Raw genomic sequence first — 57671 nt, 5'->3', positions numbered from 1 at the left:
GATGCGCTGGTCGTTCACCCGCTTCATCCTCATCGCCGCGGGCGGCGTCGTGCCGTTCCTCTCCTTCGTCGTCGAGTCGCGCATCGCGCGCCAGGTGCGGGAGGTCATCGCGAAGCTCGAGACCCCGCGGCGCGCGAACGCCGCCGACCGCGACGACGAGGACCCCCGACCCATCGACCCGACCACCACCACGGAGGCCACCACTTGAGCGTCGACAACCCCACGAACCAGCGCCCCGTCCTCGTCGTCGACTTCGGCGCCCAGTACGCGCAGCTGATCGCCCGCCGCGTCCGCGAGGCCAACGTCTACTCGGAGATCGTGCCGTCCACGATCACGGCCGAGGAGATCCGCGCGAAGGACCCGTCCGGCATCGTCCTCAGCGGCGGCCCGTCGAGCGTCTACGAGGAGGGCTCGCCCGGCCTCGACGAGGGGATCCTCGACCTCGGCGTCCCCGTGCTCGGCATCTGCTACGGCTTCCAGGTCATGGCCCGCGCCCTCGGCGGCGAGGTCGCGCACACCGGGCAGCGCGAGTACGGATCCACCGCGGTCACGCTCACGCCCGGCAGCACCCTGCTCGACGGCCAGCCCGACGACCAGACCGTGTGGATGAGCCACGGCGACTCCGTGTCGAAGGCGCCCGAGGGCTTCGAGGTGCTCGCCTCCAGCGCCTCCACGCCCGTCGCCGCCTTCGCGAGCGACGAGCGCCGCCTCTACGGCGTGCAGTGGCACCCCGAGGTCAAGCACTCCGCGCACGGCCAGGCCGTGCTCGAGAACTTCCTGCACCGCGCCGCCGGCATCCCCGGCGACTGGAACAGCGGCAACGTCATCGCCGAGCAGGTCGAGCGGATCCGCGCCCAGGTCGGCGACGCGAAGGTCATCTGCGGCCTGTCCGGCGGCGTCGACTCCGCGGTCGCCGCGGCCATCGTGCATCGCGCGGTCGGCGACCAGCTCACCTGCGTCTTCGTCGACCACGGCCTCCTGCGCCGCGACGAGCGCCGCCAGGTCGAGGAGGACTACGTGGCCGCCACGGGCGTCCGCCTCGTCACGGTCGACGCGGCCGAGCAGTTCCTCGACGGGCTCGCGGGCGTCACGGATCCCGAGGCCAAGCGCAAGATCATCGGCCGCGAGTTCATCCGCTCGTTCGAGGGCGCCGCGGAGGCGCTCGTGCTCGAGGCGAAGGCCGACGGCGAGCCCATCCGCTTCCTCGTGCAGGGCACGCTCTACCCGGACGTGGTGGAGTCGGGCGGAGGCACGGGCACCGCGAACATCAAGAGCCACCACAACGTCGGCGGCCTCCCGGAGGACCTCAAGTTCGAGCTCGTCGAGCCGCTCCGCACCCTGTTCAAGGACGAGGTGCGCGCCATCGGCCGCGAGCTGGGCCTGCCGGAGGTCATCGTGGGACGCCAGCCGTTCCCCGGCCCCGGCCTCGGGATCCGCATCGTCGGCGAGGTCACGGCCGAGCGCCTCGAGCTGCTGCGCAAGGCCGACGCCATCGCGCGCGCCGAGCTCACCGCCGCGGGCCTCGACCAGGAGATCTGGCAGTGCCCCGTCGTGCTGCTCGCGGACGTCCGCTCGGTCGGCGTGCAGGGCGACGGTCGCACCTACGGCCACCCGATCGTGCTGCGTCCCGTCTCCAGCGAGGACGCGATGACCGCCGACTGGACCCGCCTGCCGTACGACGTGCTCGCGCGCATCTCGAACCGCATCACGAACGAGGTGGACGGCGTGAACCGCGTCGTGCTCGACGTCACGTCGAAGCCGCCGGGCACCATCGAGTGGGAGTGATCCTCCCGCGCACGCCGTGAACGACGAAGGCCGCTCCCCTCGGGGAGCGGCCTTCGTCGTGCTGCAGGTCCGCGGTGCTGTGCCGGGGACCTGCGGTGGTGCTAGTTGTTGCCGCGCAGGATGGCGAACAGGCGGAGCAGCTCGACGTACAGCCACACGATGGTGACCACGAGGCCGAACGCCGCGGTCCAGCCGTAGCGACGCGGGGCGCCCGAGCGGACGCCGCGCTGGATGAAGTCGAAGTCGAGCACCAGCGAGTACGACGCGAGGATCACGACGAAGATGCCGAGGATCACGCCGAGCGGGATGCCGAAGACGGGCTCGCTCCGGAGGCCGAACGCGCTGTTCGTGACGCCGAACGCCATGAGGGCGAAGTTCAGCACGGAGAACAGCAGGTAGCCGACCATGGCGACCATGAAGATCTTCGTGGCCTTCTTCGACGCCCGGATCCTGCCGCTGCGGAACAGCAGCAGCACGGTGACGAAGACGGCCGCCGTGCCGAGGACCGCCTGCGTGGCGACGCCGGGGTAGATGCCCTCGAAGACGCGCGAGATGCCGCCGACGAAGAGCCCCTCGAACGCCGCGTACGCGACGATGAGCGGGACGGACGGCTCCTTCTTGAAGGAGTTGACGAGGCCGAGCACGAGGCCGCCGATGGCACCGAGCATGGCGAGGGGGAGCGCGAGCGGGCCCGAGAGCCACGCGACCGCGCCGAGGACGACGACGATGGCGAGCAGGCTGACCGTCTTGACGGTCGTGTCCTCGAAGGTCATGCGGTCGGTCTCGGAGGCCGTCGCGGACGGGCGGCTGTACAGCTCGTCGAGGCTCTCCGGGGTCACATCCCTCGTGGGCGTCGCACCTCGGCCGTTGAAGACCGGGTTGTTGGAGAACGTGGGGTTGGCCATGATCCTTCTACTCTCGATGGTGGATGAACGTGATCGGGGTCAATTTAGCCGACCAGGCTGGGAAAGCACTCGCGCGGGCCCTGAATTTCCCCAGATGAGTACGCGCCCGCCGTCCACCCGGCGCCTGTAGCGTGCGCGGCGTGCATCACGCCTCCCGCCCCCGCCCCCTCGTCATCGCCCATCGCGGAGCCAGCGGCTACCGCCCCGAGCACTCCGCCTCCGCCGTCCGGCTCGGCTTCGCCCAGGGCGCCGACGCGGTCGAGCCCGACCTCGTCGCGTCGTCGGACGGCGTGCTCGTCATCCGCCACGAGAACGAGCTGTCCGGCACGACCGACGTCGTCGACCGTCCCGAGTTCGCCGACCGCCGCGCCACCCGCGTCGTCGACGGCGTCGAGCGCACCGGCTGGTTCACCGAGGACATGACGTGGGCCGAGATCCGCACGCTCCGCTGCCGCGAGCGGATCCCGGCCGTCCGCCCCGCGAGCGCCGCGCACGACGACGAGGAGACGGTGCTCTCGCTGCCCGACCTGCTGCGCATCATCGACCAGGAGTCCGCGCGCCGTGGCCGCCCGTTCGGGATGGTCGCCGAGATCAAGCACGCCACGCACTTCGCCGGCCTCGGGATGCCGCTCGACGAGCTGCTCGCCCGCGACCTCGAGGCCCACGGCTGGGCCTCGGACGCCTCGCGGCTCACCATCGAGTCGTTCGAGCGCGACGTGCTGCTGGGCGTGCGGGAGCGGGGGATCCGCGCCCGGCTCGTCTACCTCCTCGAGGGTCGCGGCGCCGCGATCGACGAGGTCGCGCGGCACGGCGACGACGCGATCACGTTCGACGCGCAGCTCACGGACGCCGGGCTGGCGGCGCTCGCCGCGGACGTCGACGGGATCAGCGTGGGCCTCGAGCGCATCTGCCCGGCGGCCGGCTTCGGCGGTGCCGGGAGCCCGGGCGACGCGCCCGTCTCGGACCTCGTCGACCGGGCGCACCGCGCGGGGCTCTCCGTCTTCACGTGGACGCTCCGGCCCGAGAACGCGTTCCTCCCCCGTCCCCTCCGCGGCGCCGGCGCGAAGTCGGACCACGGCGACCACCGCGCGTACTGGGGCCGCCTGCTGGACGCGGGCGTCGACGGCGTCTTCGCCGACCATCCCGACCTGGCGGTGCGGCTCGTGGCCGACCGCGCGGAAGCGGCGGGCGTGGCCGCCGGGTAGGGGAGGCCCGCCCGGCGGCGCGCGAGGTGCCCGGCCGCGTCGTGAACCTGTCGTGTCGGCAGGGTGCCCGACGACCGTCGGCGGCTGCGCCCGGAGGCCCGTCGGGGGCAGAGCCTAGGATCGAAGCCGACATGAGTGCCGACCCCGCAGCCGTTCCCGCCTCCCGCACGCCGATCATCCTCGACGGTCGGCAGGGCGGCGTCGGCGGGCCGGGCGCACCCGCGGATCCGCTGCTGGAGGGGCTGAACCCGGAGCAGCGCGAGGCGGTCGTGTACCGGGGCCCCGCGCTGCTCATCGTGGCCGGCGCCGGCTCCGGCAAGACGCGCGTGCTCACCCACCGCATCGCGAGCCTCATCGAGTCGCGGGAGGCGTGGCCCAGCCAGATCCTCGCCATCACGTTCACGAACAAGGCGGCGGCCGAGATGCGCGAGCGCGTCGAGTCGCTCCTCGGGCAGGCGTCCGAGGGCATGTGGATCTCGACCTTCCACTCCGCGTGCGTGCGGATCCTCCGCCGAGAGGCCGAGGCGTTCGGCTTCACCCAGAACTTCACGATCTACGACTCGGCCGACAGCCGGGTCCTCATCAAGCGGATCATCAAGCAGCTCGACGCGGACACGCTGGGCTTCACGGTCTCCTCGGTGTCCGGGCGCATCTCGAAGCTCAAGAACGAGCTCTCCGACGCGGACACGTTCGCGCGCACCGCGAACTTCAACGACCCGGCCGAGGCGATGTTCGTGGAGATCTTCCGGCAGTACACGCGCTCGCTCGCCGCGGCGAACGCCTTCGACTTCGACGACCTCATCGGCCAGACCGTGTTCCTCTTCCGGGCGTTCCCCAAGGTCGCGGCGCTCTACCAGCGCCGCTTCCGCCACGTGCTCGTGGACGAGTACCAGGACACGAACCACGCGCAGTACTCGCTCATCCGCGAGCTCACGCGCGCCGTCGCCCCGGAGGACGTGCCCGTCGACACGCGCATGTCCACCAACGGCATGGGCGGCATCGACGGCGCCTCCCTCACGGTGGTGGGCGACAGCGACCAGTCGATCTACGCCTTCCGCGGCGCCGACATCCGCAACATCACCGAGTTCGAGCGCGACTTCCCGCAGTCGAAGGTCGTGCTCCTCGAGCAGAACTACCGCTCGACGCAGAACATCCTCACCGCCGCCAACGCCGTGATCTCGAACAACTTCGACCGCAAGGACAAGAAGCTGTGGACGTCCATCGGCGACGGCGACAAGATCGTCGGCTTCACCGGGTACTCGGGCCACGACGAGGCGCAGTTCGTGGCGGACGAGATCCAGAAGCTGCACGAGGAGGGCACCGCGTACTCCGAGATCGCGGTGTTCTACCGCACGAACGCGCAGACCCGGGCGCTCGAGGAGATCCTGATCCGCTCCGCCGTGCCGTACCGGATCATGGGCGGCACGAAGTTCTACGAGCGGGCCGAGATCAAGGACGCCATGGCCTACCTGATCGCGGTGGCCAACCCCGCCGACGTGCTGGCGCTCCGCCGGATCCTCAACACCCCGAAGCGCGGCATCGGCCCGGCGACGGAGACGGCGCTCGCGAACTTCGCCGAGGCGCACGGCGTGACCTTCCGCGAGGCCATGCGCCGTGCGTCCGAGCTGGGGCTCGGACCCAAGGTGACGCAGGCCATCCTGACGCTCTCGCGGATGCTCGACGAGGTCGCCCTCCTCCTCGACCCGGAACGACCGGAGGGCCGCACCTCCGTCGGCGACCTCGTCACGACCCTCCTCGAGAGGAGCGGGCTGGTGCAGGCGCTGCGCGCGAGCAAGGACGCGCAGGACGAGGCGCGCGCCGAGAACGTCGAGGAGCTCGTCGCCGTCACGAAGGAGTTCTCGCGGAACAACCCGGAGGGCCAGCTGGTGGACTTCCTCACGGAGGTCTCCCTGGTGGCCGCCGCGGACGAGCTCGACGACTCGAGCGGCACGGTGTCGCTGATGACGCTGCACACCGCGAAGGGCCTCGAGTACGACTCCGTGTTCCTCACGGGCGTCGAGGAGGACCTGCTCCCGCACCGCATGTCGGCCAACGAGCCGGGCGGACCGGCTGAGGAGCGGCGACTGTTCTACGTGGGCATCACCCGCGCCCGCCGTCGGCTCTTCATCTCCCTCGCCATGACCCGCGCCCAGTTCGGCGAGGTCAACGTGGCGATGCCGAGCCGGTACCTGCAGGAGATCCCCGCCGAGCTCATCGACTGGAAGCAGTCGCCCGGCATGGCGACGTCGCGCGGCGGCACGCAGCCCCGGGCCCTGAACGCGCGCCGCGAGGGCGGCGGGTACGGCGGCCGGTCCCGGTCCTCGAGCGGCTTCGAGGATCCTGCCCTGCCGCCGCCTCCCCGCCCGAAGACGCAGTGGGCCAACACGGTCACCGGCCAGGTGCGCGACAACGGCGACCTCGAGCTCGCATTCGGCGACCGGATCCGCCACACCGACTTCGGCGACGGGCGCGTCACCGGCGTGACCGGCGAGGGGCGCAAGCGCATAGCCGAGGTGCAGTTCGACGGGCCGGCCGGCCGGAAGCGCCTGCTCATCAAGATCGCGCCCATCGAGAAGCTCTAGCCGAGGCGCGGCGTCGGCCGGTGCGTCCCAGACCGACCCCGGCGGCGCCGAGCACGCCGAGGACCGATGCGCCGATCGCGAGCTGCGGCGCCGACCATCGCATGGGCGCGGTGATGCCGGGCGCTCCGCCCGTCATGGCGAGCTCGTGCCGTGCCGGGGGCGTGACCTGCGCCACCGGGGGAGGCGGGCTCGCGTGGAAGGTCTCGCTCGCGTGCGCCACCATGTCCGCGAAGGGCGCGACCGCCGCCCCGTCCGCGTCGGACGCGGGCCGTCCGGGGCTGTCCAGCACGGCGACGTACCAGCCAGGAGCATCGACCGGGATGCACGGCGTGGCCATGTCGCCGTCGTCGGTGAGCGTCACCTCGGCGGATCGACCGGTCGCCCCGGCGAGGTCGCTCGGGGAGACGGGCGCACCATCGGTCGGCGTCGAGGCGAAGGGGCCCGCGAGGCGCACCCGCACCGGCACCGGCCCCGTGCCGGCGAACGAGGTGACGTGCAGGGTGTCGGTCTGGCAGCCGCCCGCGAGGACCTCCTTCGCGGCCACGGTCGTGTCGACGGTCGGGGGATGCGGGACCTGCGTCGTCTCGAGGGCGGATCCGAACGTCGAGCGCCACGGGAGCACCCGCGACCGGCCGTCGGCCACGGACGTGTCCTCCGGGGCGATGGACGTCACCCACGTGTAGTAACCGCCCGACGGCAGCGTGCACGGGGGCGTGACGTAGTCGCCGGGGCCGTGGTCGACGAGGGTCGCGACCCGGCAGACCTCCGGCGCGTCGGCGGGGACGTCGTCGCGTTCGGGGCCCACCTGCTCGAGGAAGGGGCCGAGCAGTCGGCTGCGGACGACGACGGGCACCGGATGCAGGCCGCCATCGGGCCGCCGGGTCGTTCCCCAGCCGGCGGACACCGGCGTCGATCCCGCGGCGGGGTCCGCCGTGACGTGGAGGGCGTCCGTGACGACGTCACCCGCATGCGCGACGGCCGAGGACGCATGGGTCTCGACGCGCGGCGCGAAGGGCAGCGGGTTCGGGGTCGTCGCCTCCGCCTCCGCGTCCGCCCTCGCGTCCGCCGGACGGGCGAGGACGAGCCCCTGCGAGGCGCCGCCGTCGCCGACGACGTCGAGCGCGTCTCCGTACGGGAGGTCGGCGAAGACGACGCGCGCGTGCACGTGCAGGGTCGGATCCGACCCGGTGGCGCGGATGGCCGTGTCCACGCCGTCCGCCACCCGTGCCGTCGTGCTCCCGTCGGCGAAGGTCGCCCCCTCGAGCTGGACCGTGCCGGTCCGCGTGCCGGCGGGGACGGACGCCGGACCCGTCGCCAGGAAGTCGGCGCGCAGGTCGACGCGGACGGTCCCGCGACCATCGTCGCCGAGGACCGCGCTCGCCGCAGCCGTGACCGAGCGCGACGCCCCCGCTGCCGAGTCGGTCTCGGCGAGCATCTCCCGTGCGCGCGCCTCCACGACGCCGGCTCGATCGCCCGCCCGTGCCGCGTACCACCCGAGATCGTGCCCGCCGAGCCCGGTGATGCTCCAGGTGGCGAGCTGGCCGGCGGCCGCGGTGTCCGGATCGGCGGATCCGGCCCACTCGCGCGCGATGTAGGCGAGCCGGGCACGGTCGTCCGCCGAGCGGCCCGCGTCGTCGACGGGCGCGTAGGCGTGCCCGGGCGGCGCGGCGAGCCCGACGTCGATGCAGAATCCCAGGCGGCCGTCGTCGAGCCGGTACGAACCCAGCCACCTCCCGTCGCCCGGGGACGAGTACCCGATGCCGTGCGAGACGGCCGTGAGGGCTTGCGCGGACGGGACGGCGCTCGCCGCGATCCCGAGGGCGAGCCCGATCCCGACGGCCGCCGAGACGAGGCGCCCCGCGCGCGATCGACTCGGCCGGTGCGTCCTCGCGGGGCCGGGGCCGGGGCCGGGGGCAGCGGAGGCGGAGCTGGCAGAAGAGGAGCGGATGCGTGTCATGGCCGGATGGTGCTCCGGACCGATCCGCCGGACGTCGCGCGAGGCCCGCATCGGGGACGTCGGGCGGCGTCCGGTGCCTGTGCAGGAGGCGCGGCGCACGGCCGATCGCGCGTCCGGCTACCCGGCTTCCCGTCGCGCGTACCGCCGCGTGACCACGGTGCGCGGCGCCTCCCGCACGCATCGCGGCATCCGCCGGTACGGCACCAGGATCGCGCTGATCGCGCGCGTCGCCCGTCGCTCGAGGCGCGCATCCCAGCGCAGGCCGAAGCCCGCTCGGATCCGCGGCGGAAGCAGCGCCGCGGTCATGAGCGCCGCCAGGGGCATGATGCTCCGGAGCCACATCGGGCCGTCGCCTCCTCGCAGGAGCGCCCGCGCGATCCGGCGTGCGTCCGCGGTCGGCTCGAGGATCGCGACCCGCTCCTCCCAGTAGGCGCGGAACGCCGCGCGATCCGGCGGCCACCGCCCTTCGGGCACCTGGAGGGCGGTGCCCAGCACGGCGTACTGGCGGTAGACGCGGTCGGCCACCTCGTCCGGCAGGGGTCCGAAGGCGATCTCGAACATCGTCACCGCGCTGTCGTAGATCGTCGCCGCCACCCACAGCTGCAGGTCGGGGTCGTAGGCGGAGTAGGCCGGGGCCGATCCGTCGGCGGCGGGGGCGTCGGACCGCACCGGCGCGTGCGCACGGCCGACGATGCGCCGGGCCCGGGCGACCTCGGCCGGCGACCCGAAGACGACCGCGTACACGTAGCCGAGCGTGCCCTCGAGGCGGTCGAGCGGCCGGGACGCGAAGTCGCTGTGCTCCGCGACGCCGCGCGCGACCGCCGGATCGGCGATCTGCAGCAGGATCGCGCGGCCCCCCGCGGCGAGCAGGATGCCCTCGCCCGCGATGTCGCGGATGGACCCGCCGCGCCTCCGGGCGGGGTGGGTCCTCGGGCTCATCCCTCCAGTCTCCCTCCACAGGTGCCGTCGCCGCACGGCTCCCGCCGACCCGGGTCGGCCGACCCGTGACCCGATAGGCTCTCCACGGTCGTCGACGCGGCGGGCCGGCCCCTCCGGGCGGTCAGCACGCGGGCCGACCAGCCGCAACACACCGGGTGCCGCCACCAGACGGTCGTGGCACCGCAGCCTCGAACGACGCACGTACCGCCTGGCGCGGGTGCGGATGGGATGACACGCGTGGATCTTTTCGAATACCAGGCCAGGGACCTCTTCGAGTCCTACGGCGTCCCGGTCCTCCCGGGGATCGTCGCCGACACCGCCGAGGAGGTGCGCGCCGCGGCGGAGAAGCTCGGCGGCACCGTGGTCGTGAAGGCGCAGGTGAAGACCGGCGGCCGAGGCAAGGCCGGCGGCGTCAAGGTCGCCCAGAGCGCCGACGCGGCGTTCGAGGCGGCCCAGGGCATCCTCGGCCTCGACATCAAGGGGCACACCGTGCACCGCGTGATGGTCGCGGCGGGCGCCCGCATCTCGCAGGAGTTCTACTTCTCGATCCTCCTCGACCGCGCCGAGCGCTCCTACCTCTGCCTCGCCAGCTACGAGGGCGGCATGGAGATCGAGGAGCTCGCGGTCACCCGGCCCGAGGCCCTCGCCCGCATCGAGATCGACCCGGTCGCCGGCATCGACGCCGCCAAGGCCGAGGAGATCGCCCGCGCCGCCTCCTTCCCCGAGGAGCTCATCGCCAAGGTCGCGCCCGTCTTCGAGCGCCTCTGGTGGGTCTACCGCGACGAGGACGCGACGCTCGTCGAGGTCAACCCGCTCGTGCTCACCGAGTCGGGCGACATCATCGCGCTCGACGGCAAGGTCACCCTCGACGAGAACGCCGGCTTCCGCCACGAGGGCCACGCGGCGCTCGAGGACGCGGCCGCCGCCGACCCGCTCGAGGCGAAGGCCAAGGAGTCGGACCTCAACTACGTGAAGCTCGACGGCCAGGTCGGCATCATCGGCAACGGCGCGGGACTCGTCATGTCCACGCTCGACGTCGTCAGCTACGCGGGGGAGAAGCACGGCGGCGTGCGGCCCGCGAACTTCCTCGACATCGGCGGCGGAGCGTCGGCCGAGGTCATGGCCGCCGGTCTCGACGTCATCCTCGGGGACGAGCAGGTCACGAGCGTCTTCGTCAACGTGTTCGGCGGAATCACCTCGTGCGACGCGGTCGCGAACGGCATCGTCGGCGCGCTCGACAAGCTGGGCGACGCCGCCACCAAGCCGCTCGTCGTCCGCCTCGACGGCAACAACGTCGAGGAGGGCCGCCGCATCCTCGAGGAGCGCGCGCACCCCCTCGTCACCGTCGTCGGCACGATGGACGAGGCGGCCGACAAGGCCGCCGAGCTGGCCTCCGCTTAACTCCCGAGAGAGAACAGGAACAGATAGATGTCGATTCTTCTCGACGAGAACAGCAAGATCATCGTCCAGGGCCTGACGGGCTCCGAGGGCACCAAGCACGCGGGCCGCATGCTCGCGTCCGGCAGCAAGGTCGTGGGCGGCGTCAACCCGCGCAAGGCCGGCAGCACCGTCACCATCGAGGGCGTCGAGCTCCCGATCTTCGGCTCGGTCGCCGAGGCCATGGCGGAGACGGGTGCCGACGTGTCCGTCATCTTCGTGCCGCCGGCGTTCGCCAAGAGCGCCGTGGTGGAGGCGATCGACGCCGCCATCCCGCTCGCGGTCGTCATCACCGAGGGCATCCCGGTCAAGGACTCCGCGGAGTTCTGGTCGCACGCCAAGAGCACGGGCGGGAAGACGCGCATCGTCGGCCCGAACTGCCCCGGCATCATCAGCCCCGGCAAGTCGAACGCCGGCATCATCCCGGCGACCATCACCGAGGCCGGACCCATCGGCCTCGTCTCCAAGTCGGGCACGCTGACCTACCAGATGATGTTCGAGCTGCGCGACCTGGGCATCTCGACCGCCATCGGCATCGGCGGCGACCCGATCATCGGCACGACGCACATCGACGCCCTCGAGGCGTTCGAGGCCGACCCGGACACGCGCGCCATCGTCATGATCGGCGAGATCGGCGGCGACGCCGAGGAGCGCGCGGCCGAGTACATCAAGGCGCACGTCACCAAGCCGGTCGTCGCGTACGTCGCGGGCTTCACCGCCCCCGAGGGCAAGACCATGGGCCACGCCGGCGCCATCGTCTCCGGCGGGAGCGGCACGGCGCAGGGAAAGAAGGAGGCTCTGGAGGCCTCCGGCGTGAAGGTCGGCAAGACGCCGACCGAGACCGCCAACCTCCTCCGCGAGGTCTTCGCCGCGCTGTAGACGCAGGATCCGCCACCCCGGCGACGACGACGGCCCGCATCCACCCGGATGCGGGCCGTCGTCGTGCAGCGCCGGTGCGGCCTCCTCCTCCCCAGCCGGTCGGAGCGCGCCTTCCCCGGCGCGCCCGCCGGCCGACGGGGCACGCAGGGGGCGGCCGGTAGGGTCGTCGAGGCATGAACCGACACGCAACCGCCTTGTTCGCGGCACTCGAAGCGCTCCTGGTGGTAGGGGTCGGCGTCGCCCTGCCCCTCGTGCCGCTCACCGTCCTCTGGGCCGGGCAGTACGACCTGCAGATCGACTGGGGCGTGTTCGCGCGGACGGCCGTCGACCTGTGGCTGCTCGGCCACGGCGTGCCGCTCACGGCATCGCTGGATCCGGCGCTCTCGACGGCCCTCGGGCTCCCCGCGGTCGACGCCCCGTTCGCGCTCTCGCTCGCCCCTCTGGGCTTCGCGTTGCTCACGCTGCTGCTCGGCACGCGGGCCGGTCGCCGCATCGTCGAGACGGACCACCCCGGCGCCGGTGCCGCGGCCGCCGTCGCCACGACCGCCGTCCTCTCCCTGGGCCTCGCGCTCGCGGCGCAGCACGAGGGCATCGCACCCGCCGTGGTGCGCGGCGCGGTGCTCCCGACGCTCGTCCTCGCACTCGGCCTGCTGATCGGCGTCGTCACCCGCGTCGATCGCGCCCGGGCCGGCCGGTGGTGGGGCTCGCTGTCGTCGGGACGCGCGGCCGGGTCCATCCGCTCGGTCCGGGACGCTCTCGACCGCCTCCCCGAGGGCGCCGCATCCGTGGCCGGGACGGCGGTCCGCGGCGGAGCGGCCGCGGCATTCGCCGTCGTCGCCGTCTCGTCGGCAGTCGTCGCGGTCCTGCTCGGCGTGCGGTACGCGACCGTCATCACGCTCTACGAGACCCTGCAGACGGGGATCGTCGGGGGAGTCGCCCTCACGCTCGGGCAGATCGCGCTCCTGCCGAACCTGGTGATGTGGACGTCGTCCTGGCTCGTCGGGCCCGGCTTCGCCCTGGGGACCGGGTCCTCCGTGTCACCGCTCGGCACGACCGTCGGCCCGATCCCGTCCATCCCGGTCCTCGGCATCCTGCCGCAGGGCACCCTCGACCTGGGCTACCTCGGGATCCTCGTCCCCGTGGTGGTGGCGTTCGTCGCCGCGGTGGCGCTCTCGCCACGCGTCGCGCGCATCCCCGAACCCGAGGCCCGCCGCTGGCCGTGGTTCCTCGCGGCGGGCCTCGGCATGGGCGTCGTCGGCGCCGTCGTGCTGTGCCTGCTCGCGGCCCTGTCGGGCGGGGCTGCTGGTCCCGGCAGGCTGGCCGACGTCGGTCCCGCTGCCGGCTGGATCCTCCTGTACGCGTTCCTCGAGATCGGCGTCGCCTCCGTGGCGGGCATGTTCGTCTCCGGCCTCATGGCCCCGCTGGTCCGACGGAGCCCGGAAGGACGCGGATAGGCTGTGGCCGTGTTCAACGTGGTGGTCCTCGTCTCCGGCAGCGGCACCAATCTCCTCGCCCTCCTCCAGGCGGCGGATCACGCGGACTACCCGGCGCGCATCGTCGCGGTCGGCGCCGATCGCGAGGCGGACGGGCTGCGGTTCGCCGAGGAGCGCGGCATCCCCACCTTCACGGTGCCGTTCTCGAGCTTCCCGGATCGCGCGACCTGGGGCGACGAGCTGGTGGCCGCCGTCTCCGGCTGGGATCCGGACCTCGTGGTCCTCAGCGGCTTCATGCGCCTCCTGCCCCCACGGGCGGTCGAGGCCTTCGCCCCGCGTCTGGTCAACACGCACCCCGCCTACCTGCCGGAGTTCCCCGGCGCCCACGCGGTGCGCGACGCCATCGCCGCGGGGGTCCCGGCCTCCGGGGCCTCCCTCATCGTCGTCGACGCCGGCGTCGACACCGGCCCCGTCCTCGCGCAGGAGCGCGTCGCGGTGGAGCCGGGCGACACCGAGCACACCCTGCACGAGCGCATCAAGGTCGTGGAGCGCAGGCTCCTCGTCGACACGGTGCGCGCCATCGCCCTCGGCACCATCGACCTCAAGGAGCTGACCACCGCATGAGCGGACCCCGTCACGACCCGTCCCTGTTCCGCGACCGCGACGGCATCGCCGTGACGCGCGCCCTCGTCTCGGTGAGCGACAAGAGCGGGCTCCTCGAGCTGGCGTCCGCCCTCGTCGAGGCCGGCGTCGAGATCGTCTCCACCGGATCCACCGCCAGCACCATCGCCGAGGCGGGCTTCCCCGTCACCCCCGTGCAGGACGTGACGGGCTTCCCGGAGGTGCTCGACGGGAGGGTCAAGACCCTGCACCCGTCGGTGCACGCGGGCCTCCTCGCCGACCTGCGGCTCGAGTCGCACGAGGCCCAGCTCGCGGAGCTGGGCATCTCCCCGTTCGAGCTGGTCGTCGTCAACCTGTACCCGTTCGTGGAGACCGTCGCCTCGGGGGCTCCCGCATCGGACGTCATCGAGCAGATCGACATCGGCGGGCCCGCCATGGTGCGCGCGTCCGCCAAGAACCACGCGAACGTCGCGATCGTCGTGTCGCCGACCAGCTACGGCGAGGTGATCGAGGCCGTGCGCTCCGGCGGCACCACCCTCGCCCAGCGGCGTCGTCTCGCTTCCGCGGCCTTCGCCCACACGGCCGACTACGACAGGGCCGTCGCGGACTACTTCCGGGATGCCGTCGTGGGATCAGACGAGGCGTCGCCGACGTGGCCGGCGTCCTTCCGCGTCGCAGGCGACCTCGCGCAGGTGCTCAGGTACGGGGAGAACTCGCACCAGGATGCGGCCCTGTACCGCAGCGCCGACGGGGCGGGGATCGCCCAGGCGACCCAGCTGCACGGCAAGGAGATGTCCTACAACAACTTCGTCGACGCGGACGCCGCCGTGCGCGCCGCGTACGACTTCGCCGAGCCGGCCGTCGCCATCATCAAGCACGCGAACCCGTGCGGGATCGCGGTGGCGCCGCCACGCGCGGTCGACGCGATCGCCGCCGCGCACCGGAGCGCGCACGACTGCGATCCGGTGTCCGCGTTCGGGGGAGTGATCGCCGCCAACCGCACCATCACGCTCGGGATGGCGGAGACGGTGAAGGAGATCTTCACCGAGGTGCTCGTGGCGCCGGGCTTCGACGACGACGCGCTCACGCTCCTCAAGTCCAAGAAGAACCTCCGCCTCCTGACGCTCCCCGAGGGGTACCGCCGGGAGCCGCTGGAGGCGCGTCAGATCTCGGGCGGATACCTCGTGCAGTCGACGGATGCGTTCCCCACCGACGGCCGACGCGTCTCGGCGGGCTGGACGCTCGCGACAGGGGAGGCGGTGGACGAGCAGACGCTCGCCGACCTGGAGTTCGCGTGGAAGGCGTGCCGGGCGGTCAAGTCGAACGCCATCCTGCTCGCGCACCACGGTGCCTCGGTGGGGGTGGGCATGGGCCAGGTCAACCGGGTGGACTCGTGCCACCTCGCGGTGCAGCGCGCGGGAGCGCGCGCGGCGGGGTCGGTCGCGGCGTCCGACGCGTTCTTCCCCTTCGCCGACGGCCTGCAGGTCCTGCTCGACGCCGGGGTCCGCGCAGTGGTCCAGCCCGGCGGATCCGTGCGCGACGAGGAGGTCGTCGAGGCTGCCCGGGCTGCCGGCGTGGCCATGTACTTCACGGGCGAGCGCCACTTCTTCCACTGATCCTGTGGGCTGGCGGTCCTCCGGGCCGCCGGCCCACCGCCGTCGCGACACGCCCGGGATGCGGGTTGTTTTGCGGGGGTGGGGTGGTCCGCGTAATGTCTCCTCTTGTCGCCGGAACGGGCGGGAAGCGAAATGCTTCCGGGCTGGTTCTGGTGGGCTTGATCCTGGTGAAACAGAAGTTGCCGCGGCTTACGGGTTGCGTGTTTACCATCAACTGAACTAGGGTCTGATTCTGCTTCCGACGTGAGTGCTGGGCCTTGTGGTCTGGATCACTCCCACGGGGAGCGGTGGAGTGTGAGCTCCGATGGCTGGCTGTGATGGTCGGTGTCGGGAGCGTCCGTTCCTTGAGAACTCAACAGCGTGCACAATGTCAAATGCCAAATACCCGTTGCGGGTGTCCTTCGGATGCTCGTTTCGGATTCCTTTGGAATACATTTAAACAAACAAGCAAGTCAGTAATGATTTGTTCTGTCGGTTTCAAACTTGCTGGTTCGTGTTCGATTCCCGTTCACGTCTGGCTTTAGATGTGCCGACTGCTTTCGGGTGGTCGTGCGTTTAAGCATTTATGGAGAGTTTGATCCTGGCTCAGGACGAACGCTGGCGGCGTGCTTAACACATGCAAGTCGAACGGTGATGTCAGAGCTTGCTCTGGCGGATCAGTGGCGAACGGGTGAGTAACACGTGAGTAACCTGCCCCCGACTCTGGGATAACTGCTAGAAATGGTAGCTAATACCGGATATGACGATTGGCCGCATGGTCTGGTCGTGGAAAGAATTTCGGTTGGGGATGGACTCGCGGCCTATCAGGTTGTTGGTGAGGTAATGGCTCACCAAGCCTACGACGGGTAGCCGGCCTGAGAGGGTGACCGGCCACACTGGGACTGAGACACGGCCCAGACTCCTACGGGAGGCAGCAGTGGGGAATATTGCACAATGGGCGAAAGCCTGATGCAGCAACGCCGCGTGAGGGATGACGGCCTTCGGGTTGTAAACCTCTTTTAGTAGGGAAGAAGCGAAAGTGACGGTACCTGCAGAAAAAGCACCGGCTAACTACGTGCCAGCAGCCGCGGTAATACGTAGGGTGCAAGCGTTGTCCGGAATTATTGGGCGTAAAGAGCTCGTAGGCGGTTTGTCGCGTCTGCTGTGAAATCCCGAGGCTCAACCTCGGGTCTGCAGTGGGTACGGGCAGACTAGAGTGCGGTAGGGGAGATTGGAATTCCTGGTGTAGCGGTGGAATGCGCAGATATCAGGAGGAACACCGATGGCGAAGGCAGATCTCTGGGCCGTAACTGACGCTGAGGAGCGAAAGCATGGGGAGCGAACAGGATTAGATACCCTGGTAGTCCATGCCGTAAACGTTGGGAACTAGATGTGGGGACCATTCCACGGTCTCCGTGTCGCAGCTAACGCATTAAGTTCCCCGCCTGGGGAGTACGGCCGCAAGGCTAAAACTCAAAGGAATTGACGGGGGCCCGCACAAGCGGCGGAGCATGCGGATTAATTCGATGCAACGCGAAGAACCTTACCAAGGCTTGACATATACCGGAAACATGCAGAGATGTGTGCCCCGCAAGGTCGGTATACAGGTGGTGCATGGTTGTCGTCAGCTCGTGTCGTGAGATGTTGGGTTAAGTCCCGCAACGAGCGCAACCCTCGTTCTATGTTGCCAGCACGTAATGGTGGGAACTCATAGGAGACTGCCGGGGTCAACTCGGAGGAAGGTGGGGATGACGTCAAATCATCATGCCCCTTATGTCTTGGGCTTCACGCATGCTACAATGGCCGGTACAAAGGGCTGCGATACCGCAAGGTGGAGCGAATCCCAAAAAGCCGGTCTCAGTTCGGATTGAGGTCTGCAACTCGACCTCATGAAGTCGGAGTCGCTAGTAATCGCAGATCAGCAACGCTGCGGTGAATACGTTCCCGGGCCTTGTACACACCGCCCGTCAAGTCATGAAAGTCGGTAACACCCGAAGCCAGTGGCCTAACCGCAAGGGAGGAGCTGTCGAAGGTGGGATCGGTGATTAGGACTAAGTCGTAACAAGGTAGCCGTACCGGAAGGTGCGGCTGGATCACCTCCTTTCTAAGGAGCATGTGCACCTCTCCTCTGTATACAGGGAGATCAATGGTGCCAAGTCACGCGTCAGGCGGATGTCCTGGTGGTGGCGCTCATGGGTGGAACATTGACATTGATGCCGGTTGATTCGTCGTGCTGCTAGTACGCCTCCTTGTGGGGTGGGAACGTGGTGTGGGGTGTCGAGGGCATGTTGCACGCTGTTGGGTCCTGAGGGACCGGGCCGCACCGTTCGGTGTGTCTGGTTTCTTGTCGGACCCTTTCCGTCGTCCCTGAGTGGATGGTGGTGGGGTACCGCCCGTATATTGAGAACTACACAGTGGACGCGAGCATCTTAGATTCACCGGTTTACCGGTGGATCACAAAGATCTATTTATAGATCATTGGTCAATTCTGTCTCCTCTAGGGGAGGCGAAACGATTCAATCTCATGTGATTTCAAGATTCTAAGAGCAAACGGTGGATGCCTTGGCATCTGGAGCCGAAGAAGGACGTATAAATCTGCGATAAGCCTCGGGGAGCTGATAATAGAGCTTTGATCCGAGGATCTCCGAATGGGGAAACCCCGCCAGGCCCTTTGGGTGACCTGGTGACTCCCGCCTGAATATATAGGGCGGGTAGAGGGAACGTGGGGAAGTGAAACATCTCAGTACCCACAGGAAGAGAAAGCAAAAGCGATTCCGTTAGTAGTGGCGAGCGAAACCGGAAGAGGCCAAACCGATCATGTGTGATATCCGGTAGGAGTTGCATGGTCGGGGTTGCGGGACTTTCCGTACAGTTCTACCGAGCTGTGAGGGCAATGAGCGCGATATAGACGAATGGTCTTGAAAGGCCAGTCATAGAGGGTGCGAACCCCGTAGTCGAAATGTCGTCGCCTGTCCGGAGAGTATCCCAAGTAGCACGGGGCCCGTGAAATCCCGTGTGAATCTGTCAGGACCACCTGATAAGCCTAAATACTCCCAGATGACCGATAGCGGACAAGTACCGTGAGGGAAAGGTGAAAAGTACCCCGGGAGGGGAGTGAAATAGTACCTGAAACCGTTTGCTTACAAACCGTTGGAGCACCCTTGTTGGTGTGACAGCGTGCCTTTTGAAGAATGAGCCTGCGAGTTAGTGATATGTGGCGAGGTTAACCCGTGAGGGGCAGCCGTAGCGAAAGCGAGTCTTAATAGGGCGTATGAGTCGCATGTTCTAGACCCGAAGCGAAGTGATCTATCCATGGCCAGGTTGAAGCGACGGTAAGACGTCGTGGAGGACCGAACCCACTTCAGTTGAAAATGGAGGGGATGAGCTGTGGATAGGGGTGAAAGGCCAATCAAACTTCGTGATAGCTGGTTCTCTCCGAAATGCATTTAGGTGCAGCGTTGCGTGTTTCTTGCCGGAGGTAGAGCTACTGGATGGACGATGGGCCCCAAAAGGTTACTGACTTCAGCCAAACTCCGAATGCCGGTAAGTGAGAGCGCAGCAGTGAGACGGTGGGGGATAAGCTTCATCGTCGAGAGGGAAACAACCCAGACCACCATCTAAGGTCCCTAAGCGCGTGCTAAGTGGGAAAGGATGTGGAGTTGCATAGACAACCAGGAGGTTGGCTTAGAAGCAGCCACCCTTGAAAGAGTGCGTAATAGCTCACTGGTCAAGTGATTCCGCGCCGACAATGTAACGGGGCTCAAGCACGCCACCGAAGTTGTGGCATTTATATTACAGGCAGGCCTTCGTGGTCCAGCCGTATGGATGGGTAGGAGAGCGTCGTGTGGCCAGCGAAGCGGCGGTGTGAACCAGCCGTGGAGGCCACACGAGTGAGAATGCAGGCATGAGTAGCGAAAGACGGGTGAGAAACCCGTCCTCCGAAAGACCAAGGGTTCCAGGGCCAGGCTAATCCGCCCTGGGTAAGTCGGGACCTAAGGCGAGGCCGACAGGCGTAGTCGATGGACAACGGGTTGATATTCCCGTACCGATGAAGAACCGCCCAAGACAATCCAGTAATGCTAAGTGTCTGAATCCTTGATTCGATCCCTTCGGGGTGACGGTCTTGGCCTAGCACACGACCCTACGCTGAGGCGTTTAGCGTATTAACAGGTGTGACGCAGGAAGGTAGCTGAGCCGGGCGATGGTTGTCCCGGTCTAAGGATGTAGGGCAGAAGATAGGCAAATCCGTCTTCTATGTAGCCTGAGACCCGATGGGTAGTCCTCACGGACGAAATCAGTGATCCTATGCTGCCGAGAAAAGCATCGACGCGAGGTTCCAATCGCCCGTACCCCAAACCGACTCAGGTGGTCAGGTAGAGAATACTAAGGAGATCGAGAGAATCGTGGTTAAGGAACTCGGCAAAATGCCCCCGTAACTTCGGGAGAAGGGGGGCCTGAGGCGTGTAGGGATTTACTCCTGAAGCGTTTGAAGGCCGCAGAGACCAGTGGGAAGCGACTGTTTACTAAAAACACAGGTCCGTGCTAAGTCGCAAGACGATGTATACGGACTGACGCCTGCCCGGTGCTGGAAGGTTAAGAGGAACGGTTAGCACGCAAGTGCGAAGCTGAGAATTTAAGCCCCAGTAAACGGCGGTGGTAACTATAACCATCCTAAGGTAGCGAAATTCCTTGTCGGGTAAGTTCCGACCTGCACGAATGGCGTAACGACTTCCCAGCTGTCTCAACCGCGAACTCGGCGAAATTGCACTACGAGTAAAGATGCTCGTTACGCGCAGCAGGACGGAAAGACCCCGTGACCTTTACTACAGCTTGGTATTGGTGTTCGGTGTGGCTTGTGTAGGATAGGTGGGAGACTGTGAAGCTCGGACGCTAGTTCGGGTGGAGTCATTGTTGAAATACCACTCTGGTCACTCTGGATATCTAACTTCGAACCGTAATCCGGTTCAGGGACAGTGCCTGGTGGGTAGTTTAACTGGGGCGGTTGCCTCCTAAAGAGTAACGGAGGCGCCCAAAGGTTCCCTCAACCTGGTTGGTAATCAGGTGTCGAGTGTAAGTGCACAAGGGAGCTTGACTGTGAGACTGACAAGTCGAGCAGGGACGAAAGTCGGGACTAGTGATCCGGCAGTGGCTTGTGGAAGCGCTGTCGCTCAACGGATAAAAGGTACCTCGGGGATAACAGGCTGATCTTGCCCAAGAGTCCATATCGACGGCATGGTTTGGCACCTCGATGTCGGCTCGTCGCATCCTGGGGCTGGAGTAGGTCCCAAGGGTTGGGCTGTTCGCCCATTAAAGCGGTACGCGAGCTGGGTTTAGAACGTCGTGAGACAGTTCGGTCCCTATCCGCTGCGCGCGTAGGAAATTTGAGAAGATCTATCCCTAGTACGAGAGGACCGGGATGGACGAACCTCTGGTGTGTCAGTTGTTCCGCCAGGAGCACCGCTGATTAGCTACGTTCGGAACGGATAACCGCTGAAAGCATCTAAGCGGGAAGCCGGCTTCGAGATGAGATTTCCATCCCTTTTAGGGTGAAGGCTCCCGGCTAGACTACCGGGTTGATAGGCAGGATGTGGAAGCGAGGACTAAAGACTCGTGGAGCTGACCTGTACTAATAAGCCGATATCTTGAAAACACTTTGCTTGCGTCCACTATGTGGTTCCCGATATACGGTCGGGTATCAATTGAACAACCAGCTTGACTGGTCGATTCATCACAGATTTCATGCCCTGAGGGGTGTGTATGAGGTGTTTCGGCGGCCATAGCGAGAGGGAAACGCCCGGTCACATTCCGAACCCGGAAGCTAAGACTCTCAGCGCCGATGGTACTGCAGGGGGGACCCTGTGGGAGAGTAGGACACCGCCGGACTTAACTTGAGTAAACGGGGAGGCCCGTCGCATTCGTGCGGCGGGCCTTCTCGCGTTAACGGGCACGGCGCCGGCGCGAGGCATCCGCCCGCCGTCCAGGCCGTTCACATGAGGGTCGTGAGCGCGGGGATTAGGGTCGTGGGTCGTGACCGATCCCCGAGAGAACGACCATGACGATGACCGCTCCTCCGCACCCGACGCCCCGGAGACGTCGGCCGACATGCACGCCCGGACCTCTTCCGGGAATCCGGCGGTGGGCGCGGTGAGGACCGCAGGCAGGCCCGCGCCCTCCTTCATGAAGCGGTCGCCCGCAGCCGGCGCATCCCTCGGCAGGGCCCTGTCCGCTGCGCTCGTCGCGGCTGGGGTGTCCGCGATCCTCGGCCTGCTGTTCAGCGTGCTCACGGTCTTCAGCGCGAGCCAGCAGCCGGGTGTGGCCGTTCTCGTCCCGCTCCTGGACTACTGGACCGTGCACACGCTCATCTCGTTCGTGCTCCTCGCGGCTCTCGCGGGGGCCGGAGCGTACCGGCGGCTGTGGACCACGATCGTCGGCTCCGTCCTCGCCGCGATCGTGGCCGCGCTCCTCGGCAGCCTGCTCGGGGCCATGGCGCAGGGGGCGCCGCTCAAGAGCGACATCGTCGCTCCGCTCCTCGGGACCATCCTCGGCCTCAACCTCATGTTCGAGCTCGGCCTGATCCTCGCGTCCATCCTCCTGGGACGACGGATCTGGCGGCGTCTGTCCGGCGACGGCGAGGAGCGTGCGCGGGAGCGGGTCGCGCTCGTCCGCATCCCCTCGTCGCGCCTCGCCGACGGCGAGCTCACGCACGTCGATCGGCAGCCGATCGACGCCGAGCTCGCCGACCAGCAGTGGGAGCGCTACGTGCTCGCGCTCGAGGAGCACGGATGGGCCACCCGCGAGGTGCCGCCGTCGGACGCGCACCCCGACTCCGTCTTCGTCGAGGACGCCGTCGTGGTGCTGGGCGACACGGCGGTCGTGCTCACCTCCGGCGCCGAGTCGCGTCGTGGTGAGCGGCAGGGCGTGGAGCAGAGCGTCTGGGATCTCGGTCTCGACGTCGTCACCATCGACCTGCCCGCGACGGTCGACGGGGGAGACGTGCTCGAGGTCGGCAGGACGCTCTACGTGGGCAGCAGCTCCCGCACGAACCCCGAGGGCATCCGCCGTCTCCGCGAGATCGCCCGCCCGCTCGGATACGAGGTCGTCGCCGTGCCCGTGGCCTCGACCCTCCACCTCAAGACGCAGGTCACCGCGCTGCCGGATGGCACGGTCATCGGGTACGAGCCGCTCGTGGACGCAGCCCGCCTCTTCCCGTCCTTCCTCCCCGTGCCGGAGGCCGAGGGCGCTGCGGTCGTGGTCCTGGACGAGCACACGGTGCTCCTGTCCGCCGCCGCCCCGCGCACCGCCGACCTCCTGCAGACGCTCGGGTACGAGGTGGTGACGGTCGACATCAGCGAGTTCGAGAAGCTCGAGGGGTGCGTCACGTGCCTCTCGGTGCGCGTGGACTGACCCGCTGCGAGGGAGCCGCGTGCTCCATGCCGCCCGCTCCTCGACCACGAGCCCGCCCCGCATCCTCGGATGCAGGGCGGGCTCTTGTGCGTGACGCCGCCGCTGCATATCCTGAAAGGCTGCCTGGAGCGGCCATCCACATGGTCCGATCGGTGCGGCCCACACGTGAATCGCATACGCAGCCAGGGAGGGTGTCATGACCACGACATCGACGACAGACGCACGCACGCACTCGACGCCCGCAGCCGCCATCCGCGTGCGCCTCGACGGCTTCCGCCCGGAAGCCGCCCTCTAAGCGCTGCCGGGGAGGGGTGACGCCGACGCGTCGCCCGCTCCGCCGGATCCACGCCGCCGGCAGCCGCGCGGCGTGCCGACCGGGCGTGCTCGCCGGGAGGCCGCCGCGCCCTCAACCGCCCGCCGCGGGATCACGCCTCCGGTGGAGTCGCGAGCGCCTGCGTCGCCCCACCACGAACCCCGCCGTCCGCGTCCTGACGCCGACCGCCGCCGTACGACCGCCCGTCCACCATGGATCGGGTCTACCGAAGGAACGCCTCGTGCCCAGCACAACGCCCGCCGACCAGGCCGCGCCCCCCTCCGACCGCCACGGCCCCCGGCCCGGCACCATCGCGGTGCTCATGCGCCTGCTGCCGTTCGCGCGTCCCGCGATGCCCAGCATCATCGCCGGCATGGTGGTGGCCCTCATCGGCTCGCTGCTGGCGCTGATCATCCCCCAGATCCTGCGGGGCCTCGTCGACGGGCCGCTCGGCGACGGCGACGCGGCGGCCGTGGTGCCCGCCGTGCTCCTGATCCTGGGGCTCGGCATCCTCGAGGCCGCCATGATCGCCCTCCGCCGCTGGTTCGTGCTGAAGCCCGGCACGCTGATGGAGGCGGACATGCGCAACGCCTTCTACCGGAAGCTGCAGCGGCTGCCCGTGGCCTTCCACGACCGGTGGCAGAGCGGGCAGCTCCTGTCCCGCATGGTCAGCGACCTCAACCTCATCCGCCGCTGGATGGCGTTCGGCCTGGTGCTGTTCATCGTCAACATCCTCACGATCCTGGTGGGCATCGGGTTCCTGGTGTCCATCGACTGGCGCCTCGGGATCGGGTTCCTCGTCTGCTCCATCCCGCTGTGGGTCTACGGCTACCTCTTCGAGCAGAAGTACTCCTCCGTCGCCCGGCTCAGCCAGGACCAGTCGGGCGACCTCGCGACGAGCGTCGAGCAGTCGGTCCACGGCATCCGCGTGCTCAAGGCGTTCGGCCGCGGCAAGCACATGCACGACGCGTTCGCCGAGCAGGCGGAGGAGCTGCGCGGCACCGAGATCAAGAAGGCGAAGGCGATCGCCGGCATCTGGCTGTGGCTGCTGCTGGTGCCGGACATCACGTTCGCGCTCGCCCTCCTCGGCGGCGTGCTGCTCGCGTCCGCGGGCCAGATCTCGGTCGGCGACCTCGTGGCGTTCTTCGCGACCGCCGCGGTGCTGCGCTGGCCGATCGAGTCCGTCGGCTTCCTGCTGTCGATGACCTTCGACGCGCGCACGGCCGTCGACCGCTACTTCGAGGTGATGGACGAGGAGGACGCGATCACCGACCCCGACGCGCCGGCGACCATCGCGGATCCGCGCGGGCACCTCGTGTTCCGGGACGCGCACTTCCGCTACCAGGACGCCCCGGCAGGGCAGGCGGACCTCATCGACGGCATCGACCTCGAGCTGCTGCCCGGCGAGACCATGGCGCTCGTGGGCGTCACGGGCTGCGGCAAGTCGACGCTCACGGCGTTGACCACGCGGCTCTACGACGTGACGGGCGGCCGCATCGAGCTCGACGGCGTGGACATCCGCGACCTCCGGCTCGAGGAGCTCCGCAGCCGCATCGCCATGGCCTTCGAGGACGCGACGCTCTTCTCGTCCAGCGTCCGCGACAACGTCCTGCTGGGCCGCCCCGACCTCGTCGACGGCGGGCCCGAGGCGGAGCGCGTGCTGCAGGAGGCGCTCGACATCGCCCAGGCGGGCTTCGTCCGCGACCTGCCGGACGGGATCGAGACGACGGTCGGCGAGGAGGGGCTCAGCCTCTCCGGCGGGCAGCGCCAGCGGCTCGCGCTCGCGCGTGCCGTCGCCGCAGCGCCCTCCGTGCTCGTCCTCGACGACCCGCTGTCGGCGCTCGACGTCGACACCGAGGCGCTCGTCGAGGCGGCGCTGCGCCGCGTGCTCGCGTCCACCACCGCGCTCATCGTGGCGCACCGCCCCTCGACCGTGATGCTCGCGGACCGGGTGGCGCTCATGCAGGACGGCCGCATCACCGCGGTCGGCCGGCACTCCGACCTGCTCGCCACCAGCGAGCACTACCGGTTCGTCATCTCGAGCCTGGACGTGGAAGGGAACACCGTGCGCGAGGAGGCCTCAGCATGAGCGTCACCGGGGTCACCGGCGAGGAGAGGGACGACTTCTCCCGCGCCGAGAGCAGGCAGATCCGACGCCGCTCCACGCGGCTGCTCGTCAGCACCGTCCAGCCCGTCAAGCGGACGCTGATCCTCACCGCCGTCACGATCCTCGTGGCCACCGCGGCCAACGTCGCCGGCCCCGCGCTCATCGGCGTGGGCCTCGACCGCGCGCTGCCGGCGCTGCTCGAGACGGACGACCCCACGCTCCTCGCGCTCGTCATCGGCGCGTACGTCCTCGTGGCGGTCGCGGGCGCCGTGCTGGTGGCCAAGTACCAGGTGATGTCGGCGCGCATCGCGCAGGAGATCCTCATCGACCTCCGCAAGCGCATGTTCCTGCACACCCAGAAGCTGAGCCTCGAGTTCCACGAGACCTACACGTCGGGCCGCATCATCTCCCGGCAGACGAGCGACCTCGACTCCATCCGGGAGCTGCTCAACGGCGGCATCAACCAGCTGGTGCAGGGCGCGCTGTACATGGCGTTCACCGCCATCGCGCTGTTCTCCTTCGACTGGGTATCGGGCCTCGTGCTGCTCGCGGCGCTCGTGCCGCTCTTCTTCCTCAGCGTCTGGTTCGCGCTCAAGTCGCAGGCGCTGTTCCGGCAGACGCGCGTGAAGTCCGCGCGGCTCATCGTGCACTTCGTGGAGACCATGACCGGCATCCGCGCGGTGAAGGCGTTCCGCAAGGAGAAGCGGAACGCGGACGAGTTCTCCGAGCACGTCGAGGGGTACCGCGACACGAACATGCGGGTGATCCAGGTGTTCGGCGTCTTCGACCCGGGCCTCATCCTCATCGGCAACATCACGGTGGCCGTGGTGCTGCTCGTGGGCGGCCTGCGCGTGGCCGACGGTCAGCTCGGCATCGGCGCGCTGCTCGCTGTCGTGCTCTACACGCGCCAGTTCTTCGGGCCGGCGCAGGACATGGCCATGTTCTACAACAGCTACCAGTCGGCGTCGGCGGCGCTCGAGAAGATCTCGGGCGTGCTCGAGGAGGAGCCGAGCGTGCCGGACCCGGTGCGACCCGTCGACCTGTGGCACTCCACCGGCCACGTGTCGTTCGAGGGCGTCGAGTTCGGCTACGGGAAGGGCAAGACCATCCTCCCGAGGTTCGACCTCGACATGCCGGCCGGGCAGACCATCGCGCTCGTCGGATCCACGGGGGCCGGCAAGACGACGCTCGCGAAGCTCATCTCCCGCTTCTACGACCCGTCCGAGGGCCGCGTGGCGCTCGACGGGATCGACCTCCGCGACCTGCACCCGAAGGACCTGCGCCGCGCCATCGTCATGGTGACGCAGGAGGCGTACCTCTTCTCCGGCTCGGTCGCGGACAACATCGCCATCGGGAAGCCGGACGCCACGCGTGGCGAGATCGAGGAGGCGGCGCGCGCGGTGGGCGCCCACGACTTCATCGTGAGCCTGCCCGACGGCTACGACACCGACGTGAACAAGCGCGGCGGGCGCGTCTCGGCGGGCCAGCGGCAGCTGGTGTCGTTCGCGCGCGCCTTCCTCGCGGATCCGGCGGTGCTCATCCTCGACGAGGCGACGAGCTCGCTCGACATCCCGAGCGAGCGGCTCGTGCAGCAGGGGCTCACCACGCTGCTCGCGGACCGGACGGCGATCATCATCGCCCACCGGCTCTCGACGGTCGCGATCGCCGACCGCGTGCTCGTGATGGAGCAGGGACGGATCGTCGAGGACGGCACGCCCGAGTCGCTCATCCAGGGCACGGGCCGCTTCTCGCAGCTGCACGCGGCCTGGCGGGAGTCGCTGGTCTAGCGCGACCGAGCAGGGCGCCTCCCGCGCGGCAGGTGCCCTGCCCGGTGTCAGAGGTCGAGCGCGCGCGACCCGGCCGGCAGCCACGCGTGCACGGCGTCCCCGGCGGCGGCGGTCAGCCAGCCGTCGCCGCACGTCATCGCGGCCGTGGGCGACGGATCCGGCCACCACGTGTCCTGGACGGCGGGCGGGGGAGCGTCGGCGGGAGCGGCGGTGCAGCCGAGGGCGTCCGCCGGCGTCGCGGAGCGGAACGCGAGGATGGCGCCCTCGCCGCGGAGCGAGGTCTTGATGCGGACGTCGGTCGCGTCGGCGGGGATCCACGACGGGAGCCGCCCCTCGGCGTCCGCCGCCGCGGCGTAGACGCGCGCGTCCGCCGGGCTGGTCATGCCGCCGACCGTGCGGGCCGCGCCGCAGCCGCCGAGAGACAGCGCGAGGACGACGGTGATCGGGACGGCGACGAGGGAGCGGGCGGACGGGCGACGGGGCATGATCCCAGTCCAGCGGTCGAGGGTCCTCCGCCGCATCGGCTGGGAGGCCCCGGCGGTGGTCCCGGAGCATGATCCGGGCTCGGCCGTCAGGCGGACGGGGAGCAGGGCGCCGGTGTCACGGCGTGGCTCGGCGTGGCCCGGCAGCGCACGTCAGCCCGTCAGCCCGTCAGGGGAACCAGCGGGCCGCCGCCAGGTCGACGCGGTAGCCCGCATCCGTCGGCGCGTCGACGAGCGGCGTGCCCTCCGCCTCGTACCGCGGGCGCGCCTCGTCCGCGAGGCCCGTCGGCGGGTGCCCGCCCGCGCGGAGCACGCGCCACCAGGGGAGCCCGGAGCCGTGGTACCGCATCACCATCCCCACGGCGCGAGCGCCGCGACGGCCGAAGACGGCGGCCACGTCGCCGTAGGTCATGACCCGGCCGGCGGGGATCTCGGCCACGACCTCGAGGACACGATCGGTGTACTCGCCGGGCGTCGTGAAGACGGCCACGCGCTAGAGCGCCAGCGCGCCGATGGCCTCGCCGTACTGCGTCTCGCCGATGACCTCGAAGCCCACGTGCGTGAAGAAGTCCTCCGGTCCGTCCTCGCCCGGCTCCCACACCACCGTGAGGCGGTCGAACCCGCGCGAGCGCGCCTCGTCGGCGAGCGAGAGGACGGCGAAGCGGCCGACGCCGTGGCCCTGCGCGTCGGCGTCGACGTTGATGCGCCAGATGCAGCTGCGGAAGATCTCCTCGTGGGCCTCGGGGTCGAAGTTGCCCATGATGAAGCCGACGACCTCCTCGTCCTCGATCACGACGCGGGGCCAGGCGGTGGTGGGGTTGACGTACGCCTCGGCGATGGAGTGCGACACGGGGGCGACGTAGTTCTCCTGCCCCGGCTTGAGCGTCAGCGTGTTGGCCGCCACGATCGTGCGGGCGCTCAGCTCTTCGAGTCTCATGTCGCTCATGGGCACAGGGTATCGCCCGGCGCCCGGCCGGACCAGGACGGCGCGGGCCCCGTCCGATCGCGGGATCGGGGATGTCTCGATGTCGAGACAACGGCCTCGGCGGGTAGGCTGGCCGACGGATCCACCGGCGACGAGCCGGACCCGCCGCGCGCCGACGGAGACGCGCGGACGGAGGGCACCGACGAGCATGAGGAGGACTTCGTGGAGAAGATCAAGGTAGAGGGGACCGTCGTCGAGCTCGACGGCGACGAGATGACGCGCATCATCTGGCAGTCCATCAAGGACACGCTCATCCACCCGTACCTCGACATCGACCTCGAGTACTACGACCTGGGCATCGAGAAGCGCGACGAGACCGACGACCAGATCACGATCGACGCGGCCAACGCCATCAAGAAGCACGGCGTCGGCGTCAAGTGCGCCACGATCACGCCCGACGAGGCGCGCGTCGAGGAGTTCGGCCTGAAGAAGATGTGGCGCTCGCCGAACGGCACCATCCGCAACATCCTGGGCGGCACGATCTTCCGCGAGCCCATCATCATCAGCAACATCCCGCGCCTCGTGCCCGGATGGAACAAGCCGATCATCGTCGGCCGCCACGCGTTCGGCGACCAGTACCGCGCCACCGACTTCCGCTTCGAGGGCGAGGGCACGCTCACGATGACCTTCACCCCGAAGGACGGCTCCGAGCCGCAGCAGTTCGAGGTGTTCCAGAGCCCCGGATCCGGTGTCGCGATGGGCATGTACAACCTCGACGACTCGATCCGCGACTTCGCGCGCGCGTCGCTGTCCTACGGCCTCGCCCGCAACTACCCGGTGTACCTCTCGACGAAGAACACGATCCTCAAGGCCTACGACGGCCGCTTCAAGGACCTGTTCCAGGAGGTCTTCGAGGCCGAGTACAAGGAGCAGTTCGACGCCGCCGGCCTCACGTACGAGCACCGCCTCATCGACGACATGGTCGCCGCCTCGCTCAAGTGGGAGGGCGGCTACGTCTGGGCCTGCAAGAACTACGACGGCGACGTGCAGTCCGACACCGTGGCCCAGGGCTTCGGCTCGCTCGGCCTCATGACGAGCGTGCTCACCACGCCCGACGGCAAGGTCGTCGAGGCGGAGGCCGCGCACGGCACCGTCACGCGCCATTACCGCCAGCACCAGCAGGGCAAGCCCACGTCGACGAACCCCATCGCGTCGATCTACGCCTGGACCCGGGGCCTCGCGCACCGCGCGAAGCTCGACGGCAACGACGCGCTGAAGACGTTCGCGGACACCCTCGAGGACGTCGTCATCACGACGGTCGAGAGCGGCAAGATGACGAAGGACCTCGCGCTCCTCGTCGGGCCCGACCAGCCGTACCAGACGACCGAGGAGTTCCTCGCGTCGCTCGCGGACAACCTGCAGACGCGCCTGGCCTGATCCCGCGGACGTCCTCGCGACGCCGCCGCACGCCGAGAGGCCCCGCCCCCGATACGGGGGCGGGGCCTCTCGCGTCCCCGGCCGGGCCTCGCGTGTGCAGAGGGCCGACGGGTGCCGCGGCTTCCTCCCTACGGTTCTCCCCAACGCGTCGACGACGCGAGTCCGCGACGGCGGCGACCGCCGTGCCGCGCACGTGGTGCGCCGCGGATCCGGATGCCGGTCAGCCGGCGACAGGAGGGAACAGCCATGCCCATCCACCTCGACCCGATCCCGCCCGGCGGGAGGCGTCGCCTCCCCGGGGCCCGGCCCATGGCGGCCTGCACGCTCGCGCTGGCGCTCGTCGTCGCCGGGAGCACCGCGGCCGGTGCCGCCACGATCCCGCGGGCCAGCCTGCCGGCGGAGGCCGGGGACGGCCACTACCTGGTGACCCTCAAGGACCAGCCCGCCGCGACCTACGACGGGACCCTCGACGGGCTCGCGCGCACGAAGGTCGACGCCGGTGCGCGCCTCGACGCGCAGTCCGACGTCGTCCAGCGATACACCGACCACCTCGCGAAGGCGCAGCGCTCGGTCGCCGACTCGATCGGCGTCACGCCGACGCACGAGTACTCGCTCACCACGAACGGCTTCTCCGCCGACCTCACCGCGGCGCAGGTCCGAGCGCTCGGCCGCTCCGCCGACGTCCTGAGCGTCGAGCCCGACCAGACCGTGCACACGCAGTCCACCCCGGCGACGCGCGCGCTCGGCCTCGAGGGCGACCACGGGCTGTGGGCGGCCGCGGGCGGGGCGGACAAGGCGGGCGCCGGCACGGTGATCGCCGACATCGACTCCGGCATCGCCCCCGACAACCCGTCGTTCGCGGGCAAGGCCCTCGCATCCACCCCGGGCGACGAGCCCTACCTCGACGGCACGGGCATCGCGTTCCGGAAGGCCGACGGCAGCGTCTTCCACGGGACCTGCCAGACCGGCGCCGGCTTCACCGCGGCCGACTGCTCGACGAAGCTCATCGGCGCCCGCTACTTCATCGCCGGGCGGGACGCGTCCAAGGACCCGCTCGGCCCGCAGGAGACGCGCTCGGCGCGCGACGCAGGCGGGCACGGCACCCACACGGCCAGCACGGCCGCGGGGGACGCGGGCGTCACGGCCACCATCCAGGGGCGCGTGCTCGACACGATCTCGGGTGTCGCCCCCGCCGCGAAGATCGCCGCCTACAAGGTGTGCTGGCAGGGGCCCGACCCGACCGTCGAGACCGACGACGGCTGCCAGGCGTCCGACGTCATCGCCGCGATCGACCAGGCCACGGCCGACGGGGCGGACGTCATCAACATGTCGCTCGGCGGCAGCGGGAAGTCACCGGACGCCTGGCAGCGCGCGCTCCTGGGCGCCGCGAGCGCCGGCGTCTTCGTCGCCGCGTCCGCGGGCAACAGCGGACCCGACGCGGGCACCGTCACGAACCTCGACCCGTGGATCACGACCGTCGCGGCCAGCAGCGTGCCCGACAACTACTCGGCCACCGTCACGCTCGGCGACGGCACCAAGCACTCCGGAGGATCCATCACGGTGCCGACCACGGTCACGGGCCCGCTCGTGAGCGCGGCGGCCGCCGGCGTCGCCGGGGCGAAGTCGCCGGAGCTGTGCGGGAAGGGGACGCTGGATCCGGCGAAGGTGAAGGGCCGCATCGTGCAGTGCGACCGCGGCGTGTCGGCCCGCATCGACAAGAGCGCCGAGGTGCTGCGCGCGGGCGGCATCGGCATGATCCTCACCAACGTGAAGGCGGACTCCGAGGACCTCGACACGCACACCGTGCCGACCGTCCACGTCGACGTCGACGCCCGGCCCGCGATCGTCGCGTACGCCGCGAAGGCCGGCGCCACCGCGACGCTCACGCCCGGCAACACCTCGGGCGTCGTGCGCCCCGCTCCGCAGGTCACCGGCTTCAGCTCGCGCGGGCCCGACCTGCCGGACGGCGGCGACATCATCAAGCCCGACATCGCCGCACCGGGCTCCGGCATCCCCGCGGCCTACGCCGACATCGACGGCAAGCCGGGCTTCGCCGTGCTCTCGGGCACGTCGATGTCGTCGCCGCACATCGCCGGGTTCGCGCTCGACTACCTCGGCATCCACCCGAAGGCGTCGCCCGCGGAGATCAAGTCGGCGATGATGACCACCGCGACGGACACGGTGGACGCCAAGGGCCAGGCCGCCCCCGATCCGTTCGCGCAGGGCGCCGGCGAGATCGCGCCGGCGCGGTACCTGCACCCCGGCCTCGTGTACCCGAGCGGCCCGAAGGACTGGGCGGGCTACGCCGCGCAGACCGGCCTGGAGCTGCCGCATCCCGCGGCGGCCGTGCCGGTGTCGCAGCTGAACCTGCCGAGCATCGCGGTCGGGAAGCTCGTCGGCAGCACCACCGTCACGCGCACGGTGACGTCGCAGGCGGCTGGCACCTGGACCGCGTCCGTGCAGGGCGTGGCCGGCGCGGACGTGAAGGTCAGCCCGGCGAAGCTCACCTTCACGGCCCCCGGGCAGACGCGCTCCTTCCAGGTGCGCATCACGACGAAGGCCGGTACGGCCACGGGCTCGTGGTCGACCGGGTCGCTCACCTGGACGGGCCCCGGCGGCACCGTCCGCAGCCCGGTCGCGGTGCGGCCGGAGGCGGTCGAGGCCCCGGCCCGCGTGTCCGGCAGCGGGACCGCCGGGAAGGTCGCCGTGCCGGTGACCCCCGGCGTCTCGGGCCGGATCGCGCTCACCGCCTCCGGGCTCGCGAAGGGGGAGGTGCTGCACGCCGCGTCGGGCACCCCGTCGGGTCCGAGCGGATCCCTCGCGAAGGACGAGGGGCTGGAGCTCCCGTTCACCGTCGCCGCGGGGGAGGATGCGCTGGTGCTCGACGCGACCCCGCGTGACGGCGCCTCCGACCTGTCCCTGCTGCTGCAGAGCGTCGGAGCCGACGGCACGCGCAAGGTCGTCGACATCCAGGAGACGTCGTCGCCGTCCGAGCGCATCGTCGTGCCGGCGCCCCCGGCCGGGAAGTACGTCGCGACCCTGGAGGCGGAGTCGGTCGCCGGGACGGCGCAGAAGGCCGACGTCGACCTGACCCGCTACGACGTCACGGCGTCGGGCGGGCAGGGCTCGTTCGCGGTGTCGCCCGCGCAGCTCCCCGTGACGCAGGGCCGGAAGGTCACGTACACGGCGTCGTGGTCCGGCCTCGCGGCGGGGTCCGCGTACGTCGGTCTCGTGACGTACGCGGGATCCGACGCCTCGACGCTGGTCGACGTCACGACGCCGGCCGCCGCCGCCGCGCCCGTCGCCAGCGCGCCACCTGTGATCAGCGGGACGCCGGACGTCGGGCAGACGCTGACGGCCTCGACCGGCACGTGGACCCCGGTGGGCACGACCTTCGCGACGCAGTGGCTGTCGGATGGGAAGCCCATCCCGGGCGCGACGGCCTCCGTGCTCCGCGTCACGTCGAAGCTGTCCGGGACCGCGCTCACCGCGCGCGTCACGGCGACCGCGCCGGGAGGCGCGACGGCGGACGCCACGAGCGCGCCGGTGACGGCGCGGTACGCGGCCGACGTGCGGATGACGCTCACGACTCCGGCGGGCGCGCCGTCCGGATCCGCGTGCATCGACGTGTCCGTGCGGAGCGGCGCGCGCGCGGCGGCCACCGGCTCGGTGACCGTCCCCGTCGGCGACCGCACCTTCACGGTGCCGCTGGACGGGTCGGGGTCGGGGCACCTGGACGTGTCCGGGATCCAGCCGGGCGACTACTCGGTCCGGGCCTCGTACGCGGGTGACGGCGTGGTCGGCGCCGGCACGAGCCCCGCGCGGAAGTGGCACGTGGCGGGCTGATCCGCAGGTGAGACGGAGGGGCGGGTGCCGACGGCACCCGCCCCTCCCGCGTGCCCGGGGCGATGCGCGGCGCGCGCGGTGTCGCGCGGATCCGGCCGGACGGGATGCTGGAAACCTGCCGTGCGCGGGGCATCGGCACAGACTCACTTCGGTGTCACGGCGTCGGCAGATCGCCGAGATGACGGGCATCTGAGTGCCTTCGGCAACCGTTACACGGTGGTAACACGGAGCCCTTCTCAGGGCGAATACCCGGGGTATGTTGAGGATTCGTGCGCGTCGCAAGGGGCGCGTTCGGGCCACCGATCCCCATCTGAAGGACGTGTTCGTGATCCCACGCTCCCCTCGGCTCCGCCCGGAGTCCGACCGCGCAGCCTCCCTGCGCCGGGCGACGGCCTCCGTCGCCGCCACCGCCCTCGTCGCCGCCGGCCTCGTCACGTTCGGAGCGGGAGGCGCGATGGCCGCGCCCGCGCCGACCGTCGCGAAGCAGGCGGCCGACCTCGAGGACGGCCGCTACATCGTCACCCTCGTCGACCAGGCCGCCGCCACGTACCAGGGCGGCATCGCGGGACTCCCCGCGACGCAGGCGCGCTCGGGCACGCAGCTCGACGCCCGGTCCGCCCCCGTCGTCGACTACACCGACCACCTCGAGCAGCAGCAGCAGGATGTGGCCGCCAGCGTCGGCGCCGACATCGACTACTCGTACTCGCTGACGGTCAACGGCTTCTCGGCCGACCTCACCGCCGAGCAGGCCGCCGAGCTCTCGAGCGACCGGGAGGTCCAGAGCGTCGAGCTCGACCGGATCTACCACCCCACCTCCACCCCCGCGGCCGACTTCCTCGGCCTCACGGGCGCCGACGGCGTCTGGGCGAAGACGGGCGGTCAGGAGGAGGCGGGCGAGGGCGCGGTGATCGGCGTGATCGACACCGGCATCGCCCCCGAGAACCCGTCCTTCGCGGGAGAGCCGCTCGGCACCGCGAAGGGCGACGCGCCCTACCTCGACGGGTCCACGATCCGCTTCGACAAGGGCGACGGCACGCAGTTCGCGGGCGTGTGCCAGACGGGCGAGCAATTCGCGGCCGCCGACTGCAGCACGAAGATCGTCGGCGCGCGCTACTTCGTCGACGGCTTCGGCAAGGCGAACATCGGCACCGCGGCGACCGGCGAGTACGTTTCCCCGCGCGACGGCGACGGCCACGGATCGCACACCGCGTCCACCGCGGCGGGCGAGGCCGGCGTGGAGGCCACGATCGACGGCAACCCGCTCGGTGAGATCTCGGGCGTCGCGCCCGCGTCGAAGGTCGCGGCCTACAAGGTCTGCTGGTCGGGCCCCGACGGCTCCGTCCAGACCGACGACGGCTGCGCGGGCGCTGACCTCGTCGCCGCCATCGAGCAGGCGACCGCGGACGGCGTGGACGTCATCAACTACTCCATCGGCGGCGGCGCCGCGCGGACCACGTTCTCCGCCACCGACCAGGCGTTCCTCGGCGCGGCCACGGCGGGCATCTTCGTCTCGGCATCCGCCGGCAACTCCGGGCCCGACGCCTCCACGCTCGACAACGCGTCGCCGTGGATCACGACGGTCGCCGCGAGCACGGTCGCGGGCAACTTCGAGGCCACCGCGAAGCTCGGCGACGGGCAGCAGTTCGCGGGCTCGTCCATCACGGTCACCGAGCCGGTGACCGGCGCCTTCGTCACGGCGGCCTCCGTCGCCGCGGCCGGCGCCACGACCCCGAACCTGTGCGGACCCGGATCCCTCGACCCGGCCAAGACCGCCGGGAAGATCGTCCTGTGCGAGCGCGGCACCTTCGACCGCACCGCCAAGTCGGCCGAGGTCGAGCGGGCCGGCGGCATCGGCATGGTCCTCGTGAACCCGACGCCCAACTCGATCGACGCCGACACGCACGCCGTGCCGACCGTCCACCTCGACGCGGACGTCTACGCGGCCGTCTCCGCCTACGCGGCGACGTCCGGCGCGACCGTCACCCTCGTGCCCGACAACGTCACGGGCGTGTCCGCCCCGACCCCGCAGGTCGCCGGCTTCAGCTCGCGCGGCCCGGTGCTCGCGGACGGCAGCGACATCCTGAAGCCCGACGTCGCGGCGCCCGGCGTCTCGATCATCGCGGCCACGAACAACGCGGAGGGCGGCGACCCGACCTTCGCGCTCCTGTCCGGCACGTCGATGGCGGCCCCGCACGTGGCCGGCCTCGCGCTGCTGTACCTGGGCGAGCGCCCGAACGCGCCCGTCTCCGAGATCAAGTCGGCCCTCATGACCACCGCGTACGACACGGTGGACGCGGACGGCGGCACGGTCACGGATCCCTTCGCCCAGGGCGCCGGCCACGTGGACGCGCGCCGCTACCTCGACGCGGGCCTCCTGTACCTCAACGACCGCAGCGACTGGGTCGCGTACCTCGCGGCCCTCGGCTACGCGACGGGCATCGACCCCGTCGACCCGTCGGAGCTCAACCTGGCGAGCATCGCGATCGGCGCCCTCACCGGCTCCGAGACCGTGACCCGCGAGGTCACCTCCACCGGGCCCGGTACCTACGCGGCCAGCGTGCAGGGGCTCGCGGGCATCACGGCGGACGTGACCCCGTCCACGCTCGAGTTCACCGAGGCGGGCCAGACGAAGTCGTACGAGGTGGCGTTCACGCGCACCACGGCGCCCGTCGACGCGTACGCCACCGGGTCGCTCACCTGGACGAGCGCCGACCACGTCGTGCGCAGCCCCGTCGCCGTGAACCCCGTCGCCATCGCGGCCCCGGCCGAGGTGCAGGGGACCGGCATCGACGGCTCCGTCGACGTCACGGTGACGCCCGGCACCACGGGCCCGATCGCGCTCACCGCCGAGGGCCTCAGCGCCGGCGTCGTGATCCCGGACCCGGAGGACGCCTCGTCGCCCGTCACCGGATCCGGCCCCGCGAAGACGTCGGCCACCTACCCGGTGACCGTCCCGGAGGGCCAGCTGGCCACCCGGATCGACCTCGACTCGGCGGACGACGCCGCCGACCTCGACCTCACGGTCACCCGGGTCGTCGACGGGAAGGTGGCGGCGACGTACACCTCGGCCACCGAGTCCGCCGACGAGTCCGTGACCATCGAGGAGCCGGTCGCCGGCGAGTACGTGGTGAAGGTCGACGTCTTCTCGGTCCCCGAGGGCGAGACGACCGAGGAGTGGACGGTCACGGAGTACGACCTGTCCACGACGACGGACGAGGGCGGCTTCCGGGTGTCCCCGGACCCGGTCGACGCGGTGCAGAGCCGGCCGGCCACTTACACGGCGTCGTGGACCGGCCTCGCTCCCGAGACGTCGTACCTCGGTCGCGTCGCCTACTCGGGCTCCGCGGCGACGACCTACGTGCGCGTCGAGTCGGGCGCGACCCCGGCCCCCGTCGCGACCGCGCCGCCCGTGATCACCGGCACGCCCGCCGTCGGCCGGACGCTCACCGCGTCGCCCGGCACGTGGGACGCCGAGGGCCTGGCCTTCTCGTACCAGTGGTCCGCCGACGGGAAGCCGCTCGCCGGACAGACGCGCGCGACCTACCGGGCCGCGAAGTCGGTCGCGGGGAAGTCGCTCACGGTCGTCGTGACGGCGAAGCCGGCCGCGGGCCCCGCGGGCACCGCGACCAGCGAGCCCGTCGTGGTCAAGCTGGCCAGCAGGGTCACGGTGTCCGTCACGCCATGGGTGCTGACGAGCGCGCGGAAGGCCGTCGTCACGGTCGAGGTCGGCAGCGCGGCGAAGGCGGCGCCCACGGGCAGCGTCACCGTCACGGTCGGCAGGGACGCGTACGAGGTCGCGCTGGACAAGTCCGGCACCGGCCGCGTCCGGCTGCCGGCGTACGCGAAGGGCCTGTACGCCGTGACCGCCGCCTACGCGGGCGACGACGCGAACGCGGCGGAGACCAGCTCGCGGAAGTACCTCTTCGTGATCCGCTGATCCGCGACTGATCCCGAGTGATCACCGCCGAGGGGGCGGGTGCCGCGAGGCGCCCGCCCCCTCCGTCGTGCGCGGCGGTGCGTCAGCGGAAGATGATCGTGCGCGCGCCGTCGAGCAGCACGCGGTGCTCCGCGAACCAGCGCACGGCCTGCGTGAGGGTGCGCGACTCCTCGTCCTGGCCGATGGCCATGAGCTCGCGGGCGCTGCGCGAGTGGTCGACGCGCACGACGTTCTGCTCCACGATCGGGCCCTCGTCGAGGTCGCTCGTGACGAAGTGCGCGGTCGCGCCGATGAGCTTCACGCCGCGCGCGTGCGCCTGCTTGTAGGGGTTCGCGCCCTTGAAGCCGGGGAGGAAGGAGTGGTGGATGTTGATGATCCGGCCGCTGAGCCGCGCGCAGAGCTCGGGGGAGAGGATCTGCATGTAGCGCGCGAGCACCACCAGCTCGACGTCGTGCTCCTCGACCGCGCGGATCACGCGCTCCTCGAAGGCCCGCTTCGACGCCTCGTCCGTCACGGGCACGTGCTCGAACGGCACGCCGTAGAAGCCCGCGAGGTCGGCCAGCTTCCCGTGGTTGCTGAGCACGAGCGGGATCTCGACGGGCAGCTGGCCCGCGCGCTGCCGGAACAGCAGGTCGTTCACGCAGTGCTCGGCGGTGGATCCCAGCACGAGCGTGCGCAGCGGCCGGCCCACCTCGTCGAGGTGCCAGGTCGCGTCGTACCGCTCGACGACGGCGGCGAGGGCGTCGGCCAGCCGGTCGTCGTCGGCCGCGCTCTGGATCTGCAGGCGCATGAAGAAGCGGCCGGTGTCGGCGCTCGAGAACTGCTGCGACTCGGTGATGTCGCCGCCGGCCTCGACGATGGCCCCGGCGATGGCGTGGACGATGCCCGGCCGGTCGTCGCAGGAGAAGCTGAGGACGCGGTGCGGGGCACGCGCCGGGGTGGCCTGGTCGGTCATCCGTCTAGGCTAGCGACTGGCCGGGCGGATCCCGCCGGCCCCGGGAGCTCTCCCGCCGTCGACGTCCCGTGGGTCTCCATGACGAACACCTCCCCCATCTTCCTGCCCGATCCCGACCGCGTCGCGCACGCCGGCCGGCGCACGCCCGTGCCGCCGCACGACCCGTCGGATCCGGCCTTCCGGTTCCCCTGGGTCGGCATCCTCACCCTCGCCGCGTGCGTGTTCCTCAGCGTCACGAGCGAGACGCTGCCCACCGGCCTCCTCAGCGAGATGAGCGGCGACCTCGGGGTGGAGGAGTCGCGCGTCGGCCTCCTCGTCTCGGTGTTCGCGATCGCCGTGGTGGTCTCGAGCGCGCCGCTCGCGGCCCTCACCCGGCGGGTCCCGCGGCACGCGCTGCTCCTCGCGGTGCTCGCGGTCTTCGCGACGAGCAACCTCCTGACGGCGCTCGCGCCCACGTTCGAGCTCGTCGTCGCGACGCGCGTGCTCGGCGGGCTGGCGCACGGCCTGTTCTGGGCGGTCGTCGGCGCGTACTCGGCGCACCTCGTGCCGCCCGCGCTCATCGGCCGGGCGGTCGCGCTCACGGTCGGCGGCGGCAGCCTCGCGTTCGTGCTCGGCGTGCCGCTCGGCACCGCGGCCGGGCAGGCGTTCGGCTGGCGCGCGGCGTTCGCGGGGATCGGCGTGCTGACGCTGCTCGGGATCCTGCTGACCTGGCGGTTCCTGCCGGCGGTAGGGCGGCCGGAGCGCGAGACCCCCGCGGCCGCGTCGGGTGCGGGCCGCGTCCCCCTCCGCGAGCGCATGGCCGGGCAGGGCGTGGGCGGCGTGCTGCTGGTGTGCCTCACGGCGATGGTGATCATGATCGGCCAGTACGGCTTCTACACGTACGTCGACCCGTTCGTCACGCGCGTGATGGGCATCCCCGAGCAGCAGCTGAGCGCCATGCTCTTCGGCTACGGGATCGCCGGGGCCGTCGGCCTCCTCATCGCGGGCACGGTCTTCTCGAGCCGGCCGCAGCTCGGCGTGGTCTCGGGGCTCGCCGCCGCGGCGCTCGGCGTGAGCGCGCTGGCGTTCGCGCCGGGCATGTGGGGCGTCGCGATCCCCGGCTTCCTCCTCTGGGGCCTCGCGTTCGGCGCGATCCCGTCCCTCCTCCAGACGCGCATGCTGCACGCGGCGCACCCGTCGTTCCGCGACACGGCGAGCTCGTTCTACACCACGGCGTTCAACGTGGGGATCGGCGGCGGGGCGCTCGCCGGCGGCGCGCTGCTCGACGGGCTGGGGCTCCCGACGCTGCCGGTCGCGTACCTCGTCGTCATGGCGGTGTCGGTGGTGCTCGTCGTCGGATCCGCGGGGCGGGCCGCCCGGGGTCGCGCGACCGCCGCGCGCGCGGACGCCTGACGCCGCCGGACCCACGAGGCTGTCGGTGGTCCCCAGTCGTCCCGTGGCGCGGGAGGCCGTCGCTGGTCCCCAGCCGTCCCGTGGCGCGGGAGGCCGTCGGTGGTCCCCAGCCGTCCCGTGGCGCCGCGTGCCTGCGCGAGGATGGAGCCGTGACCACGACCCCCGCGCCCCTCGGCCTCCTCCTCGACGTCGACGGCCCCATCGCCAGCCCGATCACCCGCACCCTCGCCATCCCGAGCATCGCGACCGACCTCGTGGAGCTCGCCGCCGCGGGCGTGCCCATCGTCTTCAACACCGGCCGGTCGGACGCCTTCATCCGCGAGCAGGTCGTCGGCCCGCTCCTCGCCGCCGGCCTGCCGGAGGGCGCGCGCGTGCACGCCGTCTGCGAGAAGGGCGCGTCGTGGTTCTCGATCTCGCCCGCGGGTGCGGGGGAGGTTCACGTCGACCGGTCGCTCGCGCTGCCCGAGGCGTTCATGCGCGACATGGAGCGGCTCGTGGAGGAGCGCTTCGCCGACTGGATGTTCTTCGACGCCACCAAGCACGCGATGGTCTCGCTCGAGCAGCTCACGAGCGTGTCGTCCGCCGACTACCTCGCCGTGCAGCCGGAGCTCGACGCGCGCGCGGTCGAGATGCTCCAGGCGCACGGGCTGGGCTCGGTGCTCGAGGGCGTCGAGGTGCCGGACGCGGAGGGGCGCGTGCAGGTGCGCGTGGATCCGACGATCATCTCGACCGACATCGAGTCGATCCGCCTCGGCAAGGACCTCGGCGCCTCCCGCGCGCTCGAGCTGCTCGCCGACAGCGGCCCGCTGCCGCTGCGCTGGCGCACGGTCGGCGACTCGCGCACCGACTACGCGATGGCCGGCTGGCTGCACGAGCACGGTCACGAGGTCGCGCACGTCGACGTGCGGCCGACGGACGGGATCCCCGCGACGCCGTACCCGGTGCTCACCGCCGGCGACCTGGTGCACGACCACGCGGGGGCGGCGTTCCTCGCGCACTGGGTGCGGATCATCCGCGGCGAGGAGGCGGACGACTCCGCGTTCCTCGCGCCGGGGCGCTCCGCGAGCTGATCCGCACCCGCTCTCCGCGCACGCGATCCGCACGCGGCCGCCCGCCGCGCTCGCCGCACGACCCGAGGGCCCGTCCGATCCGGACGGGCCCTCCCGCGTGCGCGCGAACGGATGTTAGCCTCGGCTAACACTTCGACGGAGAGGCCGCCATGACCCGCACCGCCCCCGAGCGCCGCGCGCGCCGGCCCGTCACGGGACCGCGGCTCGTCCTCCTGCTCGGGCCGGCGTTCGTCGCGGCCATCGCCTACGTGGATCCGGGCAACGTCGCCGCGAACCTCACCGCGGGCGCGCGCTACGGCTACCTGCTCGTGTGGGTGCTCGTCGCCGCGAACGCCATCGCCGTGCTCGTGCAGTACCAGTCGGCGAAGCTCGGGCTCGTCACGGGCAGCAGCCTCCCGGAGCTCCTCGGCCGCCGGCTGCCGACCACCCGCCGCCGCGCGTTCTGGGTGCAGGCGGAGCTGATCGCGGCGGCCACCGACCTCGCGGAGGTCATCGGCGGGGCCATCGCGCTGCACCTGCTGTTCGGGATCCCGCTGCTGGCCGGCGGCGTGATCGTGGGGCTCGTCTCCATCGGCCTCCTCGCCGTGCAGTCGCGGCACGGGCAGCGGCCGTTCGAGCTCGTGATCGGGGCGCTGCTCCTCGTGATCACGGTCGGCTTCCTCACCGGCCTCGTCGTGAGCCCGCTCTCGGCGTCCGGCATCGCGGGCGGCCTGGTGCCGCGCTTCGACGGGCCGGACAGCGTGCTGCTCGCCGCGAGCATGCTCGGCGCGACCGTGATGCCGCACGCCGTCTACCTGCACTCCTCCCTCAGCCGCGACCGGCACGGCGTGCAGACCGACGACGGCGTGCTCCGGCGGCTCCTCCGCGCGACGCGCTGGGACGTGATCACCGCGCTCGCCGTGGCCGGCGCCGTCAACATCTCGATGCTCCTCATCGCGGCCGCGAGCCTCGGCGGCGTGCCCGGCACCGACTCCATCGAGGGGGCGCACGCGGCCATCACGGCGTCGCTCGGGCCGGTCGTCGGCGTCGTCTTCGCGGTCGGGCTGCTCGCCTCCGGCCTCGCGTCGACGTCCGTCGGCGCGTACGCGGGCGCGGCGATCATGGGCGGCCTGCTGCACGTGAAGGTGCCGCTGCTCGCGCGGCGCGTGGTGACGCTCATCCCGGCGCTGGCGATCCTCGCGATCGGCGTCGACCCGACGACCGCGCTCGTCGTGAGCCAGGTCGTGCTGAGCCTCGGGATCCCGTTCGCGCTCGTGCCGCTCATCCGCCTCACGGGCGACCGGCGCGTGATGGGCGCACACGTCGACCGGCCGCTCACGCGCATCGCGGCGTGGGTGGCGGTGTCGCTCGTGGTGGTGCTGAACGTGGCGCTCGTGGTGCTGACCGTCACGGGCTGAGCGCGCCGGGGCGCGTCGGCGGGCCGCGGATCAGTCGGCCGCGGAGACCCACACCGCGGAGGCGGCGGCGGGCGTGAGCGGGCGGACCGCGGATCCGTCGACCGTCACGAGCACGGCGGCCGCATCGCCCGACGCGCGTGACCGCACGAGCGTCGCGTCGAGCCCGATGCCGTGCTCGGCGAGCTCGCGCAGCAGGCGCGGGTCCTCGTCGGAGATGCGGCGCACGCGCAGGGGCCGGTCGGCGGCGGCGTGGGCGAGCACGGTCGCGTCCGGGAGGTGCGGCTCGCCGTCGGCCGAGGGGATCGGGTCGCCGTGCGGATCCCGCGACGGGTGCCCGAGGTGCGCGTCGATGCGCGCCACGAAGTCGTCCGAGACCGCGTGCTCGAGCACCTCGGCCTCGTCGTGCACCTCGTCCCAGCCGTAGCCGAGCACCTCCACGAGGAACGTCTCGAGCAGCCGGTGGCGGCGCACCATCTGGATCGCGTGCCGGCGCCCGTCGTCGGTGAGCTCGATGCTGCCGTACGGCCGATGCTCCACGAGGCCCTGCGCCGTGAGGCGGCGGATGCCGTCGGAGGCGGTGGCGGGCCGGATCCCGAGCCGCTCCGCCAGCCGCGACACGGTCATGGGCTGGTCGGTCCACTCGGTCGCCGACCAGATGAGCTTGAGGTAGTCCTGTGCGGCGCTGGAGAGCTCGTCGACGGACATGCCGCCATGGTACCGAGCACCCGCGACCGGCTCCCGGCCGCCCGGGCGGTGCATGCTGGACGGGACCGCGGGCAGGGACGCCCGCGGCGGATCCGATGGAGGAACCACATGCAGTACCGGAATCTCGGGAACAGCGGCGCGGTCGTCTCGACCTACGCGCTCGGCACCATGACCTTCGGCGCGGAGGCGGACGAGGAGACCTCGGGCCGCATCCTCGAGGCGTACGTCGCCGGCGGCGGCACGTTCATCGACACGGCGGACGTCTACACGTCGGGCGTCTCCGAGGAGATCGTCGGGCGCTGGCTGAAGGCGCATCCGTCGGAGGCCGACCAGCTCGTCGTCGCCACGAAGGGCCGCTTCCCGATGGGGGAGGGGAACAACGACGTCGGCACCTCGCGCCGCCACCTCACCCGCGCGCTCGACGACTCGCTCCGGCGCCTCGGCGTCGACACGATCGACCTGTACCAGATGCACGCGTGGGACGCCGTGACCCCGCTCGAGGAGACCCTGCGCTTCCTCGACGACGCCGTGCGCGCCGGCAAGATCTCGTACTACGGCTTCTCGAACTACCTGGGCTGGCAGCTGACGAAGGCCGTGCACGTCGCGAAGGCCCTCGGGTACACGCCGCCCGTCACCCTGCAGCCGCAGTACTCGCTGCTCGTGCGCGAGATCGAGTCGGAGATCGTGCCGGCGTCGCGGGATGCGGGCATCGGCCTGCTGCCGTGGTCGCCGCTCGCGGGCGGCTGGCTCACCGGCAAGTACCGCCGCGACGAGACGCCGACCGGCGCCACCCGCCTCGGCGAGGACCCGGAGCGCGGCATGGAGGCGTTCACGCCCCGGAACGGCCAGGAGCGCACGTGGGCGATCCTCGACGAGGTGCGTCGGATCGCCGACGCGCACGGATCCACGTCCGCCCGGGTGTCGCTCGCGTGGCTCGAGGCGCAGCCCGCGGTGACCAGCGTGATCCTCGGCGCCCGCACCGTGGAGCAGCTCGAGGACAACATGGCCTCCGCCGACCTCGAGCTCACGGCCGAGGAGATCGCGTCGCTCAGCGCGGTGAGCGCGCCCGTGGTGTCCGACTACCCGTACGGCCCGGCCGGCGTGCAGCAGCGCCACCGCGCGATCGACGTGCGCGGCTGACCGGGACGGCGCCGGTCGCCGTCGCCGCGGGCGACGGGATCGGCGCCGTGGCGGGGGCCGGCGTCGTCGTGTCGCCCGCACGGCCGGCGGGGCGCGACCGGCCCGGGCGCTCGGTCCGCGGCGTGATCCGCACGCGCGGCACGTGCCGCCGCACCACGACCTCGAGGGTCAGCTGTCCGCGGCGCGCGAGCACCACGGCGACCACGGCGGCCGCCAGCGCGGGCACGCCGCCCGAGACGATCATGCCGACGTGCACGCCCCACGCCTCCACGATCCCGCCCATGAGCGGACCGCCGATCGCCTGGCCGCCGAGGAGCACGAGCACGTAGACGCTCATCACCCGGCCGCGGATGGCGACGTTGCTGGAGAGCTGCACGAGCGAGTTCGCGGCGGTCTGGAACAGCAGCGACGCCATGCCGACCGTCACGAGCACGGCGGCGAACGGCGCGATGCCGGGCATCAGCCCCGCGGCCGCCTGCAGGACGGCGGTGATCCCGACGCCCACCACGATGGTCCGCAGCCGCACGCTCGTGCGCCGGGTCGAGAGCAGCGCGCCCGTGAGCGCGCCGATCGCGACCATCGAGTTGAAGAAGCCGTAGCCGCCCGCGCCCACGTCGTAGACGTCGCTCGCGAACGCGGCGAGCAGCACGGGCATCGTGAGGCCGAAGACGCTGAACACGGCCACGAGCACGACGGGCCAGAGGATGGTCGGCTTCGACCGCGCGTACCGGAGGCCCTCCGCGAGCTGGCCGCGGCGGCGCGGGGCGGGCGGGATGCGGACCAGGTCGCGGGTCTTCAGGCTCCACAGGGTGAGCACCACCACGACGCACGCGAGCGCGTTGATCGCGAACGACCAGCCGGCGCCCACCGCGAGCAGCAGGATCCCGCTGAGCGCGGGCCCCACCATGCCGCCGAGCTGGAACACCGACGAGTTCACGCTGATCGCGTTCCGCAGGTGCTCCTGCCCCACGATCTCGGTGACGAACACCTGACGGGCCGGGTTGTCGATCACCGTGACGAGCCCCGTCGCGAACGCGATGGCGAAGATGTGCCACGCCTCGACCGCGCCCGAGAGCGTGAGCACGGCGAGCAGCGCGCTGAGGAGCGCGTAGGTGCCCTGGGTGATCATCATCAGCATCCGCTTCGAGCAGCGGTCGACGATGACGCCGCCGAGCAGGCCGAAGAAGAGCATGGGCGCGAACTGCATGGCGACCGTGATGCCGACCGCGGTGACGCTGCCGGTGAGCTCGAGCACGAGCCAGTCCTGGGCGATGCGCTGCATCCAGCCCGAGGTCATGGCGATGACGTTGGAGGCCGTGAACCGGCGGAAGTTCGGCACGCTCAGCGCGATGAGCGTGTGGCGCCACGGCGGGCGGCGGGTCTGGATCGGGAGCGGGGCGGTCGGGGGGAAGGCGTTCGGCGGCGGTGTCATCAGTCCTGCGGTGTGCGTTGCGTATCAGCGGATCGGTTCCGTATGGTGCGGCCCTCGTGGGGCCGTCACCGAAGCTACCCCGGGACTTCCCATTCGGATCCCGTCTCGACATGATGAGTGGCATCACGATCTCGAATGGAGCGACGATGCTCGACCCGACCCTGCTCGCCACCTTCCTGCAGGTGGCCGACACCCGCAGCTTCACGCAGGCGGCCGCGCGCCTCGGCATCAGCCAGCCGACCGTGAGCCAGCAGGTGCGCCGGCTGGAGCGCGCGGTCGACCGCACGCTCATCGCCCGCGACACCCGCGACATGCAGCTCACCGACGCGGGCGACGCGATGGCCGGCTTCGCGCGCACGATCCTCGCGGCGCACCGGGCGGCCGAGAGCTACTTCGGCGGATCGCAGGTGAGCGGCCGGCTGCGCTTCGGCACCGCCGACGACCTCGCGATCACGCAGCTGCCGCGGATCCTCCGGCACTTCCGGCAGCTGCACCCGCAGATCGAGCTGGAGCTCACGGTCACGCAGAGCGGGCCGCTGCACCGGAGGCTGCTCGCGGGGCAGCTCGACCTGATCCTCACCAAGACGACCGTGGACGAGCAGCCCGCCGAGCGCCGCGTCGGCCGCGACCGGATGGTGTGGGTGGGCCTCGAGCGCACGCTCATCGAGGCGGGCGCGACGGTGCCGCTCATCGCGTACCGGGCGCCGAGCATCAGCCGGCAGATGGCGATCGACGCGCTCGAGCGGGCCGGGCGCACGTGGCGGGTCACCTGCAGCACGCGCGACGTGAACGGCGTGCTCGCCGCGGTGCGCGCGGGCATGGGCGTGGCGGTGCTGCCGCAGGCGCTGATCCCGACCGACCTCGTGAAGGTGACCACGCGCCTCGCCCTGCCGGAGCTCGACGAGGTGGACTACGTGCTGATGGCGAACCCGGCGGGCCCGCGGGACTCGATCGAGGCGCTGACGTCGGCGATCATGTCGCGCGGGGTGGCGCGGGCGAGCTGAGGGCCGCCGCTACCAGCGGGCGACCGGCGGCAGGCCGTCGTCCGCGAGGCCGTCGTCGCGGACGCGTCCGCGGCTCCGGGCCCACCGACCCCGCCTGCGCGCACCGGGCTGGTGCGGCGGCTCGGCCCGGTCGGGATCGGCGCCGGGGCTGCCCGGCTGCTCGAGCTGCATGGCCAGGGCGCGGAGGCGGGCGTCGAGCTCGGCGTGCGCGACGGCGGCCTCGTCGGGCCGGGCGCGGTCGTCGCCGACGTCCGCGGGGAGGCGCGTGGCCTCCTCGAGCGGCATCGCGTCGGCCTGGGCCTCCGCGAGGCGACGGGCGCGGCGGCGGGAGGCGAGGATCCCGAAGGCGCCGACGGCGATCTGGAAGAGGCCGAGCCAGCCGGACGCGTCGTTCACGGGGGCCAGCACGTGCCAGGCGCCGAGCGCGATCCACCCGATGTTGACCCACATGGGCCAGGCGAACCCCGAGGCGCCGCCCGGGCTCCCCGGAGGCCGGCCCGTGCCGCGTCCCTCGTCGCTCATGCCGTTCCTCCGTGCCGACCCGAATCCGCCTGCGAGTGTGTCACGCGAGGTCGGGAGCCGCCTGGAGCCAGACGAACGTTCGGGGGCTCAGGACGATGCCCTTGGTGAGGCGCAGCCGCTCGTCGCGCACGAGGTCGACGGCGTGCTCGGCGAACCCGCCGAGGGTCGCGGCCTCCACGGTCGCGGCGTCGTCGCCGAGGTTCGCGAGCACGAGGACCGTGCCGTCGGCGTGCGGCCGTTGGTAGCCGAGCACGTGCGGGTGGTGCGCGTCGAACCCGACGACGCGCGTGCCGCCGAGGGCGGGGGTGGCACCGCGGACGGCGACGAGGCGGCGGATCCCGGCGTGCACGACCCCCGTGCTCGTGGTGCGGTCCTCGCGCTGGTCGTAGCGCTCGAACGGGTGCAGCGGGCGGTTGACCCAGCGGCTGTCGTCGGCGTGCGCGGGCACGTCGTCGTAGCCGTAGTCGTTGAGCTGGCCCACCTCGTCGCCGAGCACGAGGATCGGCAGGCCGCCGCTGCTGAGCGCGATGGAGTGGGCGAGGAGGATCCGCTCGACCGCGCCCGGGTCGTCCTGCTCGAGGCCCGCGAGGGACGCCGTGGTGCCGGCGACCCCGGCGGGGTGCGCGACGCCGCGCGCGTGGCTGCCGGCGAACCGGCCCAGGTGGAAGTCGGTGAGGAAGCGGCGGTGCTCGTCCGGGTCGATGCCGAGGGCGCGCGCGTCGTCGTCGTCGAAGGCCCAGCGCAGGGCATCGAGGTCGCGGACGCGCGTGGTCCACGCGGTGCCGGCGGGCGCCTCGCCCCGGCGCTCGAGCGAGCGGGAGAGGAGCGCGGGCGAGCGGGTCGCGAGCGCCTCCCAGACGAGGGCGGTGCGCTCGGGGTCGTCGACGAGGCGCACGGCGGCGTCGGCGTCGAGGGCGGCGGGCGCACCGGGTGCGTCGGCCGCGACGGCCAGGGCGACCCCGGGGGAGACGCGGCGGGCGACGGCCGCGAGCACGCGGAGGAGGGCGGCGGCGCGGGCCGCGTCGGCGTCGGCGTCGCCCGCGTCGCCGTCAGCGAGGATTGCGCGCGGGTCGACGCGCAGCAGGTCGGCTCCGGCGGAGGCGAGCGCGGCGGCCTCGCGGGCGGCGGCGCGGATCCGGTCGGGGATGAGGTCGGCGGCGTCCGTCGGGGACAGCTCCACGGCGAGCGTGAGGCCGGCGTCGTGGAGGGCGTCGGCGAGGTCGGCGAGGTCGCGGGCGGATCCGAGCCCGGAGCGCACCCGCAGGTCCGGCGCCAGCAGCGCGTCGGCCGCGACGTCGTCGGCCGCGGGCTCGGCCACGGGCGTCACCTCGAGGTGCGACAGGCCGAGCTCGACGAGGTAGGGGATCCGCGCCGTGAGGCCCGCGAGGTCGCCGGCGTAGCGGTCGACGTAGCAGGAGCCGCCGGTGCGGCGGGCGAGGTCCGGGTCGTCGGATGCGCGTCGGCGGGCGGCGGGCGCCGCGAGCGCGTCCGCGTCGGCCGCGTCGGCCGCGTCGGCGACGAGCGCGTCGGCCAGGGCGTCCGCCCGGTCGTCCGCGAGGAGGGCGAGGTCGGCGGCGAGGGCCGCACGGTCGAGCGGGGGCACGGGGACGTCCGCGGCGGGGGCGCCGTCGGCGGCGGGCCGCGCATCGTGCGCGCGCTCGTCGTCGCGATCGGATCCGCCTGCTGCGGGATCGGTCGTGAGCTCGGTGCTCCTCATGCTCGGTCCTTCCTCCGCATCCGGCGGGCCGCGTCGCCCGACCTCCTGATCCTACGGGCGAGGGGGTGCCGTCGTCCGGCGATCCGCGGGCCCGCGGGCCGGATGCGGCGCTGGGCGGCCAGGCGGGGCCGCGCGCCGCCGCCCCGCCCGCCTGCGAGCCCGCCTCGGCGCCTCGCGCGGGCGCCCCCGCCCGGGTAGGCTCGACGACGTCGCGACTGGCGTTCGGATGGGTCACCATCGGGGAGCGACTCACACACGGTTGGTGGCCGTACGCCTGGGCCACGACGCATCCCCTCGTCCACCGTGCTCAAGGAGTCCCATGCCCGTCGACCAGTCCTTCAACGCCCCCCTCTCCGAGGTCGACCCGGAGATCGCGGCCGTCCTCGAGCAGGAGCTCGGCCGCCAGCGCGGCACCCTCGAGATGATCGCCAGCGAGAACTTCGTGCCGCGCGCGGTGCTGCAGTCGCAGGGGTCGGTGCTCACCAACAAGTACGCGGAGGGCTACCCGGGTCGCCGCTACTACGGCGGATGCGAGTTCGTCGACGTCGCCGAGCAGCTCGCCATCGACCGTGCCAAGAGCCTCTTCGGCGCCGAGTTCGCGAACGTCCAGCCGCACTCGGGCGCCACCGCCAACGCGGCCGTCCTCGCCGCCATCGCGCAGCCCGGCGACACGATCCTCGGCCTCGAGCTCGCGCACGGCGGCCACCTCACGCACGGCATGAAGCTCAACTTCTCCGGCAAGCTCTACGACGCGGCCGCGTACGGCGTGGATCCCGACACCTTCCTCATCGACATGGACGTCGTGCGCGAGAAGGCGCTCGCGCACCGCCCGCAGGTCATCATCGCCGGCTGGTCGGCGTACCCCCGCCACCTCGACTTCGCCGCGTTCCGCGCCATCGCGGACGAGGTCGGCGCCAAGCTCTGGGTCGACATGGCGCACTTCGCGGGCCTCGTCGCCGCCGGCGTCCACCCCTCGCCCGTGCCCTACGCGGACGTCGTCTCCTCCACCGTGCACAAGACCCTCGCGGGCCCCCGGTCGGGCGTGATCCTCAGCCGCGACACCGCGCTCGCCAAGAAGCTCAACTCCGCCGTGTTCCCGGGCCAGCAGGGCGGCCCGCTCATGCACGTCATCGCGGCCAAGGCCACGGCGTTCAAGATCGCGGCCACCGAGGAGTTCGCCGACCGGCAGCGCCGCACCATCCAGGGCGCGCAGATCCTCGCCGAGCGCCTCGTCGCGGCCGACTCCACCGAGGCGGGCGTCTCCGTCCTCACGGGCGGCACCGACGTGCACCTCGTGCTGGCGGATCTCCGCGACTCGCCCATCGACGGCAAGCAGGCGGAGGACGCGCTGCACGAGGTCGGCATCACGGTCAACCGCAACTCGGTGCCGTTCGACCCGCGCCCGCCGATGGTCACCTCCGGCGTGCGCATCGGCACGTCCGCGCTCGCGACCCGCGGCTTCGGCGAGACCGAGTTCACCGAGGTGGCGGACATCATCGCCGAGACCCTGAAGCCCGGCAGCGACCTCGCCGCCCTCCGTGCGCGCGTGCTCACGCTCACGGACGGCTTCCCGCTCTACGAGGGCCTCACCCAGTGACCGCGGTCGTGCTCGATGGCGTCGCCACCGCGTCGGCCGTCAAGTCCGAGCTCGCCGTCCGGATCCGCGCCCTCCGCGAGCAGGGCCTCGTGCCCGGCCTCGGCACGCTCCTCGTGGGCGATGACCCGGGATCCCGCTCCTACGTCGCCGGCAAGCACCGCGACTGCGCCGAGGTGGGCATCGAGTCCATCCGCATGGACCTCCCGGCCGACGCGACCGAGGCCGACGTGCGCACCGCCATCGAGCGCCTCAACACGGATCCGGCGGTCACGGGCTACATCGTGCAGCTGCCGCTCCCGGCGGGCATCGACGAGAACGCGATGCTCGAGCTCATCGACCCGTCCAAGGACGCCGACGGCCTGCACCCGACGAACCTCGGGCGCCTCGTGCTCGGCGTGCAGGGCGAGCTGACGTCGCCTCTGCCGTGCACCCCCGCGGGCATCGTGGAGATGCTCGAGCGCTACGACGTGCCGATCGCCGGACAGCACGTGGTCGTCGTCGGCCGCGGCCTCACGGTCGGACGCCCGCTCGGCCTGCTGCTCACGCGCAAGGGCCTCGACGCCACGGTCACGCTCACGCACTCGCGCACGCGCGACCTCGAGCAGGAGGTCCGCCGGGCGGACATCGTGGTCGCGGCCGTGGGCGTCGCGCATCTGATCAAGCCGGACTGGGTGAAGCCGGGCGCCGCGGTGCTCGACGTGGGCATCACGCGGGTCGTGGATCCCGAGACCGGCAAGGCGCGCCTCACGGGCGACGTGGATCCGGCCGTCGCCGAGGTCGCCGGGCACCTGTCTCCGAACCCGCGCGGCGTCGGGCCGATGACGCGCGCGATGCTGCTCGTGAACGTGGTGCTGGCCGCCGAGCGCGACGCGCGCCTGGCCGCCGAGCTGCGCGGCTGACGGCGCTCGCCGCGGCACGTCAGCTACGCATCATCGAGCACCTCGCGGCCATCAGCACGGTCGCAGGAGACCCGACCCGTGTCGACATCTCGATCAGGAACGAGTAGCAGCATGACGACCATGACATACCGTCCGCGAACGGGCGCGACGCACTGGTGGGTGCTGGTCGCGGCAGTCGCCTCGTGCGTCCTCCTGCTGGGGACGGCGTGGTCGCTGGCTGCACAGGTGGTGGTGGTGGTGATCGCGGCGAAGCGGCTCTCACGGCGTCCTCCCCGGCGGGAGGCGGTGGTGCTCTGGAGCGCCATCGCCGTGATCGCTGCCACGCTCGTCGCGGTGACCGCGGTCGGCATCGCCGCGGCGAGCTTGTCGAGCACGTCCACCACCACGACCGTTCCGATCGACTAGCGCAGGCGGGCACTTCCGCCGAAGCCCCGACGGAGTGTCGGGCGATGCAGGAGGGGACGGCCGGTCAGGCCGTCCCTTCCTCGCGTCCCGGGTCCGTCGCGGACGCCGGATGCGCGACCAGGAGCACGGCCGGCGTCGGGATCGTCCCCGCGTGCAGCCGCGCGTTCTCGACGTAGTGCGCCGCGTTCGCCCGGAGCCCCGCGACCTCCTCGTCCGTGAGCTCGCGCCGCACCTTGCCGGGCACGCCCGCGACGAGCGAGCGCGGCGGGATGACCTGCCCCTCCAGCACGACCGTGCCGCCCGCGAGCAGCGACTCGCGGCCGACGACGGCGCCGTTCATCACCGTCGCTGACATGCCGACGATGCAGTCGTCCTCGATCGTGCAGCCGTGCAGCACGGCGTTGTGGCCGACGCTCACGCCCGTGCCGAGCGTGAGCGGGAAGCCCGCATCCACGTGGCAGCTCACGTTGTCCTGCAGGTTCGAGCCCGCGCCGATCACGATGTCCGCGGCCTCCGCGCGCACCACGGCGTTGAACCACACGCTGGATCCGGCGGCGAGCGTCACCCGCCCGACGACGCGCGCGCCCGCGGCCACGAGCGCGTCGTCGGCGATGTCGGGCGCGGGCGATCCGGGGAGCGCGCGGACGGTGGCGTGGGGATCGACGGTCATGCCGACAGGGTAGGCCGCCGGGTCAGGCGCCGGGGCGCATCCGCGTGCCGCGCTCCATCGGCACGAAGCCCGCGGCCACGTACGCGTCCCACGGCGCGCGGTAGTAGGGGAGCGGGGAGGCGTTGATGAACACGTCGTGGCCGCCCAGCTCGCCCACCCGGCGGCAGACGTCGAGCGCGAGGGTCTGCGCGAGCCCCAGGCGGCGGTGCGCGGGCACGATGCCGAGCGGCTCGAGCTCCGCCCATCCGCTCGCGGGGTCGAGCCAGGCCGTGCAGGTGCCGGCGAGCGTGCCGTCGGGTGCCTCGATCACGAGGTCGAGCTCGCGCCGGTAGACGGCGGCGGTCTGCATGGCCGCGTAGCCGTCCGCGTCGAAGCGGCTCTCGGCCTCCGGGTCGATGCCGTCGCCGGACCCGTCGGTGAAGGGCAGCTCGACCGGCTTCCAGGCGCGGCGGTGCGTCTCGACCTTGGCCTGCTCCTCGCCCTCCGCGACCGGGCGGATGCGGTACCCCGCGGGCGGTCGCGCTCCCGTGTCGTGGGCGGCGTGGCGGAGCCCGGCGAGCGGGACGGCCTCGTCGACGAAGCCGCGGCCGGCGAGGATCCCGCGCAGCCGGTCCTGCCCGCGATGGACGGCGACGCTCGTGCGCCCGTCTCCGGTCGCGTCGAGGATCCACGCGGCCAGCAGGTCGGTGGTGGCGTCGTCGCCGGGCGCGCACTCGACGCGCGCGTCGTCCTCGGAGAAGGCGGCCCAGCCGATGAGCGCGCCGGCACTGTCGCGCACGACGGCCATCCGCTCCGGCAGCTGGCCGGTGGACGCCTCCCACGCGAATCCGCCGGGGTGGGTGGACGCGGGGAACCACGCGGACAGCGCGGGGGCGATGTCGCGGACGGCCCCCTCCCGGTCGTCGACGATCTCGGTCAGGCTCGCGGGTGGTCGCATGCCGCCGAGCCTAGGGGGACGCCCGTCCTACTGCTCCGCCTTCGCCCCGTCCGAGGGCGTGACCGTGAAGACGGTCGGGCCGGTGTAGCCGTGCTCCGCGAAGGCGCCGTCGATGGCGACCTGGAGGCGCGAGAGCGAGTCGACGTCGATCAGCGCGATGGCCGATCCGCCGAAGCCGCCGCCCGTCATGCGCGCGCCGATCGCGCCCTCGTTCTGCGCGACCTCGACCGCGAGGTCGAGCTCCGGGACGCTGATCTCGAAGTCGTCGCGCATGGAGCGGTGGCTCGCGTCGAGCAGCTCGCCGATCGCCCGCGGGCCCTCCTCGCGGAGCGCGCGCACGGTGTCGAGCACGCGCTGGTTCTCGGTGACGATGTGGCGCACGCGGCGGAACGTCTCGTCGTCGAGCACCTCGCGGGCGCGCACGAGGTCGTCGACCGCGAGCTCGCGCAGGGACGAGACGCCCATGAGGCGCGCGCCCCGCTCGCACGACTCGCGGCGTGCGCGGTAGCCGCCGTCGGCGTGCGCGTGGGCGACGTGGGTGTCGATCACGGCGATGGTGAGGCCGGCCGCCTCGAGCCCGAGCGGGATGACCTCGGCCTCGAACGAGCGGCAGTCGAGGAACACGCCCGCGTCCTGCTGACCGAGGAGGCTCGCGGACTGGTCCATGATCCCTGTCGGGGCGCCCACGATCTCGTTCTCGGCGAGCTGCCCGACCGCGGCGAGCGTCGGCCGGTCGAGGCCCAGCCGCCAGATGTCGTCGAGCGCGAGGGCGATGGATCCCTCGAGGGCCGCCGACGACGACAGGCCCGCGCCCACGGGCACGTCGCTGTCGACGTACACGTCGAAGCCGGGCACGGCGGCGAGGTCGGCCCCGCGCTGACCGAGGGCCCACGCGACGCCCAGCGGGTAGGCCTCCCAGCCCGCGATGCGCTCGCCGGTGAGGTCGGCGAGGCGGGCCTCCACGACCTCCTCGGAGAAGGAGCTGGCCAGGCGGATCCGGTCGTCGTCCCGCGGCGCGAGCGCGATGACGGTGCGGCGGTCGATCGCGAACGGGAACACGAACCCGGCGTTGTAGTCGGTGTGCTCGCCGATGAGGTTCACGCGCCCGGGCGACGACCACACGCCGTGCGGCTCGCGCTCGAAGCGGGCGCGGAATCCCTCGCGCACGTCGTCTCGGATGTCGGTCATGCGTCCTCCACTGCCTTCCGGATCATCTCGGCCGCCTTCTCCGGCGGCACGTCGCCGATCCAGGCGCCCATGGCCGCCTCGGATCCGGCCAGGAACTTGAGCTTGTCGGCGGCCCGGCGCGGCGACGTGATCTGCAGCATCAGCCGGATCTCGTCGCGGTGCGCAGCGACGGGCGCCTGGTGCCAGGCGGCGATGTACGGCGTCGGGGTGTCGTACAGCCGGTCCATCCCCCGCAGCAGCCGCAGGTACATCGTGGCGAGCTCGTCGCGCTCGGCCTCGGTCGTCTCCGCGAGGTCGGGCACGTGGCGGTGGGGGAGCAGGTGGATCTCCACGGGCCAGCGCGCCGCGAACGGCACGAACGCCGTGAAGTGCTCGCCGCGGAGCACGACGCGCTCGGACGCCTGCTCGGTCTCGAGGATCCGCTGGAACAGCCCCGGCCCGAACCGCTCGATCGACTCCACGAGGCGGCGCGTGCGCGGCGTGACGTAGGGGTACGAGTAGATCTGCCCGTGCGGATGGTGCAGCGTGACGCCGATGGCCTCGCCGCGGTTCTCGAACGGGAACACCTGGCGGATCCCGGGCATCGCGGAGAGGGCGCGCGTGCGCTCGGCCCACGCCTCCACCACGGTGCGGGCGCGCGACGGCGTGAGGCCGCTGAACGAGCCGGTGTGCGCGGGGCTGAAGCAGACGACCTCGCAGCGGCCGACCGAGGTGCGGGTGCGTTCCAGGCCGATGGACGTGAGGTCGTCGTCGTCGACGGGCGCGTCCACGCCGTCCGCGTCCGCGAGCGCGGGCCCGAAGGACGGCGACTTGTTCTCGAAGACCGCGACGTCGTACATGCTCGGGATCTCGGACGGGTTGGACGGGGTCGCGGGGGCGAGGGGATCGAGCTCCGCCGGCGGCAGGTGCGCGCGGTTCTGCCGCGCGGCCGCGATGGAGACCCACTCGCCCGTGAGCACGTCCTGCCGCATCGTCGCGGTGGGCGGCCGAGGTGCCGCCGGGCGGGCGTCGACGGCGCGCTCGGGCGGGAGGGCCGTGTCGGCGTCGTCGAAGTAGACGAGCTCGCGGCCGTCGGACAGCAGCGTGCGGCGCTGCGTGATCCCGGACGGCGACGTCGTGACGGTCTGGTCGGCATGCATGATGCCCCGATCCTACGGGCTCGCGGGGCCCGGATCTGCATTCCCGAAAGGCCGGGCTTGCGTTCGGGCAAGCGGTGGGCGAGGCTCGCCGCATGGCCGACGACACCGCCTCCGTCCCCGCGGCGACCCGCCGCTCCCGCATCCTGGAGCGCCTCGCCGACCGCGGCTTCGCGACCGTCGCCGAGCTCGCGGCCGACGCGGGCGTCTCCGCCGTCACGATCCGCGGCGACCTCGACGCGCTCGCCGACTCCGCCGCCCTCCAGCGCGTGCACGGCGGCGCGGTCCTCCGCTCCGGCCTCGCCGCCCGCGAGCAGAGCCTCGAGGTGACGCTCGAGTCCGCCGCCGACGCCAAGCGCGCCATCGGCCGCGCCGCCGCGCAGATGGTCGAGAGCGGACAGAGCGTGCTCCTCGACGTCGGCAGCACGACCCTCCAGGTGGCCCGCGCGCTCGTGGCGCGCGACGACCTCGTCGACGTCACGGTCATCACGAACGGCCTCACCCTGGCGCTCGAGCTCGAGCGCGCGATGCCGCGCTTCACCGTCGTCGTCACGGGCGGCACGCTCCGGGCGCTGCAGCACAGCCTCGTGGATCCCCTCGCCACCGAGGTGCTCGACCGCCTGAACCCCGACATCGCGTTCATCGGCGGCACCGGCATCGACGTCGACCGCGGCGTCACCAACGTCAACCTGCCGGAGGCGGAGGTGAAGCGGCGGATGGTCGCCGCGAGCGCCCGCACGGTGGTCGTCGCGGACGGCTCCAAGCTCGGCCGCACGCACCTCGGATCCGTCGCGCCGCTCGACCTCGTCGACACCCTGCTCACGGACGACGGCGCGGACGCGCACGAGGTGACCCGCCTCCGCGACGCGGGCCTGCGGGTCGTCGAGGCGGCCGGGCCGTCCGACGCCGCGCGGCCGTAACGTGGATCCCATGAGACCCGTCACCGGAGAGCAGCACCACCTCGTCCACGCCGGCCCGTCCGGCGAGCTCCGCGCCACCGTCGTGCAGCTCGCGGCGGCGATCCGCGGCCTGACCCTCGACGGCGTCGACCTCGTCGAGCCCTACGGCGAGGACGTCGTCGCGCCCATGGGCGCCGGCATGGTGCTCGTGCCGTGGCCGAACCGGATCCGCGGCGCCCGCTACGTGCTCGACGGGAAGGCGCAGGCGCTCGACGTCACGGAGCCCTCGCTCGGCAACGCGTCCCACGGCCTCCTCCGCAACACCGGCTACACCGCCTCCGACCGCGCCGACGACCGCGTCACCCTCTCCGCCACCGTCTTCCCGCAGCACGGCTACCCGTTCCTCCTCGGCACGTCCGTCACGTACCGGCTCACGGACGACGGACTCGTCGTCACCCACCGGATCCGCAACGACTCGGCCGGCGCTGCTCCCGTCGCGGTCGGCGCGCACCCCTACCTCGCGATCGGCGGGGTCCCGTCCGCGGAGCTCACGCTCACCGTCCGCGCCGACACCTGGTCCGAGGTCGACGACGCGCTCATCCCCGTCGCGGACCACCCCGTCGACGGCGCCGACGAGGACCTCCGTCAGGGCCGCGTCGTCGGCGACCTCGACCTCAACACGGGCTACGGCGACGTGCACGTGGAGGACGGCGTGAGCCGCCACGGCCTCATCGCGCCCGACGGTCGCGGCGTCGAGCTGTGGGCCGACGCGTCCTTCCGCTTCCTGCAGGTCTACACGCCGCGCGAGTTCCCGACCCACGGTTCGCAGGCCGTCGCCCTCGAGCCGATGACCGCGCCCGCGGACGCCTTCAACTCGGGTGTCGGCGTCCGCCGCCTCGCCCCCGGCGAGGAGTGGACCCTCAGCTGGGGCATCCGCGCGACGGGCGCCTGGCCCGGCGCCTGAGCGGCATCGCGCCGCGCCTGTGCGCTCGACGGGCGCGGCCGTCCGTTCCCGTGGCCTGATGGGCGC

Annotated in this window: 40 protein-coding genes, 3 rRNA genes and 1 riboswitch (1 of these 44 cut by a window edge); of the genes, 28 read left to right on the top strand and 15 right to left on the bottom strand. The window is 71.6% G+C overall.

What is annotated here, in order from left to right; all coding sequences use genetic code 11:
- Positions 1-208 carry the end of a DUF3817 domain-containing protein gene (locus tag ACU4ZT_RS13500; RefSeq protein WP_063070849.1) on the top strand. Its footprint begins 329 nt before the window's first position, so the window shows 208 of its 537 coding nt (coding positions 330-537); its start codon lies beyond the left edge, outside the window; its stop codon occupies positions 206-208.
- A complete protein-coding gene (gene guaA / locus ACU4ZT_RS13495) occupies positions 205-1785 on the top strand; it encodes a glutamine-hydrolyzing GMP synthase (protein WP_445337354.1) in 1581 nt (526 codons plus the stop codon). The genes ACU4ZT_RS13500 and guaA overlap by 4 nt, the downstream gene beginning before the upstream one ends.
- Before the next feature lie 101 nt (positions 1786-1886).
- On the opposite strand, the gene ACU4ZT_RS13490 is transcribed toward guaA, so the two are convergent.
- On the bottom strand, positions 1887-2690 hold the full coding sequence (locus ACU4ZT_RS13490) for a Bax inhibitor-1/YccA family protein (RefSeq protein WP_063070851.1): 804 nt from the start codon (positions 2688-2690) through the stop codon (positions 1887-1889).
- A gap of 131 nt (positions 2691-2821) precedes the next feature.
- Here ACU4ZT_RS13490 and ACU4ZT_RS13485 point away from each other — a divergent pair, with 131 nt between their 5' ends.
- The gene (locus ACU4ZT_RS13485) at positions 2822-3895 is read left to right on the top strand and encodes a glycerophosphodiester phosphodiesterase family protein (protein WP_445337353.1); all 1074 of its coding nucleotides are present in this window, start codon (positions 2822-2824) and stop codon (positions 3893-3895) included.
- A 131-nt stretch (positions 3896-4026) separates the two neighbouring features.
- The gene (locus ACU4ZT_RS13480) at positions 4027-6477 is read left to right on the top strand and encodes an ATP-dependent helicase (protein WP_414748671.1); all 2451 of its coding nucleotides are present in this window, start codon (positions 4027-4029) and stop codon (positions 6475-6477) included.
- On the opposite strand, the gene ACU4ZT_RS13475 is transcribed toward ACU4ZT_RS13480, so the two are convergent.
- Entirely contained in the window at positions 6449-8434 is a 1986-nt protein-coding gene (locus ACU4ZT_RS13475; protein ID WP_445337352.1) for a hypothetical protein, read from the bottom strand. The two genes, ACU4ZT_RS13480 and ACU4ZT_RS13475, sit on opposite strands and share 29 nt — an antisense overlap.
- 117 nt (positions 8435-8551) lie before the next feature.
- Complete coding sequence (locus tag ACU4ZT_RS13470) at positions 8552-9373, bottom strand: oxygenase MpaB family protein (protein WP_063070854.1); 822 nt, start codon at positions 9371-9373, stop codon at positions 8552-8554.
- A 237-nt stretch (positions 9374-9610) separates the two neighbouring features.
- Here ACU4ZT_RS13470 and sucC point away from each other — a divergent pair, with 237 nt between their 5' ends.
- The 11 genes from sucC to ACU4ZT_RS13415 all read left to right on the top strand — a co-directional run bounded on the left by sucC (position 9611) and on the right by ACU4ZT_RS13415 (position 26949).
- The gene (gene sucC / locus ACU4ZT_RS13465) at positions 9611-10774 is read left to right on the top strand and encodes an ADP-forming succinate--CoA ligase subunit beta (RefSeq protein ID WP_445337351.1); all 1164 of its coding nucleotides are present in this window, start codon (positions 9611-9613) and stop codon (positions 10772-10774) included.
- A 27-nt stretch (positions 10775-10801) separates the two neighbouring features.
- Entirely contained in the window at positions 10802-11689 is an 888-nt protein-coding gene (sucD, locus tag ACU4ZT_RS13460; protein WP_445337350.1) for a succinate--CoA ligase subunit alpha, read from the top strand.
- A gap of 173 nt (positions 11690-11862) precedes the next feature.
- Complete coding sequence (locus ACU4ZT_RS13455) at positions 11863-13143, top strand: cell division protein PerM (RefSeq protein ID WP_063070857.1); 1281 nt, start codon at positions 11863-11865, stop codon at positions 13141-13143.
- Positions 13144-13152: 9 nt separating this feature from the next.
- Complete coding sequence (gene purN, locus ACU4ZT_RS13450; protein ID WP_175345462.1) at positions 13153-13746, top strand: phosphoribosylglycinamide formyltransferase; 594 nt, start codon at positions 13153-13155, stop codon at positions 13744-13746.
- Complete coding sequence (gene purH, locus ACU4ZT_RS13445; RefSeq protein ID WP_445337349.1) at positions 13743-15359, top strand: bifunctional phosphoribosylaminoimidazolecarboxamide formyltransferase/IMP cyclohydrolase; 1617 nt, start codon at positions 13743-13745, stop codon at positions 15357-15359. Before purN ends, purH begins: the two co-directional genes overlap by 4 nt.
- 562 nt (positions 15360-15921) lie before the next feature.
- Positions 15922-17442: ribosomal RNA gene (locus tag ACU4ZT_RS13440) — 16S ribosomal RNA — on the top strand.
- Between the two features lie 426 nt (positions 17443-17868).
- Positions 17869-20988 (top strand): 23S ribosomal RNA (locus tag ACU4ZT_RS13435).
- A gap of 116 nt (positions 20989-21104) precedes the next feature.
- Positions 21105-21221: ribosomal RNA gene (gene rrf / locus ACU4ZT_RS13430) — 5S ribosomal RNA — on the top strand.
- The 16S, 23S and 5S rRNA genes sit together here, the layout of an rRNA operon.
- Before the next feature lie 363 nt (positions 21222-21584).
- On the top strand, positions 21585-22742 hold the full coding sequence (ddaH, locus tag ACU4ZT_RS13425; protein ID WP_445337348.1) for a dimethylargininase: 1158 nt from the start codon (positions 21585-21587) through the stop codon (positions 22740-22742).
- Positions 22743-23377: 635 nt separating this feature from the next.
- Positions 23378-25144, top strand: a complete 1767-nt coding sequence (locus ACU4ZT_RS13420) for an ABC transporter ATP-binding protein (RefSeq protein ID WP_175345497.1) — start codon at positions 23378-23380, stop codon at positions 25142-25144.
- Positions 25141-26949, top strand: a complete 1809-nt coding sequence (locus ACU4ZT_RS13415) for an ABC transporter ATP-binding protein (protein WP_445337347.1) — start codon at positions 25141-25143, stop codon at positions 26947-26949. The genes ACU4ZT_RS13420 and ACU4ZT_RS13415 overlap by 4 nt, the downstream gene beginning before the upstream one ends.
- A gap of 47 nt (positions 26950-26996) precedes the next feature.
- Here ACU4ZT_RS13415 and ACU4ZT_RS13410 read toward each other — a convergent pair whose 3' ends face one another.
- The 3 genes from ACU4ZT_RS13410 to ACU4ZT_RS13400 all read right to left on the bottom strand — a co-directional run bounded on the left by ACU4ZT_RS13410 (position 26997) and on the right by ACU4ZT_RS13400 (position 28377).
- Complete coding sequence (locus tag ACU4ZT_RS13410; protein WP_254654520.1) at positions 26997-27434, bottom strand: hypothetical protein; 438 nt, start codon at positions 27432-27434, stop codon at positions 26997-26999.
- Positions 27435-27600: 166 nt separating this feature from the next.
- Positions 27601-27921, bottom strand: a complete 321-nt coding sequence (locus ACU4ZT_RS13405; protein WP_063071658.1) for an MGMT family protein — start codon at positions 27919-27921, stop codon at positions 27601-27603.
- 3 nt (positions 27922-27924) lie between these two features.
- A complete protein-coding gene (locus tag ACU4ZT_RS13400) occupies positions 27925-28377 on the bottom strand; it encodes a GNAT family N-acetyltransferase (protein ID WP_043673388.1) in 453 nt (150 codons plus the stop codon).
- Positions 28378-28578: 201 nt separating this feature from the next.
- Here ACU4ZT_RS13400 and ACU4ZT_RS13395 point away from each other — a divergent pair, with 201 nt between their 5' ends.
- The 3 genes from ACU4ZT_RS13395 (at position 28579) to ACU4ZT_RS13385 (ending at position 37576) form a co-directional block, all read left to right on the top strand.
- Positions 28579-29793 carry an NADP-dependent isocitrate dehydrogenase gene (locus ACU4ZT_RS13395; protein WP_045529537.1) on the top strand — a complete coding sequence of 405 codons (1215 nt, stop codon included), beginning with the start codon at positions 28579-28581 and terminating at the stop codon, positions 29791-29793.
- 246 nt (positions 29794-30039) lie between these two features.
- Positions 30040-33639 carry a S8 family serine peptidase gene (locus ACU4ZT_RS13390; protein WP_445337346.1) on the top strand — a complete coding sequence of 1200 codons (3600 nt, stop codon included), beginning with the start codon at positions 30040-30042 and terminating at the stop codon, positions 33637-33639.
- Between the two features lie 319 nt (positions 33640-33958).
- A complete protein-coding gene (locus ACU4ZT_RS13385) occupies positions 33959-37576 on the top strand; it encodes a S8 family serine peptidase (RefSeq protein ID WP_414749167.1) in 3618 nt (1205 codons plus the stop codon).
- 82 nt (positions 37577-37658) lie between these two features.
- Here ACU4ZT_RS13385 and purU read toward each other — a convergent pair whose 3' ends face one another.
- A complete protein-coding gene (purU, locus tag ACU4ZT_RS13380) occupies positions 37659-38531 on the bottom strand; it encodes a formyltetrahydrofolate deformylase (protein WP_445337345.1) in 873 nt (290 codons plus the stop codon).
- Between the two features lie 78 nt (positions 38532-38609).
- Between purU and ACU4ZT_RS13375 the strand changes: the two genes are divergently transcribed.
- The 3 genes from ACU4ZT_RS13375 (at position 38610) to ACU4ZT_RS13365 (ending at position 42390) form a co-directional block, all read left to right on the top strand.
- Entirely contained in the window at positions 38610-39923 is a 1314-nt protein-coding gene (locus ACU4ZT_RS13375) for an MFS transporter (protein ID WP_445337344.1), read from the top strand.
- A gap of 149 nt (positions 39924-40072) precedes the next feature.
- Positions 40073-40993 (top strand): Cof-type HAD-IIB family hydrolase, encoded by a 921-nt coding sequence (locus ACU4ZT_RS13370; RefSeq protein ID WP_445337343.1) that lies wholly within the window; start codon positions 40073-40075, stop codon positions 40991-40993.
- A 149-nt stretch (positions 40994-41142) separates the two neighbouring features.
- A complete protein-coding gene (locus ACU4ZT_RS13365; RefSeq protein ID WP_063071652.1) occupies positions 41143-42390 on the top strand; it encodes an Nramp family divalent metal transporter in 1248 nt (415 codons plus the stop codon).
- Positions 42391-42420: 30 nt separating this feature from the next.
- On the opposite strand, the gene ACU4ZT_RS13360 is transcribed toward ACU4ZT_RS13365, so the two are convergent.
- A complete protein-coding gene (locus ACU4ZT_RS13360; RefSeq protein ID WP_445337342.1) occupies positions 42421-43095 on the bottom strand; it encodes a metal-dependent transcriptional regulator in 675 nt (224 codons plus the stop codon).
- Positions 43096-43203: 108 nt separating this feature from the next.
- Between ACU4ZT_RS13360 and ACU4ZT_RS13355 the strand changes: the two genes are divergently transcribed.
- A complete protein-coding gene (locus ACU4ZT_RS13355; RefSeq protein ID WP_063071650.1) occupies positions 43204-44235 on the top strand; it encodes an aldo/keto reductase in 1032 nt (343 codons plus the stop codon).
- On the opposite strand, the gene ACU4ZT_RS13350 is transcribed toward ACU4ZT_RS13355, so the two are convergent.
- Entirely contained in the window at positions 44144-45667 is a 1524-nt protein-coding gene (locus ACU4ZT_RS13350) for an MFS transporter (RefSeq protein ID WP_414764210.1), read from the bottom strand. The genes ACU4ZT_RS13355 and ACU4ZT_RS13350 overlap by 92 nt on opposite strands.
- A gap of 146 nt (positions 45668-45813) precedes the next feature.
- On the opposite strand from ACU4ZT_RS13350, the gene ACU4ZT_RS13345 reads away from it, so the two are divergent.
- Positions 45814-46671, top strand: a complete 858-nt coding sequence (locus ACU4ZT_RS13345; protein ID WP_063071648.1) for a LysR substrate-binding domain-containing protein — start codon at positions 45814-45816, stop codon at positions 46669-46671.
- A gap of 9 nt (positions 46672-46680) precedes the next feature.
- Here ACU4ZT_RS13345 and ACU4ZT_RS13340 read toward each other — a convergent pair whose 3' ends face one another.
- Together ACU4ZT_RS13340 and ACU4ZT_RS13335 are read right to left on the bottom strand one after the other, a co-directional pair.
- Positions 46681-47193, bottom strand: coding sequence for a hypothetical protein (locus ACU4ZT_RS13340; RefSeq protein ID WP_445337341.1), 513 nt, complete (start codon positions 47191-47193; stop codon positions 46681-46683).
- A 40-nt stretch (positions 47194-47233) separates the two neighbouring features.
- Complete coding sequence (locus tag ACU4ZT_RS13335) at positions 47234-48910, bottom strand: alpha-amylase family glycosyl hydrolase (protein WP_445337340.1); 1677 nt, start codon at positions 48908-48910, stop codon at positions 47234-47236.
- Positions 48911-49111: 201 nt separating this feature from the next.
- Positions 49112-49197, top strand: a riboswitch (ZMP/ZTP riboswitch).
- A gap of 32 nt (positions 49198-49229) precedes the next feature.
- Between ACU4ZT_RS13335 and glyA the strand changes: the two genes are divergently transcribed.
- The 3 genes from glyA (at position 49230) to ACU4ZT_RS13320 (ending at position 51811) form a co-directional block, all read left to right on the top strand.
- Complete coding sequence (gene glyA, locus ACU4ZT_RS13330) at positions 49230-50507, top strand: serine hydroxymethyltransferase (RefSeq protein WP_063071345.1); 1278 nt, start codon at positions 49230-49232, stop codon at positions 50505-50507.
- Positions 50504-51406, top strand: coding sequence for a bifunctional methylenetetrahydrofolate dehydrogenase/methenyltetrahydrofolate cyclohydrolase (locus ACU4ZT_RS13325; protein ID WP_270979870.1), 903 nt, complete (start codon positions 50504-50506; stop codon positions 51404-51406). Before glyA ends, ACU4ZT_RS13325 begins: the two co-directional genes overlap by 4 nt.
- 111 nt (positions 51407-51517) lie before the next feature.
- The gene (locus tag ACU4ZT_RS13320; RefSeq protein ID WP_131798112.1) at positions 51518-51811 is read left to right on the top strand and encodes a hypothetical protein; all 294 of its coding nucleotides are present in this window, start codon (positions 51518-51520) and stop codon (positions 51809-51811) included.
- A 64-nt stretch (positions 51812-51875) separates the two neighbouring features.
- Here the strand turns inward: ACU4ZT_RS13320 and ACU4ZT_RS13315 are convergent, their stop codons facing one another.
- The 4 genes from ACU4ZT_RS13315 to galT are packed head-to-tail and all read right to left on the bottom strand — an operon-like array spanning position 51876 to position 55745.
- Complete coding sequence (locus ACU4ZT_RS13315) at positions 51876-52481, bottom strand: gamma carbonic anhydrase family protein (RefSeq protein WP_063071348.1); 606 nt, start codon at positions 52479-52481, stop codon at positions 51876-51878.
- A gap of 22 nt (positions 52482-52503) precedes the next feature.
- Positions 52504-53418 (bottom strand): GNAT family N-acetyltransferase, encoded by a 915-nt coding sequence (locus ACU4ZT_RS13310; protein ID WP_063071349.1) that lies wholly within the window; start codon positions 53416-53418, stop codon positions 52504-52506.
- A 27-nt stretch (positions 53419-53445) separates the two neighbouring features.
- Positions 53446-54606 (bottom strand): galactokinase, encoded by a 1161-nt coding sequence (gene galK, locus ACU4ZT_RS13305; RefSeq protein WP_063071350.1) that lies wholly within the window; start codon positions 54604-54606, stop codon positions 53446-53448.
- On the bottom strand, positions 54603-55745 hold the full coding sequence (gene galT, locus ACU4ZT_RS13300) for a galactose-1-phosphate uridylyltransferase (protein WP_063071351.1): 1143 nt from the start codon (positions 55743-55745) through the stop codon (positions 54603-54605). Before galT ends, galK begins: the two co-directional genes overlap by 4 nt.
- 92 nt (positions 55746-55837) lie before the next feature.
- On the opposite strand from galT, the gene ACU4ZT_RS13295 reads away from it, so the two are divergent.
- Both ACU4ZT_RS13295 and ACU4ZT_RS13290 read left to right on the top strand, forming a co-directional pair.
- Complete coding sequence (locus ACU4ZT_RS13295; RefSeq protein WP_270979863.1) at positions 55838-56662, top strand: DeoR/GlpR family DNA-binding transcription regulator; 825 nt, start codon at positions 55838-55840, stop codon at positions 56660-56662.
- Between the two features lie 10 nt (positions 56663-56672).
- Positions 56673-57605: an aldose 1-epimerase family protein gene (locus tag ACU4ZT_RS13290; RefSeq protein WP_270979862.1), complete on the top strand. Its 933-nt coding sequence runs from the start codon at positions 56673-56675 to the stop codon at positions 57603-57605.
- Positions 57606-57671: the final 66 nt, after the last annotated feature.

The sequence above is a fragment of the Clavibacter davisi genome, assembly GCF_052751415.1.
This window is presented reverse-complemented; position numbering and strand designations above follow the sequence as displayed.

What these genes read in the sequence shown, in the direction of transcription:
- ACU4ZT_RS13480 (WP_414748671.1), top strand. Translation starts at nt 4,027, where the DNA reads ATGAGTGCCGACCCCGCAGCCGTTCCCGCCTCCCGCACGCCGATCATC.
- ACU4ZT_RS13320 (WP_131798112.1), top strand. Translation starts at nt 51,518, where the DNA reads ATGACGACCATGACATACCGTCCGCGAACGGGCGCGACGCACTGGTGG.
- sucD (WP_445337350.1), top strand. Translation starts at nt 10,802, where the DNA reads ATGTCGATTCTTCTCGACGAGAACAGCAAGATCATCGTCCAGGGCCTG.
- ACU4ZT_RS13420 (WP_175345497.1), top strand. Translation starts at nt 23,378, where the DNA reads ATGCGCCTGCTGCCGTTCGCGCGTCCCGCGATGCCCAGCATCATCGCC.
- ACU4ZT_RS13295 (WP_270979863.1), top strand. Translation starts at nt 55,838, where the DNA reads ATGGCCGACGACACCGCCTCCGTCCCCGCGGCGACCCGCCGCTCCCGC.
- ACU4ZT_RS13415 (WP_445337347.1), top strand. Translation starts at nt 25,141, where the DNA reads ATGAGCGTCACCGGGGTCACCGGCGAGGAGAGGGACGACTTCTCCCGC.
- purH (WP_445337349.1), top strand. Translation starts at nt 13,743, where the DNA reads ATGAGCGGACCCCGTCACGACCCGTCCCTGTTCCGCGACCGCGACGGC.
- ACU4ZT_RS13345 (WP_063071648.1), top strand. Translation starts at nt 45,814, where the DNA reads ATGCTCGACCCGACCCTGCTCGCCACCTTCCTGCAGGTGGCCGACACC.
- purU (WP_445337345.1), bottom strand. Translation starts at nt 38,531, where the DNA reads ATGACCGACCAGGCCACCCCGGCGCGTGCCCCGCACCGCGTCCTCAGC.
- ACU4ZT_RS13360 (WP_445337342.1), bottom strand. Translation starts at nt 43,095, where the DNA reads ATGTCCGTCGACGAGCTCTCCAGCGCCGCACAGGACTACCTCAAGCTC.
- ACU4ZT_RS13375 (WP_445337344.1), top strand. Translation starts at nt 38,610, where the DNA reads ATGACGAACACCTCCCCCATCTTCCTGCCCGATCCCGACCGCGTCGCG.
- ACU4ZT_RS13455 (WP_063070857.1), top strand. Translation starts at nt 11,863, where the DNA reads ATGAACCGACACGCAACCGCCTTGTTCGCGGCACTCGAAGCGCTCCTG.
- glyA (WP_063071345.1), top strand. Translation starts at nt 49,230, where the DNA reads ATGCCCGTCGACCAGTCCTTCAACGCCCCCCTCTCCGAGGTCGACCCG.
- ACU4ZT_RS13350 (WP_414764210.1), bottom strand. Translation starts at nt 45,667, where the DNA reads ATGACACCGCCGCCGAACGCCTTCCCCCCGACCGCCCCGCTCCCGATC.
- ACU4ZT_RS13355 (WP_063071650.1), top strand. Translation starts at nt 43,204, where the DNA reads ATGCAGTACCGGAATCTCGGGAACAGCGGCGCGGTCGTCTCGACCTAC.
- galK (WP_063071350.1), bottom strand. Translation starts at nt 54,606, where the DNA reads ATGACCGACATCCGAGACGACGTGCGCGAGGGATTCCGCGCCCGCTTC.
- ACU4ZT_RS13315 (WP_063071348.1), bottom strand. Translation starts at nt 52,481, where the DNA reads ATGACCGTCGATCCCCACGCCACCGTCCGCGCGCTCCCCGGATCGCCC.
- ACU4ZT_RS13390 (WP_445337346.1), top strand. Translation starts at nt 30,040, where the DNA reads ATGCCCATCCACCTCGACCCGATCCCGCCCGGCGGGAGGCGTCGCCTC.
- ACU4ZT_RS13490 (WP_063070851.1), bottom strand. Translation starts at nt 2,690, where the DNA reads ATGGCCAACCCCACGTTCTCCAACAACCCGGTCTTCAACGGCCGAGGT.
- ACU4ZT_RS13290 (WP_270979862.1), top strand. Translation starts at nt 56,673, where the DNA reads ATGAGACCCGTCACCGGAGAGCAGCACCACCTCGTCCACGCCGGCCCG.
- galT (WP_063071351.1), bottom strand. Translation starts at nt 55,745, where the DNA reads ATGCATGCCGACCAGACCGTCACGACGTCGCCGTCCGGGATCACGCAG.
- ACU4ZT_RS13340 (WP_445337341.1), bottom strand. Translation starts at nt 47,193, where the DNA reads ATGAGCGACGAGGGACGCGGCACGGGCCGGCCTCCGGGGAGCCCGGGC.
- ACU4ZT_RS13410 (WP_254654520.1), bottom strand. Translation starts at nt 27,434, where the DNA reads ATGCCCCGTCGCCCGTCCGCCCGCTCCCTCGTCGCCGTCCCGATCACC.
- ACU4ZT_RS13400 (WP_043673388.1), bottom strand. Translation starts at nt 28,377, where the DNA reads ATGAGCGACATGAGACTCGAAGAGCTGAGCGCCCGCACGATCGTGGCG.
- ACU4ZT_RS13365 (WP_063071652.1), top strand. Translation starts at nt 41,143, where the DNA reads ATGACCCGCACCGCCCCCGAGCGCCGCGCGCGCCGGCCCGTCACGGGA.
- ACU4ZT_RS13470 (WP_063070854.1), bottom strand. Translation starts at nt 9,373, where the DNA reads ATGAGCCCGAGGACCCACCCCGCCCGGAGGCGCGGCGGGTCCATCCGC.
- ACU4ZT_RS13475 (WP_445337352.1), bottom strand. Translation starts at nt 8,434, where the DNA reads ATGACACGCATCCGCTCCTCTTCTGCCAGCTCCGCCTCCGCTGCCCCC.
- ACU4ZT_RS13310 (WP_063071349.1), bottom strand. Translation starts at nt 53,418, where the DNA reads ATGCGACCACCCGCGAGCCTGACCGAGATCGTCGACGACCGGGAGGGG.
- ACU4ZT_RS13335 (WP_445337340.1), bottom strand. Translation starts at nt 48,910, where the DNA reads ATGAGGAGCACCGAGCTCACGACCGATCCCGCAGCAGGCGGATCCGAT.